Raw genomic sequence first — 57671 nt, forward strand, 5'->3', positions numbered from 1 at the left:
TTATTAGCTTGGTTATTTATTCTCGGTGCATTTCTATTATTTTTTGTTACTGCCTTTTTAGGTAGGGTTTGGTGTGGCTATATGTGCCCACAAACGGTATGGACCTTTATTTTTATCTGGTTTGAAGAAAAAATAGAGGGGAGTGCAAATCAGCGTAAAAAACTTGATAGCCAACCCATGAGTTTTAACAAATTTTGGCGGAAATCCTTAAAACATACGGCTTGGGTGTTGTTCTCTTTATTTACGGCTATGACATTTGTGGGATATTTTGCACCAATGCGAGAGGTTGTGATTGATGTATTTACACTCAATACTTCACTTACACTCGCCGGTATTATTATCTTTTTCACTTTTGCCACATACGGAAATGCGGGCTGGATGCGTGAAACCATGTGTTTACATATGTGTCCTTATGCGCGCTTCCAGTCAGCAATGTTTGATAAAGATACCTTGACGGTATCTTATGATGCTAAACGTGGGGAAAATCGAGGCCCTAGAGGGAGAAAACAAGATCCTAAAGAGTTAGGCTTAGGCGATTGTATAGACTGTAACTTATGTGTGCAGGTATGCCCTACGGGTATCGATATTCGCAATGGTTTACAGTATGAGTGTATAAATTGTGGTGCTTGTGTTGATGCCTGTGATGGCGTAATGGATAACATGAAGTATGAAAGAGGACTTATTAGGTACGCAACCGAACATGAGTTACAAGGCAAGAAAGTACACTTTGTTCGTGGAAAACTCATTGGTTACGCCAGTGTATTATTGATTATGTCAAGTTTATTGGTTTTAGAAATAGTGAATCGTTCTCCCGTATCTTTAGATATTATTAGAGATAGAAACGAATTATCGAAAGAAAACTTTAATGGCGATATTGAAAACGTATATACCTTAAAGATTTTAAATAAATCGCAAACCAACAATACGTATAAGTTGTCAGTTAAGGGAATCGAAAATACTAAATGGCACGGTGATCAAATTGTTAAAGTTGCTGGCGCGGGTGTATATACATTACCTATTAGTATTTCTGTAGACCCATATGAATTGAAGTCATACATGAATGACATAACGTTTGTTATTGAGCAAATAGATCCTGAAAGTGACGTTAAACTTGAACATGAAAGCCGATTTTTTAATAAACGCTAGAGCTAGTATGTTACAGCACTAACGTTTATTATTGCGTTAACTTACGCTAAGTCGTTTTATAGAGAAAAAATGTCAGTATTTGATTTTACCTCGCTTTCCCCTGACTTAATTTTAGACGGGTTGGAAAGCGTTGGCTTTAAGGTAGACAGTGGGTTATTAGCTTTAAATAGTTATGAAAATCGTGTTTATCAATTTCATGACGAAAACCTTATTAAGTATGTAACTAAGTTTTATCGGCCTGAGCGTTGGACTGAAAATCAAATAAGAGAAGAGTTAAATTTTGCTTTAGAGCTTGATGAACAAGAGTTGCCATTAGTTCCTCCCTTATCTGTTAATGGTGAAACATTATTTAACTATCAAGGCTATTATTTTACGGTATCTCCTTGTAGAGGTGGGCGAACCTTTGAAGTAGATAATTTAGATCAACTTGAATGGATGGGGCGTTTTATTGCTCGTATTCATGGGGTATCTTCTATAAAAAACTTTGAATTACGACCTGCATTAAGTGTTGACGATATGCTTTTTGATGCAAGTAACATTATTCAAGCTTCGGGGTTTGTACCCAAGTCATTAAATCTTCCCTTTTTTACTATTTTAGAACAGGTAAATGAAATAGCTGCCGCTCAATACAAACCTAAAAAACAAATTAGGTTACATGGTGATTGCCATGCTGGAAATATATTTTGGACGGATAAAGGTCCTCATTTTGTTGATTTAGATGACTGTAAAACAGGGCCAGCTATTCAAGACTTATGGATGATGCTTTCAGGTGATCGTAATGAACAACTGTTACAACTCGATACACTTTTAGCTGGGTATGAGGAGTTCTTTACATTTGATACAAGTGAGCTTGTTTTGATAGAATCATTACGAACTATGCGAGTGGTTAATTATATGGCATGGTTGTGTAAACGATGGAAAGACCCTGCATTCCCTCGAAATTTTCCATGGTTTGACAGTGAAAAGTACTGGGAACAACAAATTTTAATGCTTAAAGAGCAAATGTCGGCTTTGCAGCAACCGCCTTTAAGTTTAACTCCAATGTAGCCAATATTGGCAAAACACATTTATTAGGATGTAATAATGAAGAAGATTTTAAGTTTAATTGTAATGTTATGTATGCCATTGATGGCTTGCTCGACAGATTATAAAGCAGGTGAACATTACACTGTTGTTGACGATAGCGTTTCTAAAAAATCAGAAGTGCGTGAATATTTTTCATTTTATTGTCCTCATTGTTTTAAGTTTGAACCGATTATGATGAAGGTTAAAAAAGGGCTTCCTGAAGGTACTAAATTTGAAATGAATCACGTAGATTTTTTACGTGCAGCTTCTCCTAAAGTACAAGCTTTATTAAGCAAAGCTGTAGTTGTAGCTCAACAAATGGATATGGAAGCTAAACTAGTAGGTGCTATTTTTAATTATCTTCAAGTTCAACGTGCAGTTATTACTTCTGAAAAGGATATTCGTAACGTGTTTGTTTTAAACGGTGCTGATGGAGAAAAATTTGATAAGCTAATGTCTAGTTTTTCAGTAAACAGTAAAGCTAAATTGATGAAAAAGAATCAAGATTATTTCTCATCAAAAAAAGGACCTGATGGTAAGCCATACTTAAACTCTGTTCCCACAGTTATTGTTAATGGTAAATATAAAGTGAATCCGTCAGCACTTGATAGAAATAATTTTGAAGAAGATTATAAGAAAATTGTAAATTACTTACTGACTTTAAAGTAATGTAAGTTTTATATATTTTAGAGAAAAGAGCACGAGTTGCTCTTTTTTTATGCCTTTAATCTTTAAATATTAGCGAAGTGCTGAATTTATTAATTTAATTGGTATTATTACTTTTATGTAATCGCCATCCCAATAAACTAGCAATAATAAAGAGAATAACCGCCGCAATAATATGGGTAGATTCTGCTAGTTTTACCCCTGAACCGGCTAATGAAAAGATCATCATTTGCGGAATAAAACCTACAAAGCTCCCGAGAATATAAGGGGATAGTGGTACGTTTGCTATGCCCGCTAAAATATTAGTCAAAAAATTAGAGCCTACAGGAAGTAGTCTTATAATAAGTGTTTTTGAAAAGGTCTTAACAGATAGAAAGTTATTAAGCTGAACTAATTGTTTTTTATATTTTATTGCAATGTAACTGTGTTGAAATAATGAGGCTAATTTATACGTAATATATGCGGCAAGCGTAACAGTAAACGTCGCGTAAGTTACACCTAAAGCTACACCAAAGAAGTAGCCACAGGTAAAGGCGATAACTTGTCGCGGCACTCCAATACAAGAAAGGCCTGAAAGCAGAGTAAGTAAGAGTAGTGTGCTGTAAACATTAGTGGGTGTAAACGACAGTAAATATGTCTGAAACGATTCTTGAGTAAACAGGGTAATCGACAAGAGTGCATATAAGGCAACAAGGATACTTATGGCCATTAACCATAAGATATTTTTGTTTAAAAAAAAGTGTTTGATTGTTATCTACTTAATTTTTCAAGTGTCGTTATTAAGGCTTTCTAATAAGTTACTTTTGGCTAAAGTGAATTCGTCTTCAGTTAAGTAGCCTTGTTCTTTTAAAAGCACTAGCTTATTTAAAGCATCGAGTAATTTTGTGTCTACTTTTCCGTTTGTAGAGCTTTGAGATGTTTTGTTAAAAGTAGGGCTACTTTTTTCTTTAACTTTACTTTTGATATCGGTTTTAAGAGTAGGTCCTTTTGCTTTAAGCTTCTGTTTTAATTCAGTAGGTACTTTTGTTTTAACAACTCTATCAGGGATATGACTTGGATTTATTTTGGATGATACATACCATTGCCAGTCAATAACTTGTTCTATTACTGTGTGGTATTTCTCTTTAGTGAGCCTTTGGTTGCCTTCTCTTAGATAAGAGCAAATTAAAAACTCTTCATTCTTGGTTGTAGTGAGCTTTAACGTGATTTTTCTTACTTTATCATCAATCATCTTATCTCGATGTTCTTGCTCAAAAGTAATTCTTAACTTATTTTCACTTTGGTTACTAAAAGCTAAATCATCTGAATGTGTTACTTGATTAATTACATTGTCATTAAGCAATATTTCACTACAAATAATGTCTTTTATAGAAATAGACTTGCTAACCGTATTTTCATGGCGATTGAACAATAGTACTTCGTCTGTTGTTGTGTTGAATTCAAAACGCGCAAAATTACTGCGTAACATGGCTTTCGTTTTTATAAAAAATTGGCTGTATTTATTTTTAATAATTAATAAGGCAATCCCTATTACTACTAAAACTATTAATGTGTAAAACCATGCGTTTGAAGAGGGCTCTTCAGCAAAGTGGGCTTCTTTAGCTATAGTAGATGAATTATTAGGCACTACACTTGATAATACCTTGTAAACAGCCGAATGGGTTTTGTCGAATATAAACAGCTCGTTTTCGTGTGCAATAAACAGCAAAAGTTGGTGAGTTGTAGGAAAGGTTGTATTGTTAAAATCTATAACTTTTTCGGGTGTATCCATTACCGCAGAATGTTTGTTAATTGGTAGTGAATGTAGTTGCCAGTGTTGCTGTTTAGGTAATAAGAATAAAACCGTGTTCCATAATGTATCGAGTTCTCTGCCTTTGTAATATACATTGGATATTTCAATGTTTTCATCTTTATCTTGATATAAAGGCTGTTTAGGTGGCATTAATAAATAATCCTGGCCTAAGGATGAAAGAGATATTAAATGTTCATTGTTGTACTTATGAGTAATAATTAATTGTTTTTTTGTTTGTTTAGACCAAGTAAATTGGCTGATACTTTGTGCCCCTAAAACAATAACTTCATCGTGAATATTAGGATCTTTAATAAATGGGTTGTTATGTGGGGTGGTATAATTACGTAAACCAAATTTTTCAGGGTTAATTCTTAATATACTGCCTGAATATAAAGGAGAGCTTTTAAACGTTTCATTAGGTGTTAACGAAAAATAGAGGTAACCGAAGTCATCACTCCAAGACTTTAAATAAGGATTAAAAGATAATTGTTCTATTTTGTTTTTTTCAGTTGCTGCAATACGCAGTATTTCTCTTTTATCAGAAATATTTACTTGATCTTTATTTACATTACTCAGTTGCCATTCTGTAATAACTGCGTCGTGCGTATGTAATTCATCTATTAATTTTTCACTGAGACGATTATTTTTTTTAGATGGGTCATACAGTTCGGTATGAGCAGTGTAAATTACGTTGTACCCCATCTGATCAATTAAATGAAAATTAGGATGTAAAGTTACTGCAGTAAAAATCGTATTTTTGTTTTTTTCTAAATTTTTTGAAAAATTGATAATAGGCTGTGGTTGTATTTTTTGCCCTTTAGAACGATATATTTTCCCTGTTGAATCAGTAAAAAATAATTCGTTATCACGTGTTGTATTCGTTAAAGGTAATAACCAAAAGTTGTCTGTAGCTAATTTGGGTAAGTCGATGAAAGGCTTTACCATGTATGGCGTTGAGCTAAATGCTATTTGATTGATTCCCATTGAAAACAAAAGACCAATGAGTAGATATTTTATATTATAAAATGTGTTTTTATTTTTCTTCATTATCTTCATTTATAAATGAGTAAAAGCTAGAATTATGTTTTACAGTCCATTGATTATTTCATTTTAGCAATATCACCTGCTGACAATCAATTAATTGAGATTTATTTGAGTTATTTAAATAACTTAGTTTACCTTCAATAACTAAATGATCTCCTATTTTTGCTTGTTCATTAATGTAAGACGCTTGTTTTCCCCATATGTGAAGAGGTCTTTCAATTTCTACATTTTTAAGTTCTTGAGTTACAGGTGAGTGCACAAAAAAGTTTAACAGTAATGTTAACTCTGCAAGTTCCTTGTTGTTTTCAGTTGTTACAAACTTTATAGGGGAATTAATTTGCCCACTACAGTGTATCTGGTTAAGGGATTTTGCATAACCTTTAGGGTAAGTTTGGGCATAAGTTGCATGAATAATTTCACGACCAGACTTTTTACTATTAAGTGAATAACCTTGTAATAAAATAATATCGCCTTTTTGTGCATGAATAAGAGAGCGTTCAACAACTTCACCAATAACTTTTACTACATGATAGCGGGTCCATTCTTTGTATTGATTGGTTGTTTTATCAAACCATTTACTGTGAGTGGCTAAAGTAAATTCAGCAATAGCCAGAATAGGATTAGCCTGATACCTTACAATAGGTTTATCAACTAAGTTACCTAGAAGTACGATGTTACATAAATGATTTTTAGCTGGAGAACTAAGCATGAACCTTCAAACGATATAGTGCAAAACATACAATGTACGTAAAGTTTTATTGATAGGCAAGCTTGTGTTTTGTTTTTCAAAGTGTTGGTATTTATTTTAAGCTAACACTAGAAATACTGTGAGGTTTTGACTAGAATCGCAGCCTACAAAATGCAGCTTTCGTGGTGAAGTGGATATCACGTGGACCTCCGGAGTCTAAGTCGCAGGTTCGATTCCTGCCGAGAGCGCCAATACTACATTTAATTAAAACCAATAAAACCCATATCGCTCAATAAATACAGCTTGTGTAGCCAGCTTTAGAGTCATTAACGATTAATGATAATCAATGACAATTTACATATTAAGTAGTACTGTATGTAGTACTGGAACGTAATTGTTTTATTGGTACTACATGAATGGCTAAAGTAACCCCCTTAACAAACACAGAAGTTAAACAAGCTAAACCAAAAGATACAGCCTATAAGTTGTCTGATGGTAGTGGCTTACAACTAAGAGTTAGGCCAAACGGCACAAAAACATGGTTGTTAGACTATCTAAAGCCATTCACAAAAAAGAGAACAAGTCTCAGTTTTGGCTCTTATCCAGATATTTCTTTAGCTGACGCAAGAAAAATGCGTCAAGAGTCAAAAGACTTACTTGCTCAAAATATTGATCCTAAATCTTATAGAGAAGAACAAGAGCAAGCTAAAACTAATCAATTAAACGATACCTTAGAAAATGTAGCCGCTAGCTGGCTTAAAATATATAAAACCAAAGTAAAAGCTAAAACGGCTGATAACTGCTGGAACTCTTTAAAAACTTACATATTTCCTAAACTGGGTAAACGGGCGATAACCTCTATTAGGGCAAAGGAAACCATTGATATTATTCAAGTGGTTGCTGATAAAGGAAGCTTAGAGCTAGTAAGTAAGTTATGCCAACGCTTAAACGCTATTATGACCTTTGCCTTAAATACTGGCGTAGCTGAAACAAACCCATTAGCAGGTATTAAAAAAGCCTTTGAAACGCCCACAGTAACCAATTTACCAACAATTCAACCTGATGAACTTCCCGAGCTATTAACTCGATTAAATAATTCAAACATAAAGCTTATAACGCGACATTTAATTTACTGGCAATTACATACAATGGTTCGTTCAAGTGAAGCGGCTGGGGCTAAATGGGAAGAAATTAATTTTAAAGATAACCTTTGGGTTATTCCTGCCGAACGTATGAAAATGAACCGCCAGCATACTGTACCTCTAACCACACAAGCATTAACCATTCTAAACGATATAAAGCCGCTCAGTGGTGCTTCTGAGTATATATTTCCTGCTGATCAACTATCACGTCAAATAAATAAAGAAGCGGCTAATAAAGCACTTAGAAAGCTTGGTTATAAAAATAAACTGGTTGCTCATGGTTTGCGTTCGCTAGCGAGTACTACACTCAATGAACAAGCTTTTAATCCTGATGTTATCGAAGCTGCTTTAGCTCACGTAGATAAAAATGAAGTAAGGCGAGCATATAACCGAGCTGAGTACCTAGAGCGTAGACGTGTATTAATGGAATGGTGGTCACAACATATAGAACAAGCTAAAACGGGACGTGTAGAGACATCAACTCAAGGGCTAAAAGTGGTGGGTATATGATTAATATAGAAAATAAAACAATCAATGCTTTATTTTACATCCCTTCTAAAAAAAGAGGCCTTAAAGAATTTTGCGAAAAATACTATCTTGATAGTGATACGACTGGCTGTAGAATGTTTAAGTTATTTTCTAGAACCGATGATCTATCTTTTTTAAGTGACAAGACTGTATATATGTTCTATTCAAGTAATATCCATTCAGCTGAAAAGCTTTATGATGATATATGTGATTCATTTACTAATTTTAATGAAGTAATACTTTATTTAATAAATGATGATAATCATCCTATTAGAAGGAGATACGATAAGTTTTATAAATTAGAATACGAAAAAGATGATTTATCATACGCTCATTATTTATCTGACAACTGGGATAAAGTAAATGATTATGCTTTTGAATATTTTGAAAAATATGCCATTGGAGATGCTTCACATTGGTATCATAAAAATGTAAAAAAAATAAAAGCCAATAAACTCTTACCTGTTTATAAGTTTTTCAATGATTCTATACCCTTTGTTGATGACGCGAACAGTAAAAAATGTATACCTGATAGATGTACCAACTTACTCAATAAAGCTAAAACTGAGAATGAGTACCTACGCATGAAATTAAGGCTTGCTTCAATATGCCAAGCACATTCTTTTGTATTTAAATTTAAAGCGACTATTAATAACCAAGAAGTTAATAGCCTTAAAGCAGCAATTTATAAGGAGAAAACCGAAAAATGGCTCTATGCTGCAGAGAATCATCGACAAAGTTTAAATACTTATTTGTCGGATTATTATCAAAAGCTTGGAAAACAAAAAACCTCAGCTAGGCAGCCAAAAATTGCTGAGAGCAAACATAGGGCGTTAATCCAAAAGAAATTAGATGAGTTAGCTAGCGATTCATTATATGAAAGTATGAGTAAGGAAGATATTTATAGAGATATAAGGCGTAATAAAGTTCAATACTTTACCATACCTAAAAATGGTAATCCTAAGACAAATTTGACAGTGAAAACACTAAAAACACACATAAAAGAAATTATAAATAACTTAGGGTAACCCTAACGGTAATTTGATTTTTTTTTGGTATTGGGTACATAGAAAACATAAACGATAATTAAGATTCACTTTTTAAGAGACTTAGTTATGATTTCCACTTACCAACAAAACACAAATCAATCACCTCGTATTTTAAGACGAAATAAAGTTTTAGAAATGACGGGGTTCTCAAAATCAACACTCTACAACCGAAACCATGACGGCAGCTTCCCACCACCAATAAATTTAGGAGGTAGGAGTGTGGGCTTTGTTCAATCAGAATGCGAAGCCACATTACAAGCTATGATAGCAGGACTACCTAAAGAAGAAATTCAAACCTTAGTCAAAAGTTTAGTTGAGAAACGTACTCTTAATTTGGGAGTACTTTAACTATGAATATTCATACAGATAAGTGTTTAGAGTTAAACCTACCAGAGCCAAAAAGTTACGATACTCAACGTGCATACGTTATAAAGCTAATATCTAGCGGTTTTGTTTTCAACACTAGAATGGCTAGGTATATCGGGATCCACAATTTGCATAGTATTGTTTCTACGTTAGCTAAAAAGGGTTACAAATTCATAGTTAAACATGGTTTAACTGAATGCCCATTTAGTAATACTACCCCACCACAACTTGTAGATATTGTTTATATGACAGCAGAGCAAATAACATTCTATAAAAAAGAAAAAGCCGCTAAAGAAAGTAAATTCCAAGCGACTTAGTTTTAACCTAACACTAGCGGCTAAGTTTGGCGACCGCCGCTAGTACAATTCAGAGTATACATCATGCTTATATATTTAAAAGCAAAAAGTAATAACGCTAAAAGCTGTTTTATTTATTTTAACAGTCAGTACATATCACCAGAATTCATTGCGTATTTAGCAGGGGGATTAAAATGAGCAAAATAACCACTAACTTATATTCAAGCGGCAAAGCTAAAAACGGCTTTTGTATTGATGACAATGGAACCGCGTGGGTAAATGTAAATATGCTTAATCCTGCTGTTAGTTTAATAACTGCCGCATTTGATGGTGTGCCATTTACTAACATTAATTCAACGCCATTTGTTTGTGCTGAATGGGCAAAGGTAGAGCTTACCCAAGCTTTTCAAAATGACGATAAAACATTACACGTTATTAATAGTTTCTTTAATGTAATAGAAAACGAAAGGCTAAAAGTAATGGGAGTTAACCATGCAAAGCACTAATACATTTATTAGCGGTTTTGGGAAACATTACACCAATAACCCCGACAAAATAGGCAAGGCATGTTATCACGCTAACTTTATTGAAATCGACACTATTGATATTGAGAAAATGTTAGCCACTCCACAAGCCGTTAATAAAAGTGATGCTCAATGGGCTATTTTTTCTAACTTACAAAGTCGAGTACACGCAGAACAAAGGCAGAACGGTTTATACAGTGCTTTATGGTGCGATATAGACGATACAAGCCTTTCTATTGATGAATTAACCGACAAGCTAAATAGTATTGTTAATGGTTGCCTTTTTTATACTTATACGAGCCGTAGCAATACTGTAGAAACACCAAAATATAGAGGAATAATACCTTTATCTATTGCGGTTGCTGGCGGTGAATATGAGCTATTACAAGCAATACTTAACGACAAGCTTAGTGGTTTAAATATAACGCCAGATAGAGCTACTGAGAGAGCCGCACAGCCTTGTTACTTACCTAATCAAGGCGAATGTTACGAGTATAGAATAAGTAACAAATCAAACGAAAAGCTATCACCTAAAAGCTGGAATGATGAACTAAACGAAAAACGTTTGGCTAAAGAAAAGCAGCAACACCAAATAGAACAAGATAAACAAAACGCAATAGCTAAAAGAGCTCAATGTATTGCTGGTGGTAGTTCTGTAATAGATGCCTTTAACCAATCTCACAGTATAGAGCTTTGTTTTTCAATGTACGGTTATACAAAGTTATCAGGTCGTTGGTTAAGCCCATTAAGTCAATCAAAGTCGCCAGCCGTAACGATCAAAGATAATAAATGGTTATCTCATCATGGTAGCGATATTGATCATGGTGTGGGCAGTCTATCAAGTGATGGTACTTGTTGTTTTGGTGATGCGTTCGATCTGGCTGTATTTTATGAATATCAAAATGATAGAAACACAGCTTTAAAAGAATTAGGTAATAGTTTGCATAACAGTGAGGGGGTTAGTCTAAACAAGGCTAACCAACGTGAATATATGGCACAAAATGAACAAATGAGTACCATTGCCCAGTTTGAAAAAATTGCGGCTAATGCGCCTATATTCGACCTTACACAGTTTTCATTAAATGGTAGCTCTAAAGAGATGGAAAGCAAAATGTTAGATGATAAATTTGTACTGGGTAGAATGGCTATTTTAGGCCAAGCAACGGCTATTTATGCAAAACCTAACGCTGGTAAAACGTTGATGACATTATGGTTATTAATTGATGCTATTCAGCGAGATGAAATAGAAGGTAATAAGGTTTTTTACATTAATGCTGATGATAACCATAAGGGGCTAGTGTACAAATTAAAACTAGCTGAAAAGCATGGCTTTCATATGTTAGCGCCGTCATACAATGGCTTTAATTCAAACGACTTCTTACCCATGCTTAATACGATCATTCAACAAGATACGGCAAGTGGTACGGTCATTATATTAGATACACTCAAAAAGTTTACTGATGTAATGGATAAGAAAATAGGTTCAGAATTTGGGAAGGTAGTTCGTGCTTTTGTTTCAAATGGTGGCACCGTTATTATGCTTGCTCATACGAATAAACATAGAGATGGTGACGGGAAAGTTATATTTTCAGGAACTAGCGACATTGTTGATGATATTGATTGTGCTTATACCTTAGATACGACAAGTGAAGATCCCTTTAATAAGACGGTTACTTTTGAGAATTTTAAAAGTCGAGGTGATGTAATAAAAGAAATTGCATATTCATACAGTGCGACAGAGGGGCAAGATTATTACGAATTGCTTCATTCAATTGAACCCGTAGATGAAGCCAGAGCAGATAAATTAAAAGCCCAGCGTTTGATTGATGAAAAGCTTGTTAAGAATGAGTTGATTATTGAAGCTGTATTAGAATTATTAAGTGAAGGGATTAACAGTAAAACCGAATTAGCTGAAGGGGTAAGAAAAAACACAGGTGAAAGCTTAAAGAAAGTACATAACGTTCTTAAGGCTCATGAAGGGCATAATTTCTTGAAAGGCGACCGCTGGCATGTATCGAAGGTTGAAAAAAACAAGCATGTGTATTTAGTCACCCATGTTTTTGATAATGCCTCAACGGATTACAAAAGAGCTAAGGAAGGTTAATCATGAAAGTTTATAAATCAGAAACACATATACGAGTTATTGAAACTATCTTAGAAATAGCCATAAAAATAATTGTTATTTATTTAAGTTATGGGATTTTCATTAAACTTGGTGATTATTTTTTAGGGGCTAATGACGTAAACAATTTAGCTTATAGTTTATTAATACTCCCCATACTTTATACACTAAAAAACGTCTCAAAAGTGATTGAGCCATACACCGTAAAAATTGAAGCGGATGATAAAAAAGTGACGGTAACAAGAGGCCTTAATCTTAAAGTTGAAGATACGTTAGAGTATAAGCATATTGATAATTACGAGCTTAGAACGACATTCTCAGGACGTTTATTTAATTATGGTGATGTTTATCTTTATTCAGCTGGCGGCCTAGTAGAAATACCTTATATCAAAGATCCCAAAGCATTTATTGAAACTTTGAATAGTAACCGCACCCCCTAAAAAAAGTGCAAAGTTAACAAAGTTAGAAAAGCTAAATAATGAGCCCTGAATAATAGCAGTAAATTAGCCACTCTTTGTGTATTTGTTGCTAACTTGAACACGCTACAGGGCTTATTTTTACTTAGTTTCTTAAACTTTGTAAACTTCTTATATTTATTTAACTTTCGATATATTTGATACTTTTTATATACTTTAGAGGGTATCAACTTTAACAAAAGCAAAGACTGGCTAATTATCTAATAACCTAACTTTCGCCTATTTTTCGTATAAAGCTCAAAGGTAACAACATGCCTACAGGTTTCCATTCTGGAAGAAAACAAACCCGTTCATACATTGGCGAATATCATCGTATCTATGCTAAATCATTCAAATGCTTAATTGATAGTGAGCTTGGTAATTATCAGATAGACAGTGCAAACTTAGATAAAGAACATTGTCAGTTTTCATTGATAGAGTCTGAAGAATGGCCGCGTGTGATGATATTTACTATTAAAGAAAAGAAAATACCTATTCCACTTCAACAAGACAATAGAAGCGCCAGCAGTAAGCTTTATTTGGTTTGCCCTTGTTGTGTTAAACAAAGAGAAAGCCTATACGTTTTAAAGTATTTATTCGCCTGTAGAGCGTGCGCTAATTTACACTATGGTTCTCAAAGTGAAAGTAAAGCAGAACGACTGGCTAGGCGAATAAGAAAACAACGCGCTTTAATTTGGGGCTATGATTGGATCGATAGAGATAACCTATTTGAACAATCTTATTACTGGCCTAAACCTAAAGGTATTAATTGGAGCACTTATTATAAAAAACGCATGAAGCTTAATGAACTAGAGAAAGAATATTGGGGGATATCGAGAGTTCAAATGGAAAGAATATTAAATAGGTCTAATTAACCTAAATTTATAAACAATCAGTACTTAAGTGGTAAGTAAAAAAATACAAACCACTTAATTTTATCTTTTATCTCTAGATTTAAACTTAAAAAGGTTCAAGCAGGGTAAAGCTGATATGTGTTGAATCAGCTTTTTCAACACTAAATTTAGCATTTTTATATGCGTAAATGCCACCTGCTTTGTAATCTAAACTTACTTCTTGAGTGAAGGCTGCTCTAGCTAACCATTCTTCCGTAAACTCTTTATAAACGAATTTGATTTGCCCGCCAGCGACACCGACATAAGTTAAGGTAATATGTATTCCTGATGTTTTTTCAGTTTTTAAGTAAGCTATAGATTCTCCATTTTCACCGATTATCGGTGATATCAGTTTAGCTTGATAAACTTTGGAAGAATTGGGATACCAGCTCCAAAAAAACTCTGTCGCTTTTGTTGAGCCTGTTGGTATAAATAGGCCACCATAGCCCTTTTTTGTTCCAGATAACCCCGATAAAGACGATGGAGCAGAATAATAACTGCCTTCGGATGATCTGTTACGTAGACGATAATCACCGCTTGGAAGAGAAAACTCAAACGTTTTCATTTTGTGCTGTACTGTTGTGATGGTATTTTTTTTAATATGGAACGATTCAAGCTGAAGTCCTGAAGGCTCCTTTAAATTATCCCCAGCTGTCAGCATAATATCACCAACACTTACTGTTATTTTTACGGGGACAAAATCTTTTTCAGGAATAACTTTAGGTGTAACCTCATTACCTAGATAGACTGAACGAAGTTGGGTTGAGCATGAAGCGAGAAAAACAGTAAATCCTATTAACAATACACACGGTATAAATTTTTTGATCATCCTTGTAGTACCCATAAGTTTATAAATTCAAAATATTAATTTTTTATTTATAGCAATATAGCTAACTTAATCCTTATACTCAACAATATACTAGTTTCTATAAATTATAAAAATTGCTGTTAAATTTTGTTAATGATTTATCAATAAAGTAGTACCAAATGTAGTACTGTTAAAGCATTTTTCTTGGCGGTTTATATATTATAAAGGCTTACGCTAGTTATTCGATTCCTGCCGAGAGCGCCATTTCTTGCCAAAAGACTAATTTATCAGCCAAAATTATCGTGTATTACCTGCTAAACGTAGAAAATGTAACATATTAACGGTAGTATGTTGTTAGTGATTAGAAGGGCTTACGTGTTTATCTATTCTTTAAAAACACACATGGTGATTGGTAATGGATTCAATTGGTTTTTTAGGCTTCGCTTTTGCAAGTTTTTCATATGTTATTTTTACCTTACTGCTCTTTGCTGCGCGAAATAATACACTTTTAGCAAGATGTATTATTATTTGTGCCATTTCTACTCTTACCGCTAATCTTGTCGCGGCTCTTCAAATAAAATTTGGATTCACTTTGCAATGGGTTATGGTGGCTGATGGCTTTAAAATAGCTTGTTGGTCTATTCTGATCCTTATATGTAATACAGAAGAAACGACGTTCCGAAAATTATTTGCTAATAAGTATATAAAAAAATATTGTTTGATTTGGGTAGCTTTAATGACCAGTTGTTGGTTTCTTACCTATTCATTACATTTTTCTTATGAGTATTTATTTTTATTATTTATTGTTCTTAATCTATGGACGCTGGTTTTATTAGAGCAATTATATCGGAGTGCTAATTCTCAGGTGCGTTGGGCTATATGGCCTCTTGTTATAGGTATTGCGAGCGTATCGTTGTTTGATTTTGTGCTATACGCACAAGCTATGATGGTTCAACGACTCGATTTCAATTTTTGGTTCAGTCGAGGGTTTATCGCCATTGTTGCAGTTCCGTTATTAATGCTGACTACTCGAAGAATCAAAAATGGTTCAGTAAGAATTTTTGTATCACGTAATGTTGTATTTTATAGCTCAATGTTAATGATTGCTGGCTTATATTTAATTGTTATGGCCACTGTTGGTTATGTATTAAGTTATTTGGGCGGTAGGTGGGGCTCTGTATTTAGTGTTGGGTTTTTAGTCTTAGGTGGTATTGTATTGGTCGCTTTGCTCGCAACTGAAACGTTACGGAGAAATGTTAAGGTATTTATTACTAAAAACTTTTTTGCTAATAAATACGAATATAGAGATGAGTGGCTAAACCTTATAGGTAAGATTGAAAGTAGTGATGCTGAAAATAATTATCAGATGGCTACTCAGATCATGATGTCTAAAACCGGTGCGCAGTATGGCGCGATTGTAAAACAAATTACCAATACACAATTTGAAACTAAGTATTCATCAGGTTTAGAATTTGAAGATATTTTTGTACCACAACTTATTCATTTGTGTCATTTCTGTAAACGAGAAGGTTGGATTGTCGACTTAACAGAATACTCAGAAACTCCTAGTGTTTATCCTGATTTATCTTTAAATTTATTACAATGGCAAGATAAAAACATTTCGGTTGTGGTCCCTATTTTTATTGCAAAAGAATTCTATGGTCTATTTGTTTTAGCAACCGATAAAGAGCTGTCAAAATTCAATTGGGAAGACCGCGATTTGTTTTTTGCTATATCTCAGCAATTGGGTAATGTTTTATCTTTACATGAAGCGAATGACAAAATAGCAGAGTCTAAACAGTTTGATGCCTTTAATCGTATGTCAGCATTCCTTGTTCACGACTTAAAAAATATTCAAGCGCAGCTCGCATTAATTACTAACAATGCTGAAAAGCATAGAGATAATCCTGAATTTGTTGATGATGTTTTTGAAACGGTAGAATCAGCCACTGAACGTTTAGATAAAGTATTATCGCAATTACGCAATAAACAAGTCGCTCAAGTTAAAAGTAATACCGTTAATGTGAATACTGTATTAGAACAAGTTGTTGCCCAAAGAAATGTAAAAAAACCATTAGTAGAATATATTTCAGCGGGCGATCTTATGGTAACTGCTGATAAAGATGTTTTATTTTCTGTGCTAAATCATTTAATACAAAATGCTCAAGAAGCTACGCTGGATGATGGCTGGATAAAAGTTAATTTAAGCAGTGTTTCAAATGACATTCAAATCGTTATTGAAGATAATGGTTGCGGTATGTCTAAGTCGTTTATTGAAAAGCGTTTATTTAAACCTTTTGACACCACTAAAGGTAATGCCGGAATGGGCATAGGTGTTTATGAAGCTAAACAATTTATAGAAAGTATTTCAGGGGTTATTAAGGTGGAAAGTGAAGAAGGTGTTGGCAGTAAATTTATCGTTAACATACCTGCAACTCACAATTAAATTAAACGAACAATAATAAGTATAAAGTAAGGGTTCTTTCTAAATGGAAAAATTATTAATCATTGATGATGACAAGGGTATTCAAAAGCAGCTTAAGTGGAGCTTATCTGATTACGATGTCGTCTTGGCGGGGGATAGAGAAAGTGCAATTGCTGCGGTAAGGCGCTTTGAACCTAAAGTTGTTACCTTAGATTTAGGTTTACCACCAGATGAGGCTAATGCTTCTGAAGGTTTAGCTGCTCTTCAAGAAATTTTAACTATAGCACCGCATACAAAAGTCATCGTTATTACTGGTAATGATGATCGAACAAATGCATTAAAAGCTATAGCTGCAGGTGCATACGATTTTTATCAAAAACCTATCGAGTCAGAAGTTATTAATGTCATTATTTCTCGTGCATTTAGTGTCGCTGCTATTGAAGAAGAAAATAGACTTATGCGTTCAGTGGCTGGTAGTGATATAGGTATAATAGGTAATAGTGCAGCAATAGATAGATTGCGTACTATGGTTAAACGTATTGCTCCTACGCAAATTACAGCGTTACTTTTAGGCGAAAGTGGTACAGGTAAAGAAGTTACTGCAAATGCAGTTCATTTAGCGAGTGATAGAAAAGATAAACCTTTTATTGCTATTAACTGTGCCTCAATCCCTGAAACGTTATTAGAAAGTGAATTGTTTGGTTTTGAAAAAGGCGCTTTTACAGGCGCACACAAAACCACTAAAGGTAAAATTGAATGTGCTGAAGGTGGAACACTATTTTTAGATGAAATTGGTGATATGCCTTTTAATCTTCAAGCTAAACTCTTACGTTTTTTACAAGAAAAGCAAATAGAGCGCTTAGGTGGACGGCAAGAGATTTCAGTGGATGTAAGGGTGGTTTGTGCAACCAACCAGAATCTTGAAGAGATGGTAAAAGAGAAAACCTTTAGGGAAGATTTATTTTACCGAGTGAGTGAAATTACGCTAAATATTCCGCCTCTTAGAGATAGAGATGAAGACGTACTTATTTTAGCTCAATATTTTTTACAGCGTTACGCTCAAGAATATAAAAGTAATGTAAAAAGCTTTTCTGATGATGGCTTTAGTGCCATTAAGAGTCATAGGTGGCCAGGAAACATTCGCGAGTTGCAAAACAAAGTAAAAAGCTCAGTTATTATGTGTACAGGTACACAAGTTACCGCGATGGATTTAGGCTTTTTTGACCACGAGGATTCAGAATTTGAATTGTCGTTAAATTTACGTACTGTTCGTGAACAAGCTGAATCTATTGCTATTAAGAAAGCGTACTCACTGTCTGAAGCTAATATGTCGAAAACAGCTGAGTTGCTTGGTGTAACCAGACCAACCTTATATTCTTTAATCGAAAAATATAATTTAAACTTAGGGGATTAACTCTCTTATGACGCTAAAATTGATAAGTTATTCATAATTTGTAACAAATGCCTAGGCATTGTCACAAAGGAGCTTTGTAACTTTAGCGCTTTTTCATTTATATTTACCTCATAGTAAAAACAGAGAGCACTCTTATGGGTCAAGAAACGCCAAAAATTTTAGTTGTTGATGATGATATGCGCCTTCGTGCATTACTTGAACGTTACCTGGTTGAGCAAGGTTATGTGGTGAGGAGCGCAGCAAACTCTGAACAAATGGATCGTTTATTAGAACGTGAGAATTTTCACTTATTAGTACTTGATCTAATGCTGCCAGGTGAAGATGGCTTATCTATTTGCCGTCGTTTACGCCAAAATTCTAGTGATATTCCTATTGTTATGCTTACCGCTAAAGGTGATGAAGTTGATCGTATTATTGGATTAGAACTAGGCGCAGATGATTACATGCCTAAGCCTTTTAATCCTAGAGAGCTTTTAGCGCGCATTAAAGCGGTACTAAGACGAAAAGTGCAAGAAGCTCCCGGCGCTCCGAGCCTTGAAGAAAACATCATTTCGTTTGGTGAATACCAACTTAACCTAGCCACAAGAGAAATGCTTAAAGGTGATGTAAGTATGCCATTAACGAGTGGTGAATTTGCAGTGTTAAAAGCACTTATTAGTCACCCAAGAGAGCCGCTTTCACGTGATAAGTTAATGAACCTTGCTCGTGGTAGAGATTATTCAGCTTTAGAAAGAAGCATAGATGTACAAGTATCACGCCTAAGGCGAATGCTTGAAGAAGACCCAGCTAAACCTCGCTATATTCAAACGGTTTGGGGTTTAGGTTATGTATTTGTACCCGAAGGAACCGGTGCAGCTTAATATTATCTAGTAAGAATGAGTGAACTTTCACTCATTCCTTCAAATTACGAAGGTATCCTTTCTTCTTTTCTGAGTAAATTCGTGTAACCCATAGCCGTATTTAGGTACAACATTATTATGAAAGTATTACCGCGCAGTGCATTTGGACAAACCGTATTACTCATTGGTGTTCTACTTTTAGTTAATCAGGTTGTTTCTTACATTTCTATAGCGATCTATATTCTCCAACCCAATGCCCAACAAGTTAACCAGCTTCTAGCTAAACAAGTAAAAGCTGTATTTATTGATATTGATGATCCTGTATTAAGGCCAGCAATGGCAGAGGCTTTTCATAAGGAAACAGGCATAGGGGTTTATCGTGAAAAAGTGGCAATGAAACTGGGCTTGCAACATGCGATTCATTATCCCTTCCGTTCTGAAGAAATGACATTATTATTAGGTGGTCCAGCAGAAGTTCGTATTTCTCAAGGTGATGAATACTTGTTTTGGATCAGACCTCCTCAGTCACCTAATTGGTGGGTTAAAATTCCACTAACAGGCTTAGAAGAAGAAAACTTATACCCCTTGCTAGTAGTTTTAGTTATTTTAGGTGTACTAAGTGTTGCTGGAGGTTGGTTGTTTGTTAGGCAACTTAATAGGCCTTTAAAAGCATTGCAGCATGCAGCCAAAGAAGTAGGGCGAGGTAATTTCCCTGAGCCTTTAAAGGAGAATGGGACCACTGAAGTTGTTGCTGTTACGCAAGCATTTAATCATATGTCAAAAGGGATATTGCAATTAGAGGATGATCGTAACTTGTTAATGGCAGGTATTTCTCATGACCTACGAACCCCATTAACGCGCATTCGATTAGCTACTGAAATGATGTCTGCTGAGGATGAATTCTTTAAAGAAGGGATTGAAAGTGACATTGATGATATGAATAAAATTATTGATCAATTTATTGATTATATTCGTCATGACACTAAAGATACGGTTGAAATGAGCGATTTAAACGAGCTATTAAAGGAAGTAATACAGGCTGAAAAAGTTTCAAATCGCGTTATTACTTATACAGAAAAATCAATCACACCTATTCCTATTCGTTATATTGCGATTAAAAGGGTTGTTGCGAACCTTATTCAAAATGCGCTGCGTTATAGCGATAACGATATTATGATTGAAATTGATGAATTCGTTAAACAAAAAAAGGTTTCATTTTCAGTTATCGATAAAGGACCAGGGATCCCAGAGCAAGAAATGTCACGTTTATTTCAACCTTTTACTCAAGGAGATACAGCAAGAGGTGGAGAAGGTAGTGGCTTAGGTTTAGCAATAATCAAACGTATTGTTGATTCACATGGTGGTCTTGTTAAATTAACTAATCTTGAAGAAGGTGGATTAAAAGCCACGGTTACTTTACCTATGAGCTGATAATATCAGTCCTGTATACAAGCAAGTATATCTATTGATGAAGCTATAAAAGTTAAATACTTTATGATAAAAAGCAGTATAAGTTTTGCACTTACACTGCTTTTTTTGGCTTTATAGCTGAGGACCTGCTGATACTAAAGATTTACCATTATCATTATCAGTAAACTTCTCAAAGTTATTAATAAACTTTGTGGCTAAATCTTGGGCTTTGTCATTCCATTGGTTGATAAAATCATAAGTATTCCTAGGATCTAATATCTCTTCATTAACTCCTGGTAAAGCATTAGGAATTTCAAGATTAAATAAAGGAACAATTGATGTTTCAGCTTTATCGATAGAGCCATCCAATATTGAATCTATTATTGCACGAGTATCTTTAATTGAAATACGTTTACCTGTGCCATTCCAACCCGTGTTTACTAAATAAGCTTCAGCTCCTACTGCTTGCATACGATTTTTTAATACTTCAGCATACTTCGTAGGATGAAGGCTTAAAAAAGCTGCACCAAAACAACTTGAGAAAGTAGGTGTAGGTTCTGTTATTCCTCTTTCTGTACCTGCTAATTTTGCTGTAAATCCTGACAAAAAATAATACTGTGTTTGTGCTGGAGTTAATTTTGCTACAGGAGGTAAAACACCAAAGGCATCGGCCGTTAAAAAGATAACTTTTTTGGCATGTCCTGCTTTTGATACTGGTTTAACAATATTATCTATATGGTAAATAGGGTACGAAACACGTGTGTTTTCAGTTTTTGAATTGTCATCAAAGTCTATTTTACCGTTAGCATCCACCGTTACATTTTCTAATAAGGCGTCACGTCTAATTGCATTGTATATATCAGGTTCATTTTCTTTGCTAAGGTTAATTGTTTTGGCATAGCACCCACCTTCAAAGTTGAAAACACCATTATCATCCCAACCATGTTCATCATCACCAATTAACTCACGTTTAGGGTCTGTTGAAAGTGTTGTTTTTCCAGTGCCTGATAGACCGAAGAATATAGCTACATCACCATCTGCGCCTACATTGGCGCTACAGTGCATTGAAGCAATATTTTGTAAAGGCAAAAGGTAGTTCATCATTGAGAACATACCTTTTTTCATTTCACCGCCGTACCAAGTACCACCAATAAGCTGGATCTTTTCTGTTAGATTAAAGGCGACAAAATTTTCTGAGTTTAAACCTTGTTCTTTCCATAATGGGTTTGTCGTTTTCGCACCGTTCATAACAATAAAGTCGGGCTCATAGCTAGCTAATTCGCTTTCTGTAGGACGAATAAACATGTTTTTAACAAAATGAGCTTGCCATGCAACTTCTGTAATGAAGCGAACTTTTAACCGGGTATCTTTGTTAGCTCCACAATATGTGTCTACCACATAAAGTTTTTTATCTGTAAGCTGGCTAGTTACTAAGCCTTTCAAATGTTCCCATGTTTCTTGGTTCATAGGGTGATTATCATTCTTTCCTTGATCTGACCACCATACCGTGTCACGACTTACGTCATCTCTCACTATATATTTATCTTTTGGTGACCTACCTGTAAATATTCCTGTATCAACATTAACGGCACCAAGTTCAGTTACAACGCCTTTATCAAATCCCGTTAAATTACTTTTTGTTTCCTCGGCAAACAGCACTTCGTAAGATGGATTGTAAACAATTTCAGCAACACTATTAATGCCATATTGCGATAGGTCGATTGAATTTTCCGAAGTGGTCATTTTTTTATCTCCAAGAGTAAAGTTTCAAAGGTAGTTAAACTGTTAACTATTCTAATGCAGTTTTACAAAAATCGAAAGAAAAATGTGTTTCGATATGAAAGTTTTTATGTGTGCTTTCATGTTTTGTTTTTGTGTGTGTATTTTTGTTTTATTAGTTCGTTGATTTTATGGTGTTTTTTATCTGAGTGGATATTTACTTCCCCTCAGATAAAAATTTCGACTTCTAGTTTTGAGGTTTCGATTGGTGGGTTACATTGTGTTTATCAAAAAATATTGTCAATTGTCGATGTTGTACTTTTGTTTGTTTCATATGTATTGTCTTGTTGAATAAATTCAGAAGGTAAAGTCCCCTTCTTAAAGTACTCAAAAACACTTGAGTTATCTGTTTTATAGGTCAGCTTGCCTGTCGCTTTATCAATACGAGCTGAAACAATATTATCAGGTTGTATAAACTGCTCGTATGGAAAATACGGTAGGGCTTCTTTCATGAATAAATTCCAAGCTGGTTGAGCTGAATTGGCTCCGGCTTCAGACCCTGTTATTTGATTTTCAGGTAAGTTTCTATTGTATGTTGTTTTACCTAAGTCTCTAGAAGGGTCATCAAAACCAATCCAAGCCGAAGTGACCAGTCGTCTTGAAAAACCACTAAACCAGGCATCTTTAGATTGGTTTGTGGTGCCTGTTTTACCTGAAAGATCTTTTCTTTTCAGGGCTCTTGAGCGCCAACCTGTTCCTTGCCAAAAAGGTTTAGTATTCCAATCTGCTCCCCAAATTACAGAGTTCATTGCGTTGGTAATAAGAAAAGCATTTTGTGGGTTTAATACTCTATTAGCAATATTTAAGGAGGCTTGTTTATTTTCGTCAGCTAAATTAATCGGTGAATCTTTGGTTGCTTCAAGAGAATGAACGTTAGATTCAGTAGGTGACAGCTCGGTAATTTCGTTTGTTTTGTCTTTTATACACTTTTCATCACATGCTATTTTTGGATTTGCTTGGAACACAATATTACCAAAGGAATCTTCGATACGTTCTATAAAATAGGGTTCAATTAAAAAACCACCATTAGCAAAAACAGCATACCCTGTTGCAATTTCTAGAGGTGTAAAGGATGCGGAGCCTAATGCTAATGTTTCATTCTTAGGTATTTCATCTCTTGCAAAGCCAAAGGATTGTAAATGGTTAATTACATTTTCCTTTCCTGTTTGCCTAAAAAGACGAACAGCTACAACGTTTTTAGATTGTGCAAGCGCAAGCCTAACTCTGATGGGACCGTCATATCTAGCTGGTGAATTTGATGGACGCCATACACTTCCACCACTTTTATCCCATTGATTTATCGGTGCATCATTGATCAATGACCCCAAGGTTAATCCATGCTCTAAAGCTGCAGAATAAATAAAAGGTTTTATATTAGACCCTACTTGTCGTTTGGCTTGTGTAACACGGTTGAATTGGCTTTGTTCAAAGCTATAACCACCAACAATAGCTTGGATAGCCCCGTTGTCTGGTGATAATGAGACTAAAGCAGAACTAGCAGCAGGGAGTTGGCTTAAACGATAGTCATCATTATCTTTAGAAACTAATATAACATCACCGTAAGTTAAGATTTGATAAGCAAACTTAGGTGGAATAGCTTGTTTACTGTCTGTTATATATTCTCTAGCCCAGGAAAGGCCAACCCAAGGTATATTAACAATTTTTTGGTTTGGTAAACGAACCGTTACTGCGTTTTCTAATACTTCAATAACGACAGCAGGAATTAAAGATTGGTAAGTTGTTACTTCATTGATTGCTTCTTCTATTTCAGTCTCGGTAAGTAAGTCTGCACTCGAAACAGTTGGATTTTCATTATGTTCAGTAGCGTATTCTTTTAAGTGTGGACGTAAACTTATAATAGGTCCTCTATATCCATGGCGTTGATCATAAGCATGTAAATTACTTACTACCGCTTTTTGTGCTGCTATTTGTAAATGACTTGGCACCGTTGTATAAACTTTATAGCCTGCCGAGTAGGCGTTTTCTTTGCCATACATAGCTAATACTTCTTGGTGAGCCATTTCAGCTAGGTAGGGAGCATTTAATTCTATTTCTGCTCCATGCATTTTTCCTGTGATAGGCGCATTGAAGGCTTCTTCATATTCTTGAGTCGTAATATAGTTATTATCTAGCATACGCTTTAAAACAACACTACGTCTGGCTTTTGCTCTTTTGGGGGATCTAATGGGGTTTATACTTGATGGTGCTTTAGGTAAGCCAGCTAATACGGCTATTTGCGCAAGAGTTAAATCGTTTAAATCTTTGCCGTAGTAAACTTGAGCTGCAGCACCAAAACCAAATGAACGATGCCCTAGAGGAATTTTATTAATGTATAAGGTTAATATTTCATCTTTTGTGAGTAAGCTTTCTATATGAAAAGCCAGAAATATCTCACGAATTTTACGAGTATAGGTAATTTCAGAGGTTAAGAAAAAATTACGTGCAACCTGCATGGTAATGGTACTCGCTCCACCTTTATTTTGCCCTGTTAGTTGTCCTAAAACAGCTCTTGACATACCTATAGGGTCTACGCCAAAGTGGTAATAAAATCTGTCATCTTCGGTTGCAAGTAAAGCTTGAATGAGTTTTTTAGGTACTTGATCTAGAGTTAAAGGTATGCGCTTTTTCTCACCAAATTGAGAAATAAGTTTATGATCTGAACTAAAAATTTTCATTGGCGTTTGCCATTGAATCTCTTTAAGGATTTTAACGCTAGGTAACTCTGAACGCATTGAAATATATAGCACAGCGAGTGATATAATACCCAAGGTGATAATTATAAAGCTTAGCTTAAATAGGTTTTTAAAAGAAAACACAATAAAAAATACTCAATAAAATTAATAAAATCGTTTAATATTACTAGTATATCCTGTAAAACAGTGTAATAAATGTATTTATGTTTATTATTTTGAATAACAAAAATAACTTAGTAGGATGTTATGTTAAGCAGTCTATGGAAAAAGAAAGTATCACTCATTGTTGGGATTGATATTGGTTCACATAGTGTAAAAGCTGTGTTACTTAATCAAGGAAATGATGGTTATATTCTAGAGGCGTTGCTCGAAGAAGCTATGCCCAGAGGAGCTGTCATTGACCGTGAAATTCAAGATATTGAAGCTGTTGGTAATGTAATTAATAAAATAAGAAAAAAAATTACTTCCTCTGTTAAGCATGCCGCAGCGGCGGTTTCAGGCCAAACAGTTATCACTAAATTAATTTATATGGACGTAAACCTTACCGAACAAGAATTAGCCAGCCAAATAGAAATTGAAGCAGATAGCCTTATACCTTATCCCTTAGATGAAGTGAGTTTGGATTTCGAGTCATTGGAAGTAAATGAATCAGATCCAAGTAAGGTTAATGTCTTGTTAAGTGCTGCTCGAACAGAGTCTGTTGAGGCTCGAGTATCCGCGCTAGAAAATGGTGGGTTTGAAGCTAAGGTTATTGATGTGGAATCTTATGCTATCAGTCGCCCATATGATTTGATTCTATCGCAATTGCCTGATGACGCATCGAGTAAAGTGGTAGCGATTGTTGATATTGGCTCGGTTATGACATTATTTTCTGTTACAGAAGCTGGTAATCATATTTATAGCCGAGATCAAATCTTTGGCGGAGAGCAATACACTCGTTCAATAGTTTCTTATTACAATAAAACATTTGAAGAAGCTGAATTTGCAAAAGTAAGTAATGACTTACCTCCTAATTATACCTTTGAAGTACTTGCCCCCTTCCATACAGTTCTTGTTCAGCAAATTCGACGAGCTATTCAAATGTTTTTGACTTCAAGCGGTAAAGATAAAGTCGATTATTTAGTTATTTCTGGGGGGACAGCCTCTGTAGAGGGGATTGAAAGTTTACTGACAGAGGAACTAGGTATTCATACTGTTATTGCTAATCCTTTTAAAGAAATGCAAAAATCAGAACATATTAATATGGATAAATTAGAAGCTATGGCGCCTAAGTTTATGGTTGCTACTGGGCTAGCGTTAAGGAGTTTTAGTTCATGGCACATATAAATTTACTTCCTTGGCGTGAAGAGGCTGAAAAAGCTAAACAAAGAGAATTCTTTTCTATATTAGCTCTCGTAGCGATTGTTGCTTTTGCTCTGGTTTTTGCTATTAGTCAATTCTACCAAGCAAAAATTGATGGACAGAATACTAGAAATCAATATTTAAAAAATGAAATCCAAATTTTAGATATTCGTATTGCCGAGATAAAAACACTTGACGAAAAGAAAAAAGAATTAGAACAGAGAATGAGTGTTGTTGAGCAACTACAGCGCAGTCGAAATGTTGGTACGCAAGTACTCAATGAAATTGCTAAGGTTGTACCTAATGGTATTTACCTTACAGAGCTTAAAAAACAAGATAATACTTTAGAACTTGTTGGTAAAAGTGAATCAAACAATCATTTAGCTAATATGATCAGAGAAATAGAGCGCTCTGATTTGTTTGTTGATGCGGTATTAGAATCGATTACATCTACTGATGCAAAAAGCAAATTATTAAGCGATTTTAAAATGAGAGTACTCATCCAAGGGTTAAAATCTACAGATGAAAATGCAACTCAAGGAGGAAAATAGTTATGGAATTAGATTTTTCTCAGTTTAATGACTTAGAGGTTGATAACATAGGTGAATGGCCAATTTTACCTAAAATAGTATTAACTATATTTATTGGTCTAATGGTTTTAATTTTAGGCTATGTTGGTTTAATTAGTGATAAAATGGATACACTGAAAAGTGTTCAAGCCCAAGAATTAACATTAAGAGAAGAATATAGAAGCAAGTATCATGTAGCAGCAAACTTAGAGTTATTTCAAGAACAAATGAAGCAAGCAGAAACACTTTTTGCTAATCAACTTAAAAGTTTACCTGAGAGCCATGAAACACCTGGTTTACTAGATGATATAACGTTTGTCGGTACCACAAGTGGATTAAATTTCACGAAATTAAATTGGCAACCTGAAATTACGAAAGAGATCTATATTGAGTTGCCTATTGATATTGAAGTTCAGGGGACTTATCACGAATTTGGGAATTTTGTGAGTAAAATAGCTGGCTTGCCGAGAATAGTAACTTTACATGATTTTGACATTAATTTTATTAAAGACACCACAGGTGATTTAACGCTGAAGTTACAAGCTAAAACTTATCGCTATAGGGAGGCAGAAGAATAATGAAAAAAATATTTTTTTTACTACCGTTAGTTTTATCTGGTTGCTTTAATGATACTAATGATATTAGAGCTCATATTGCTTCAGTGCAAGCCAATACAAAAAACCATATTGAGCCGATGCCCGAAGTCAGAGTCTTTAATCATTTTGATTATGAAGCTCAAGAGCTACGTAGTCCTTTTGATTTACCTCAACCGGAGGTTATTCAAGAGAAGATGCAACAAATGTCAGGTTGTTTGAGCCCTGATCCTCGCCGTAGAAAACAACCACTTGAAAAGTTTGCCATTAGTGATTTAACTATGCGTGGTACACTCGGTGAATTAGGCATAACATGGGGATTAGTAGAGGCCTCTGATGCTACATTGCACCGTGTTTCTGTCGGAAGTTATGTCGGTTTGTTTAATGGAAAAATCACAGAAGTAAACCAAAAATATGTTGCAGTTGTTGAATTAGTCCCTGATGGTGCAGGTTGTTGGGCAGAAAGAGATACTGTTATTACAATGTCAGAATCGGATTGAAAGGGGCAAAGGAAATAATGTTGCTAATAAATAAAATGAAAATAAATAAATCAATAAACTATAAAACATTAAATATGAAACTTATCTTATCAGTACTGGTGTTCTTGTTTTCAAATGTTGCTATTTCTTCAAGCTTAACTGGTGTTAGTTATAATACAATGCAAAACGAAGAAATAAAGCTTACTTTTGAGCTTTCTGAATCAATAAATATTCAACCAGTAGTCAAAACAATTATGAGCCCAGCTAGTATTGACATTACTTTTGGAGCTGATGACTTTGATTTAAAAATAGAAAACACAATTGTTGAACATGCTGGCATAAAAAATATTACAGTACAAAAGCTATCAGGAAAAGTGGTGGCAACAATACATATGGATAAATTATCAATCTTTGATGTATCACAAGTTGATAATGAATTTTCATTAATTCTAAATAAAAATTTAAAAAACTCATCAATGTCTAAACTACCTGATATTGCTAAAGACTTTATTAACCATTTTCAATCAATTGACTTTAGGAAAGGGCAAGATAATGAAGCTCAAATCTTAGTTGATTTAGTTGATAGTATGGTGGCTGTTGATGTAAGTGAAAAGTTAGGAAAGCTATATGTTGAGTTTCATAATACTGATATCTCAGAAGATCTATTATATCAGTTAGATGTTACCGATTTTGGTACTATCGTTACCGGTATTGAAACCTTTAAAGAGGGGCGAAATGCTCGTTTAGTGATAGATATTGATGGGGAGTTTACTTTTAAACATCAGCAATTAAATAATCTATTTTCACTAACCGTAGCTGAAAAAATTAAAGTTCCTGGTTATTTAGGTGATAGTGATGACTTTACTGGTAAAGCCATTTCATTAAACTTCCAAGATATACCTGTGAGAACTGTTCTTCAAATTATTGCTGATTACAACGGTTTTAACTTAGTGACAAGTGATACTGTTGCGGGAAATATTACCTTACGTCTAGATGGTGTTCCTTGGGACCAAGCATTAGACATTATATTAAAGGTTAAAGGCTTAGATAAACGTATGGAAGGTAACATTTTAATGGTTGCCCCTAGTGATGAGCTTGCAGCTCGAGAGGCTCGTGATTTACAAGCCTTACAACAAGTTGAAGAATTAGCCCCATTATATTCTGAATATGTTCAAGTGAATTATGCAAAAGCAAGTGAGCTAGCCAATTTAGTGAAAACTAATGATAATAGTATTTTATCTGAACGTGGTAGTGTAAGTGTTGACGAAAGAACAAATACACTATTAATACGTGATACAGCTAAAAGTATTGAAGATATTAAAAGAATGGTTGTCGTACTTGATATTCCTGTTCGACAAGTGGTTATTGAAGCACGCATGGTGACAGTAAAAGATAATTTAAATGAACAACTAGGTATACGTTGGGGGGTAACTGATGCTGGCGGTGATTATGCTACATCAGGAACAATAGATGGACTTGATGATGCTAACGGCTTATCACAAACGCCAGTAGGCACAGGTAAAATTCCAGATATAGGTCAAAGATTAAACGTTAACATGCCCGTTAGCGGGGCAGCAGGAAGTCTTGCTTTCCAAGTAGCCCGTTTAGCCAACGGTACTATCTTAGATCTTGAGTTGAGTGCTCTAGAGAAAGAAAATAAAGGTGAAATTATTGCTAGCCCTCGTATTACCACATCTAATCAAAAAGAAGCTTATATTGAACAGGGTGTTGAAATACCTTATCAACAAGCATCTTCAAGTGGCGCAACAGCAGTTTCATTCAAAAAAGCTGTGTTAAGTTTAACGGTTACTCCGCATATAACACCAGATGATCGTATAATACTTGATTTAAGAGTAACTCAAGATACAGTTTCAGAGGTGACTAACGGTCAAGCTCCTGCAATAGATACGCAGCGTATAGGAACACAAGTTTTGGTAAATAACGGTGAAACTATTGTTTTAGGTGGTATTTATCAACAATCTATTATTAATTCTGTATCTAAAGTGCCTGTACTTGGAGACATTCCTTACTTTGGTTGGTTATTTAGAAATACTAACAACTTTAGTGAGAAAAAAGAGTTACTTATATTTGTTACTCCACGCATAGTAACAGAGCGTTTTTAACTATTTTCAAGTAAGTGAGGACTTTTCTCCTCACTTACTTGCATTTTACATAGAAGAATTGCGATAATTGCGCCCTTGAAATTTTCGTTGGGGGTTTCCAGATATACCCTATTTTACATAATTTATATTTAATGAGTTAAAGTTAGTCTAATGGCAGAGAAACGTAATATTTTCCTTGTGGGCCCTATGGGCGCCGGTAAAAGTACCATTGGTAGAGAATTAGCAGATAGATTACATCTAGATTTTTACGATTCAGATCAAGAAATTGAACGTCGTACAGGTGCAGATATTGCTTGGGTTTTTGATCTAGAAGGTGAAGAAGGCTTTCGACTAAGAGAAGAATCTGTAATTGAAGATTTAACTGAAAAACAAGGTATTGTTTTAGCAACAGGTGGTGGTTCTGTGATTAGTGCTCAGGTACGAAATCGCTTATCAGCACGTGGTATTGTTGTGTATCTAGAAACAACAATAGATAAACAAGTTGCTCGCACTCAACGTGATAGAAGACGTCCTTTACTTCAAACTGAAGAAGAACCACGTGACGTGCTTGAAAATTTAGCCGTTCAGCGTAATCCTCTGTATGAAGAAATTGCTGATGTTATTGTTCAAACAGATGATCAAAGTGCAAAAGTTGTTGCTCATAAAATTATGGAGCGCTTAGATTTCTAAGTTGTATTTAACTCATGACCATTCTTCATGTTGAATTAGATACACGTAGTTATCCAATATATATAGACAAAGGGCTGCTAGCATCTAGTAGCCTTGTGTCTGAGCACATTCGTGGTAAACGCGTATGTATTGTATCTAACACTGTAGTACAACCTCTCTATTTATCTTTATTAAAAGATTCTTTGAAAGACTTTGATATTGATGAAGTTATTCTTCCTGATGGTGAATCACAAAAAAGTTTAGCTAATTTTGACGTGATTATGTCTCATTTATTATCAAGTGCGCACGGCAGAGATACGACTCTTATTGCTTTAGGTGGTGGGGTGATTGGAGACATAACAGGATTTGCAGCAGCGTGTTATCAGCGTGGAATTGATTTCATTCAGATACCAACAACACTTTTATCGCAAGTGGATTCATCGGTTGGTGGTAAAACAGCAGTAAATCATCCACTAGGTAAAAACATGATAGGGGCTTTTTATCAACCAACATCTGTTTTTATTGATATAAATACTTTAACTAGTTTACCTAAACGCGAATTTAATGCGGGTATGGCAGAAGTCATAAAGTATGGGATTTTAGGCGATTATGATTTTTTTGTTTGGTTAGAAAATAATATTAATCAAATTAAAACGAGTGATCCTAAAACATTAAGTAAGATGATAGAAACCTGTTGTCAGCTAAAAGCAGATATAGTTTCAGCTGATGAAAAAGAGGGTGGTATAAGAGCCCTTTTAAATTTAGGTCATACTTTTGGACATGCAATTGAAGCAGACCAAGGCTATGGAAGTTGGCTTCATGGTGAAGCTGTTGCTACTGGTATGGTACTTGCTGCTAAATTAGCTGTTAAGCTTAATATATTCGAAGTGTCAGATTTACGACGTGTAGAGGCATTAATTGAAGCATTTGATTTACCGTTAACTGCACCAAGTAATATGGGTTTTAACGAATTTATCTGTCATATGAAACGTGATAAAAAGAATTTAGCGGGTAAGTTAAGGTTTATTGTACCAACTTGTATTGGTAAATCAGAAATTCGTGATGATATTACAGAGGACCTTCTTAGAGAGATACTGTAATAATGAGCGCAGTTTAGCGAACATAGTTTAAGAGAATGGTATGTCTTCAGTTGAAAGTACAATAAAAACGTTCGATGAACGTCAAAGTGTTACAACAATAAGTGTAAACGCACGAATAGACTATATTTTAAGATTCTCCAAACATGCAGTGCTTGTTATTGATAATGATCCTGATGTTTATGCTAATGTGGGTAATGAATTTCTCGGTTCATTGTCAAAAGATCACAATGCTGCCTTTGTTTCTATTTCCTCAAAATTAAATGATATTCAAATAAGGTGCCGTATTATCGAACAATTGTTTGGTAATACTTTATTTGATCCGGAACAACCCCTTTCCGTTAATGTGGTTAAATTATCTGAAGCAAAAAATGAAGCGATAACCATTGTTATTGCCAATGCAGAATCATTATCTTTACAGCTTACTCATGAACTTTGTCAATTAGCTGAAATAGCTAAAAAGCTCAATAAAACGATTAATGTATTATTGTTAGGTAGGGTGCAAGCCGCAATTAACCTATCTGAAAATAAACACTTATTTGATAATAAAGTATCAATTTTATTGGCTGAAAATGGACAGCTTATTGGTTTAAGCTCATCTTTTTTCAAAAAAGATTCACCTTGGACTTTTAGTAAGCTGTTTATAGTACTTATTACGTTACTTATTGGCGCAGTTATTTTTAGTTTTATTATGATGAAGGGGATTTTTTTAGAGAGTGGCAATGAAACTCCATCTAATGAGATTATCGTTGAACAGTCTAATAATATAGATGAATACAAAAAAGAATTTGTAGCAGTAAAACTACCAAAGTTAGAAACGAATTTATCAGGTAAAGAAAGCGAACATGTTGTTGCATCACCCCAAGAGGTTTTTGAGTTATTAATAGGAAGCACTCCTGTGAATATTACAGAGAGTGAAGATAACAGCGAAGTAGTAGAAAAACTTTCTGTAACTCCTGTTAATGAGGTTTTAAGACAACCTCCTGAAGATACGGTGATTTCAATAACCGAAAAAGATACGATGGTAAGTCAACCTACTGAAAATCAAGCTGACTTATTAGTTAAGCAAATATTAATAAAAGAGAATAAAAGTAAAGATAACGTTGTTATAAATTCTACACCGGTAAGTGATATAGAGAAGAGGAATATTACTGAAAGTCACGGTAATAAAGAGTATTATCAAAAAAATCCTCAAGGTTATGTGATTCAATTGGCGAGTTTTGAAAAAATAGCAGGATTTAAATCGTTCTTAAATACTTATAAAAATAGTGAACTTTACGGTTACTCGAGAAAACTAAAAGGCGCTGTTTCACATATAGTTACAACACGCATTTATAATACAAACGCTGACGCTAAAACCGCAATTAATGAATTACCCCAAGCACTTCGTCAAAGAGGGCCTTGGATAAAATCAGTTCAAGCGGTGAATAATGAAATCAGCCTATACAACAACCTAGATAATTAGTTACAATCCCGCCTCTCCAAAAGTGTTAGCTATTAAATATTTAGATGAAAATTAAACATAGAGCGTTCCTTAAATGGGCAGGCGGTAAATATACACTGTCTGATACCATCAATAAAATATTACCGGATGGTAAACGCTTAATAGAACCCTTTGTAGGTGCTGGTTCTGTTTTTTTAAATAGCGATTATGATGAGTACCTTCTCAATGATATTAATGCAGATTTAATTAATCTATATAAAATTGTACAACATACACCCGTCAAGTTTATTGAAGACGCCTCTCGGTTATTTAATCAATCTAATAATGTTGCTGAAGCTTATTATCATTTAAGAAAAGAATTTAATAGCACAAGCGATACATACTATCGCTCTCTTTTGTTTTTATACATGAATAGGCATGGCTACAATGGCCTCTGCCGATACAACAAGTCTGGCGGTTATAATGTGCCCTTCGGTAAGTATAAAAAGCCTTATTTTCCGCGAGAGGAGCTTGAATACTTTTCAGAAAAATCTGCTAAAGCTAAATTTGTCTGCCAAGGTTACCGAAAGATCATAGATAACGCCGAAAACAATGATGTGATTTATTGTGATCCCCCATATGTACCATTAAGTACTACGGCGAGTTTTACTAGCTATTCTGGCAACGGTTTTGGGTTAGATGAGCAAGCTGATTTAGCTAATGCCGCCGAAGAAATTATTAAGAAAGTAAACACGAGTGTGCTAATTAGTAATCATGACACTATTTGGACCAGAAAAATTTACGAGCATGCTAATCAAATTAAATCTATTCAAGTTGCTCGTACAATCAGTCAAAAAGGTGGAGGACGAAAGAAAGCATCTGAATTACTTGCTTTGTATCATTTACCTAAAGTTAATCATATTAAAAACTAGGGTAAAATGAATGATACTATCAATAACAATACACCTATAAATAACGCGACCCCGATAACGCCTGCAATTACAAAGTGACTGAACTTCCCTTGAGTAAAGTCTTTCTTTCTGTTTGCTTCACTTTGTACACCTATAAATGCAGCACCTACACTTTTTGCGGTATCTTTAAAGCTATTCTCATCAATATTCATAACGCTTACTCCTTTTACCTAGGTACTTTAGAATAGGGTAAAAATAGGCGAAAAAAAAGCCTAAATATAATTTAGGCTTTTAAAGGTTATTTTACTTGTAAATGAGTGTTAACTATATTTTATAAGTCAAAATCTACAGCGTAAGAAACATAAACGCTTGTATTTGTGTTTTCGTGTTTGTTAACGCCAAAAGTAAAACCGTTTTTAGATGCGCTAACACCTAAGTCATATCCATCGTAAATATTACCAGCATCATAGTCAGTTTCAGTATCATAGTAACCAGCGTGGAAACCTACTTCAAGGCCATCAATATCTAATGCATAATCTGCTGTGTAGTATACATCATCAGCAAAATCTTCATCCCATTCTGCGTGAGCTAATATAGAAACACCAAAAGAAAACGCATCAATACCTAGAGAAGCGTAAATTTCACCGAAGTCAGAATCGCCATTAGAACCTTGAGATTGGTCATATCCGTAGAAGATGTAACCAAAGTCATAGCTTATGCCATTTGATTCAAAGCCGTAACCCGCATACAAATCAACTTCTGTTGTGCCTCCACCTAAGCTTGACGCCCAAGTACCTGCGTAAAAACCTGATTCTGCAGCATAATCAATACCACCAGAAATCGCTGAATCATCACCTGATTGAGTGATACCGCGCCATAAGTAGTTTGAAGTTGCTCCAATATTTGCAGATAAACCTTCAACAGCTGAAGCTTGTGTAGAAACAAATGCAGAAGTTGCTACTGTTGCACTAAGTGCGATTGATAAAAGTGTTTTTTTCATGTTTATTTCCCTAATGTTTTTATTTAATAACTACAGAGCAATATAAATGCCTAAATGTTAAATATTTACTAAATTTAATTATATCAATGGTTTGTTGTGTTTTTTAAAATTAAGTAGGTCTTGTTTTTTTTGTGGTTTGAACTTTTATGGTGCGACTGAGCACTGCTGTGCACCATGAGTGTTCACGTTATTTTGGGAAGACAAATGGGGATTAGCGAATCTCTAACTAAGATCTGTTTGTAATAAGCTAATGATTAATACTTACAACAATGGAAAAATTAGAAGCTTTGTTATAAAGTAGCGCTGATTTTATTTGAAGGATTTCTCTATGTCTTTTTTAATTGCTCCCTCTATCCTTTCGGCAGATTTTGCTCGTTTAGGAGATGATGTTTCAGCGGTATTAGATGCAGGGGCAGATGTTATCCACTTTGATGTTATGGATAATCACTTTGTTCCTAATTTAACTTTTGGCCCAATGATTTGTGAAGCATTAAGAACATTTGGTATTAAAGCTCCTATTGATGTGCACTTAATGATTAAGCCTGTTGATAGTTTAATTCCTGCTTTTGCTAAAGCAGGAGCCGATATCATTACTTTCCATCCTGAAGCAACCGATCATGTTGATAGAACATTACAGTTAATAAAAGATTTAGGATGTAAAGCCGGTGTAGTTTTAAACCCTGCTACGCCTTTAAACTGTTTAGATTATATTATGGATAAAGTAGACGTTATTTTATTAATGTCAGTTAATCCTGGTTTTGGTGGGCAAAAATTTATACCTACGACCATTGATAAAATTAAACATGTTAAACAAAAAATCACTGAAAGCGGTAGAGATATAAGGCTTGAAGTAGACGGTGGAGTTAATAGCAAGAACATTGCTGATATAGCAGCGGCAGGTGCTGATATGTTTGTTGCTGGTAGTGCTATTTTTTCACAACCTAATTATAAAGTAGCTATTGATGAGCTGCGAACAGAGTTATCAAAAGTTAAATCATAACCTGTAAATTTAAATATTATTAAATAAATAAAGGAAAACCATGAGTAAACCTATTGTATTAAGTGGCTGCCAACCGTCAGGTGAATTAACTATTGGTAATTATTTAGGGGCTTTAAAACAGTGGGTTAATATGCAAGATAGCCACGAATGTTTTTATATGCTGGTTAATCAACATGCTATTACTGTTCGTCCAGATCCTGAAGCACTTCGTAAAGCAACGCTTGATGGCTTAGCGTTATATTTAGCTTGTGGCGTTGATCCTGATAAAAGTACTATATTCATTCAATCGCATGTTCCAGAACATGCGCAACTGAGTTGGGTACTTAATTGTTACACTCAAATGGGTGAGTTAAACAGAATGACTCAGTATAAAGATAAGTCGCAAAAATCTGAAGCCCATATGAACTCAGGGTTGTTTACTTATCCTGTATTAATGGCCGCAGACATTTTATTGTATAACGCGGATAGAGTTCCTGTAGGTGATGATCAAAAACAGCACTTAGAGTTAGCACGAGATATTGCAACACGCTTTAATAATATTCATGGTGAAATATTTACTGTACCTGATCCGTTCATTCCTGAATTTGGTGCTCGTGTAATGAGCTTACAAGAGCCGACTAAAAAAATGTCTAAATCAGATAATAATCCAAGTAATTTTATTGGCTTGCTTGAAGAACCTAAAAAAGTAGCGAAAAAAATCAAACGAGCGATGACAGACTCTGACGAACAAGCGAATATTTATTTTGACGTTGCTGAAAAACCAGGTGTTTCTAACTTACTATCTTTATTATCTTGCTGCACAGGTAAAACGGTGGAGTCGTTAGTACCTGAATATACTGATAAAATGTATGGTCACTTAAAAGGAGATGTTGCTGAGGCTGTAGTTACTTTATTAGAGCCAATACAAGAGAAGTACCATCAGTATAGAAATGATCAAGCATTCTTAGATGCAGTTATGCGTAAAGGGGCTGAAAAAGCTTCAGCACATGCACAAACAGTACTTAAATCTGTTTATGACGCTGTGGGTTTTATTCCTCGCCCGTAGTGATTTTATTCAAGTTTATTAAAAAGACCACGTAAACTCAGTTTACGTGGTCTTTTTAATTTCTGATTTACAACGTCGTTTAGTCTTTATCTATCTCTTTAGTCGCTTTTTCAAATAACTTTGTACTATCTGCAACAAATTCATCAACACTTGAACTAGCGGTTATATTAAAGTTGGGTGTCATTAGCGTAGCGTTATATTGTGGAAGCGGATTAAATTCAGGCTTTTTACTTAGTTGGATTAACTCTGTTCCGCCATACAATAACACTGTTAATCCAATTGAAATAACCATGCGTCTGCGTTCGGTTGTATGAAAACCAATACTACAGTTAAACCAAAATAAACAAAAAGCTAAGCCAATAGGTACAATTGAAACTAGCCACATTAACGGCCATTGGCTTGATACGTTAAACTGAACAAAACGTTCAATAATGTCACTCACCCACATTAAATTGAAAAAGATAAAGCAAATACCTAATTGGCTGGTAATACGTGCATCATGTTTTGTTAGATGCGATACAACAGAAATAGCCGCCGGCCATAAAGCAAACATTAAAGTCATGCTTATGGCAGGCACAAGTAACTGAGTGAAGGTTACTTCTTTACCGTTATTTAAGTAAAAAATAAAGCCAGTAACAAAAGCAAATAGGGCAATACTAAAGGCTATAGTTGCAGGATGCCTTGCGATATTAATTAAGTTTTCAAATGGACTAAAAGTTGCTGTGTCCTCAATAGGATGATTAGGAAAATACACACGTATTTGACTTTTACCCAATGAAATAACATCACCAGATTTTATCTTGTGGTTGTTTATTACCTGCTTACTGTCTTCTAAAAAGCTTCCATTAATGGTGTCAGCGTCTGATACAAACCATGCTTCACCATCAAAATTGAAATTTAGATGGTCAGCACATACATGAGGATCCGATATAATAATATCGTTTTGGTAACCCCTACCGATGTTTAGAGAAGGTTGAGAAAACTTATGTCTGCCAATCAGCTTATGACCTTTACTGATTTCTTCAATGATTATTTCCATGTAACAGACTCCATAAACTTCTTCGTAAATGCCATGGCTGAATCTTGAGTAACTCCTGCTACGGTAAAGTGGCTTAATAAAGCGCGGTCGTTTTTATCAATAGATGCAGCTAAATATAATATATCGAATAATCCTGGAAAGTCTTTGTATGCTCGAGTGCAAAATATGGTTTTATTTTTAATGCCTTGATGAGGTGGCATTACAATATCGTGCTGGCATTGAAATTCGGTAACATCTTCTTTTGTTGCTTTATTTGCAGGTCCTGCTCTTTTAATTTGTTGTTCGTACAAGGTATAAAACTTAGTGTCGCTAAGTTCTTTTGCCTGCATATATCTATATTCCATTTCTAAAAAACCGGTAAAGAAATGCGAAGAGAGGTAAGTATTTTCTTCTAAAGTACAATTTGCTACAGCCGTTAAAATAAGTGCATCGGGTTTATCTGCATTAGAGTCTCCCCAGCACTTAATAAAAGGTACATTAACAGTAGGGATCAAACTTTCACCCAGCTGTTTTAGTTCCCATTCACTAGCAAGTATGGTTGAAATAAGCTTTTCTTGATTTTTTGATAGCTGCGCTAGCATTTGTTGTTCTATATTTTCTGGTGGCGCAATTTTATAAGCATTAAAGAGTGATATTAATTTATCGTGAGGTACTAAAAAGCCAATTTGATTACCCGAGGTGGCTACGTTAATGCCTACAACTTCTGTTTGAGCATTTACTACAGGGCCACCACTCATGCCTGAATTTACTGAACCAGTAAAATGAATACGGTCGTTAAACGATTCTTTTTTTAATCCATTGTATGTGCCAGGCACAACTATCATGCCCAAGTCGTGTGGATTACCTAACGAAAATAACTCTTCACCTTTGGTAGGTGTTGATTCAGAAATAACAAAGAAGGGCATTTCAGTAGCGACTTTACGCTTTACTAGCGCTAAATCGTTAATAACTTCTACGCTTTTTAATTCGAGGTTGCCCTTATTTCCTTTGTTATCTAAATATTCTATTCTGTATTTACTTGGGTGGCGTGCATAACCTGAAATTACATGATAATTAGTCGCTATTAAGCCATCACTTGTAATTTGAAAACCGGAACCGATAGATGATTTTTCTCCGCTGGCTTTATCAATTAATCTAATTTGATACAAAGAGGGAGCAAGTTGTTTGAAAATAGCTTCTGCTTGTTCTGTTGCATTACATATACTGCTTGTTGCTATAAGTAGTAAGGCGATAATACCTTTCATTTATAATCCTTATCGTTAATCTCTTTTCTATTGTGCCACTGTTAAATAAATTGTCATCCATTATCCCGTTAAATATAACGATTTTATTTTGTGTACAACATGCTTTAGTGTTTATTAAAGCAAATAAGTTGTAAGGATTTATTTATTAAGTTGTAGCATTACCTCGGTTTTAGTATTATTAAATGATAACTATTATCGTTTACTTGTGGCTCATATGACTTTATCTGAATTACCCATTAATAAACCAGCTCGTATTTGTTTTTTACCTGACAATTTTACTTTAAGTGCACAACTTATTGAGCAGGGGTTCGCCTTAAAAACAGATATTTCATTAGCACACAAAGCACCTTTTAATGGTCCACTTGCTTTTTACTTACATGGCACAAAAATGTGTTTACCACGTGAAATAGCTAATCAAATAAAAATTGAGTTGTTAAATACATGATAGAACAAAACTTTGCATTAGTGGGCTTTGCCAATTCGGGTAAAAGCACATTGTTTAATGCATTAACTGGAGCGAAACAAAAAACTGGCAATTGGACTGGGGTCACTGTTTCGTCAAAACAAAAAACATGTAACTTTAATGGAAAGCCTACATTATTAACTGATTTGCCAGGCGTTAGTTCGCTTACTCAGCGTAATCAGCAAGGAAAAGACTTATCTGTTACCCAAAACTTTCTTAAAGAACAACCTATTGATTGTTTGATTAATGTAGTCGATGTGACTCAGCTTAAAAGACAACTGTATTTAACAACGCAGCTACTTGAATTAGGCCTACCAATGGTGGTGGTACTTAATAAGAGCGATCGAAAAGAAGCTGAAAATATTGACCTAGCTAAACTCTCTATCCAACTCGGTTGTCCGGTTGTTAGTGAAAACAGTACGGGTAAAAATGCAGGGCAAGCCCTTAAAAAAGCATTACAACAAATACCTAAACAACGACGAAATCAGCATGTATTAACTTTACCTGATGAGTTAGCTAACGAACTAGCTAATAATAAAGATATTCCATTGACGTTAGAGCGTAGAAGTTGCTCGAATGGCGGCTCGTGTCAGTCTAATGATAAACAAGCTTTAGCTGTTATGCAGGCAAGATATACTTTTATTCAAGAAGTGCTTACTGAGGTAACTATATTACCAACAGAAAACACGAGCTTTAGTAATAAAGTTGATCGATGGATGTTGCACCCTGTGCTTGGCGTACCATTTTTTCTGGGGATGATGTATTTATTGTTTATGTTTGCCATTAATGTTGGCAGCGCATTTATTGATTTTTTTGATATTTTAGCTGGAGCAATATTTGTAGATTATCCTCTTCACTTCCTCAATAGCTTTGATTTACCCGCTTGGTTAACAACCATTGTTGGCGGTATTGGTTTAGGTATTCAAACGGTTGCTACCTTTATTCCTGTTATTGCTTGTTTGTTTATTGGTTTGTCGTTACTTGAAAGCAGTGGATATTTAGCAAGAGCAGCGTTTGTTGTTGATAGCGCGATGCAAAAAATTGGTTTACCTGGTAAAGCTTTTGTCCCCTTAATAGTGGGGTTTGGCTGTACAGTACCTGCGGTAATGTCTGCTCGTATTTTAGATAACGAACGTGAACGCATTACCACGGTAATGATGTCGCCGTTTATGTCTTGTGGAGCGCGGTTACCTGTTTATGCTTTATTCGCCGCTGCATTTTTTCCTGATTCGGGTCAAAACATCGTATTTTTACTTTATCTTATTGGTATTGCGGCAGCTTTATTTACAGGATTAATGCTTAAAAAAACCATTTTAATGGGAAGTAATTCTATCAATATTATGGAATTACCTTTATATGAATGGCCTAAATTATCTTTTTTATTAAAACGTGTATGGCAACGTACTCGTTCTTTTGTGTTAGGTGCAGGTAAAACCATTGTAGTTGTAGTATGTATTTTAAACTTTTTTAATTCATTAGGAACGGATGGTGAGTTTGGTCATCACGACACGCAAGACTCTTTATTAAGCCGAAGTGCTCAGGTTGTAACACCGTTATTAGCGCCAATGGGAGTTAAAGAGGATAACTGGCAAGCAAGTGTTGGTATTATTACCGGGCTATTTGCAAAAGAAGCACTCGTCGCAACTTTTAATAGCTTGTATTCATCACCCTCTAGCGAGCCTGAGCACCCCGGAACGTTCAGTGATATATGGCAACAAGCTACAACAAGTATTAGTGATAATTTACAAGGTATAAAGGCTGACGATCCGCTAGGCACAGATATTGGAGATGTTTCTACTGTTGAAGTTGCGGCCCAAGAACAAGGAGTAGAAGAAAGCACTATTACAATTATGCAAGCGGCTTTTGCAGGTAAAATAGGGGCATTCAGCTATTTACTCTTTATTTTACTTTATACACCTTGTGCGGCTGCAATGGGGGCGATTAAGAATGAAGTGGGTACACGTTGGGCTGTTTTTGCTGCTTCGTGGAGTTTTAGCTTAGCTTATTTGTCAGCAACGGCAAGTTATCAAGTGGCAACTTTTATACAAACGCCAATGTCTTCATTTATTATCTTGTCGGTCATAACGCTTGTATTTTTGAGTATTTATTTTGGTTTAAAACGTTTTGGAAAAAATATATTAACAATTCCAACGCTGGTGACTTACTATTGATATGCCGTATGCCAATACTATTAATTAATGGCTATTAGAGCGGCTTTGCAAAAGGAGTTACCAGTGAATAACCAGCAAGTAAAAAAGTACTTATTAAGTAAAGCAGAAGCTGCTCTATATTATCCATTTGGGGATGATGTAGAGGTTTATCGCGTAAAACATAAAATGTTTGCAACCCTTTCTTTGGGTAAAGGCACAGAGAAGGATGTAGGAAGTAAAATGGCAGGACATTATTGCGTTAACTTAAAATGCGATAGTGAAGAAGCAATTATGCTGCGTGATATTTTTCCTTCTGTCATTCCCGGATATCATATGAATAAGCGCCATTGGAATACGATTATTCTTGATGGTTCTATTCCACAAGGTGAAATAGAACGCATGATTGATAATTCGTTTATGCTCGTGGTAAATAATATGAGTAAACAAGATCAGCAGTCTCTTCTTCTCAAAATATAATAGGCTAGAGTCGCCTAAACTCGATCAAGTACTTTGTTGTAAATACTAAGTCGCTATTGATTAAGTTGATGGTGCGTTATGGTTATGGGCAATAATTTCAGCTTTGATTTTTAATCACCATTTTTAATATAAATTATATAGCTTATAAAACGACTTGTGCCAGCATACGTATGCCAGTTAACAGCAATACCAAGGCAAAAATCTTTTTCAGTTTTGCAGCATCCAATTTAGCAGCAAGTGCAGCGCCTAAAGGTGCGAATAATACGGTTAGTGGCACAATACAAATGAACCCTATTAGGTTAACTAAACCAAATGTTCCCGCTGGTGCGTCGGATGGTGTGCTGCCCATCACTAACATAGTTAGTGCACCTGGCAGCGAAATAATTAACCCTATAGCAGCAGCGGTACCAACTGCCTTGTGAGCTGGGTAGTTATATAGAGTGAGTAATGGTACCGAAATAGTGCCACCACCGATCCCGACCATAGAGCTGAAAAATCCAATGGATGTGCCCATGACTGTTTGTCCTGCTGTATTAGGCAGTTGCTGAAACAAAGCTGACTTCCCCGTTCTAAATAACATGTTTAACGCAGATAAAGTAGCTATCACACCAAACAATAGAGTGAGCAGGGTGCCTTCAACGCGGGTTACCAGAAAACTGCCAGCCAACACGCCAATAAGAATAAATGGTGCCCAACGTTTTAGTAGAGCAAAATCTACATTACCTTTTTGGTGGTGAGAACGAATTGAACTAACAGACGTTGGTACTATGGTAGCGAGTGATGTTGCTGTAGCCACCAGCATTGCAGATTCTGGTGACACGCCAAAGCTCTGAAATAAAAAAAATAGCACAGGCACTATAACAATACCGCCGCCTACACCTAATAAGCCAGCTAAAATACCGGCGAATATTCCTGTGGTAACCAAGGTTAAAAAAGTGGGGATATTATTTGTTATAAATTCAATGATGTTCATTAACTACTTCTAATTTTTAATAATCGAGAAAGACTTTGTTATTCATTTTTTAGGGAGCTAAAGCCTTTTATCATGCTAAATATAAAGATAAACGACGAGTCATCACATTGATAGACTTGTCGTTTATTAATGTGATGATTAAAGTGACCCTACTACGACGCTTTAACACACTCATTATATGGGTGATTGTTAGGCTAAAAGTTCTTTTCTAACGATTTCTGCGCCGGCATTTAAGGCATTGAGTTTACCTCTTGCCACTTCACGAGATAAAGGAGCCATGCCACAGTTGGTGCAAGGATAGAGCTTATCGGCATCCACATATTTAAGTGCTTCACGTAAAGTGTTGGCGACTTCTTCTGGTGTTTCAATGGTATTGCTTGCAACATCAATAGCACCTACCATCACTTTTTTACCGCGAATAAGTTCAAGTAACTCTATTGGCACATGAGAGTTGTGACATTCGAGCGAGATAATATCGATGTTAGATTTTTGCAGCTTAGGGAACGCTTCTTCATATTGTCGCCACTCAGATCCCAATGTTTTTTTCCAATCGGTATTGGCTTTAATGCCATAGCCGTAACAAATATGCACAGCTGTTTCGCATTTTAGTCCTTCAATTGCTCTTTCTAAACAGGCAATTCCCCACTTATTCACGTCATCAAAAAATACATTAAAAGCAGGTTCATCAAATTGAATAATATCAACACCTGCAGCCTCTAACTCTTTGGCTTCTTGATTCAATATGATGGCAAATTCCCAAGCGAGCTTTTCGCGACTCTTGTAATGATCATCATAAAGCGTATCTATCATTGTCATCGGTCCCGGCAAAGCCCATTTTATGGGCTGCTTGGTTTGTTGGCGTAAAAACTTGGCGTCTTCAACAAACACTGATTTTTGTCGACTAACTGGGCCAACAACGGTTGGTACACTGGCATCATAGCGATCACGAATTTTAACGGTTTTACGCTTTTCAAAATCAACGCCGTTAAGGTGCTCAATAAAGGTTGTTACAAAATGCTGGCGTGTTTGTTCACCATCACTAACGATATCGATACCGGCTTGTTGTTGATCTTGTAGTGACAAACGTAAAGCGTCATGTTTACCTTCAGTTAATTCTTCATCTTGCAATTTCCATGGTGACCAAAGTGTTTCTGGTTCTGCAAGCCAAGCAGGTTTAGGTAAACTACCAGCCGTTGAAGTAGGTAGTAATGTTTGGTTAGTAAGGTTTTTGCTAATAAGTGTTTTCATAATAAATAATGCCGTGTATTTTTTTGATTATTGAGCTTAGTGAATTAAATAGGGTTATGTAGTCTGACCGCTAAGCGTAACTCGCAGACCACTGTTCCAGCACTGTTTGGTATGGTTTGATGAAGTGCTCTTCAGCAAACTTTCCTTGCTCGTTACCTAATCGGCTACGTTCTTCTCTGTCATAAACAATTTGGGTTAATGAATGATCTTGGTTTTTCAAGTTTGGCTGATAAGACTTTCCTGCTGCGGCATTCGCATTATAAATTTCTGGTCGATAGATTTTTTGAAAGGTTCCCATTGTGCTAATGGTGCTTATTAGCTCAAGGCTCGTGTAATCATTCAATAAGTCACCTAAAAAATAAAAAGCTAAAGGTGCAACACTGTTTGGCGGCATAAAGTAACGAACCTGTAAGCCCATTTTCTTGAAATATAGCTCAGTTAACGAAGATTCATTTGGCTGATATTCAACACCTAATACAGGATGCTGATTTTCAGTGCGATGATAGGTTTTGTTATCTGAAACACTTAGGCATATAACGGGTGTTTTTTTGAAGTTTTGTTTGTAAGCGTCTGAATTTAAAAAAGACTGGAATAGTTTTCCATGTAGATCACCAAAATTATCTGGAATACTAAATTGAGACTGACCTTTATTATGAGCCTGTAGTAATACGCTAAAATCGTAATCACGTATATAAGAGGAGAAGTTGTTACCTACTATGCCCTCAATGCGTTTGTTAGTTTTATGATCAACAACGTTTGTTTTCAATACTTCAATGGATGGGAATGCTTGACCAGTGCCGGCAATATCTATATCAACGGAAACAATTTCAAGTTCAACAGAATAACGATCGCCTTTTGGATTATCCCAATGGGCTAAGGCATTAAAACTATTGTCGATCATTTTTAATGCGTTGCGTAAGTTCGCTTGGCGGTGATTTCCTCTCGCCAAATTAGCAAAGTTGGTTGTAATACGTGTATTGTCTGATGGACGGTAATCTTCATCGAGACAAATGCTTTTAATAGTAAAGGTGAAATCGTTATTCATTGTGATCTGGTATCCAATTGTCTGAGATAAAAAACTAAATCTATTTCTCTTATTTGTTTATCGTTAAGAGTTAGGTGTATTTTATACTCAGAGGTTACATGAATAATATTGATCTTATTTCATTGAACTATGAATATACCTCATGGTTTTTTATGGCAGCGTACTGAAAGACTGTTAAAATAATGTAGTTATTTGTAGCAGATGGAGGAATTCTTCAGAGCTAGATGACACGTCAGATAGAGGGGCGTTCAATGAGTATACTTATAATCAAGATCAGTAACTTATTCTTTAATAAATTCGTAAATAATAGATTTTATATACTTATTCCGCTTAGTTTCGAAAGACTGTTTATTATGGCAAAGATATAACGACTCCCCCACAGAATGTTCAAGCTGATGTATACGAATATCAAGTTGTTTATGAAAAGCATTAACCGCATGTAAGGGTAAAATTGTAAAACCGATGCCACGGCTAACGGGTTCTAATATCAAGCTTATTTGATTAGAAAAACCTTTACGTTGAAATTGTTCAATATGTTCAAATGCAGAAAAATTTTTACTTAATAGTAACTGTGCATGATGAGCTGCATCAGGATGAGCAATAAAACCTATGTCTATTAATTTTTGCCAACTTATTGAGGTTACCTTATTTGAGGTAACTAAAACTAAAGGTTCTACCGCTATTTTTTTACACACTATATTTGGGATTTTACTAAACTTTGTTAATAAACCCATATCAATTTTTCGTTCGGCTATTTTTTCTTCAATATCGCAGTTTGGCGCAAAAGTATAATCAATAACTAGGTTTGTGTGTTGCTGCTGAATATCTAATAAATAGGGATATAACTTTAAACCTATGCTACCAGGAGAGGCGATTTTTACGGTACCTGAAAAGGGGTCATCTAATTTAATAGATGCTTCAAGTTCAGTTAAGTTATTGAGTAAGTATTTACCTTGCTGATATAGCTTTTCTCCCGCAGAGGTTAATGAAAAAGATTTTCCATCCCTAATAAGTAGTGGCGTATCAAGTTGTTGTTCTAATTTTTTAATGTGCTGACTAACCCCTGATTGTGTCATAAATAACCATTCAGCCGTTTTGGTAAAGTGCCCTATATTCACTAGGGTACAGAATGTTTTAAGCCAGTTAGGATTTATCATTACAAAATATACTCATAATTATTAATATTGATAATTTTTCATACTTTATCATCAGGCGTACACTTTGCACATCAAAACTAATTAAGGAAGTTATTATGAGCAAAGCATACCCACGAACATTCTCACATATCGGTATCTCAGTACCTAGTGTTGAAGAAGCTGTAAAATTTTATACCGAAGTACTGGGCTGGTACTTAATTATGCAACCTACCGTTATCGAAGAAGATGACAGCCCAATAGGCGAAATGTGTACAGATGTATTTGGCGCCAATTGGGAGAAATTTAAAATTGCTCATATGTCGACAGGTGACAGAGTAGGAGTTGAGCTATTTGAATTTAAAAACCAAGAGAGTCGAGAGAATAATTTTGAATATTGGAAAACAGGTGTTTTTCATTTTTGTGTTCAAGATCCAAATTTGGAAGATCTTGTTGAGAAAATTGTTGCTGCTGGTGGTAAAAAGAGGATGTCTGAACCACGTTACTACTATCCTAATGAAAAACCATACCGCATGATTTATATGGAAGACCCGTTTGGTAATATTCTTGAAATTTACAGCCATAGTTATGAATTAACTTATGCAGCGGGTGCTTACTAAATTAAATATTGATGAAATATATACCCGTAGCCATTCAAGATGCAGGTTTCAGTGGTAACGGGTATATTATGTGATTGCTTCATCAAACCACATCCTTGTGTTGCTTTATTTAACATGAATTCGTTTTAATCAACACTTATCTAGCAGCTATTTGCCCTAACTTCCGTATTAAATTTACTTGCATAGAGGAGCATTGACGCGAAAGTTGCCTTCAATTAAGAAAAACTAGCAAGCTAGAGGCTAAAAAATATTTCTTATTGTATTTCAATTTATTAGGGGCTATTAAACCGAGTTCTGGTTATTTAAATTAAGGTGTTAAAAAGCTTTTTACCTGATTTAATGCAGCTACGGAAAACCCCTCATCATAAAAATATACAATAATCCCATTTTTATCTAACAATAATACTCTGGCATTGTTAGGGTTTTCATTACCCGTAAATATTTGAACCTTTTCACCATCTTCATATACGGTAATTACGCCTTTCCAAAGGTCTTTAGGGATACCTTTGCGCATACCGTTATCTATCATCGTACTGAACATACGAGGGAATAAGCCTTGTATGGTAGGTATTTCATAAACATCTACTGTAGTTTCTGTCATGTCTAAACCGATTAGCCATCTATCAATATCAAATTGTGAATTTTGTTTATAACCAACAAGTAATAAAGTGAAGTCGCCATTAAAATCTTTTGGAATACGTACTTGTTTTTTTTCAAGGTTTTGTCCCGTTACTGAAGGGAAGGTTTTTCCTGTAATTTGTTGATTTGAATAAGTACTGCTACACCCTGTTACTATTAATACTAAAAGGGCTAAGAAGAAAACTCTCATGTAAGTGTCCTGTTATTTATTACCATAATAATTAACCATACGTTTGAATATTAAGTTTAGCTCACTATTTTTTATCATGAACATCATTTGTTACGTGTTTATAGTATGACTGAACTATTCTCCATATTGATACGTATTAATCTTTGAAACTTATTTTCTACCTATTTTATGTAGAATTCATTTGAAACGCTAAACTGGGTCGGTAATGTCTACTATAAATACATCTCAATATCTTTATGTTTTTAATCACGTAATCACTAATGGAATTAACCGAGAGGGGCGGCTTTATTTAGGTAAGCTTACTGCTTGGTATGACTTTGACGGATATACTTGTTATCTCGGCTATAAAGATCTCACGATGACTTTATATTTTCATAATCGTTTTTCGTTTGATTATCAGGAAGAAACAACGCTAAAGGAATTTTATTTATTGATTGAAAAAAGTGAAAAAGAGTTTACAACAAATCATGACAGAACATAGCTTTAATGATTGGGACGTTACTAACGATGGTGTTATGGGCGGGCTGTCTCAAGGCCATGTAACGCTAAGCAATAATTTCCCCGTTTTTTCAGGCACAATTTCAACTGAAAACAATGGCGGTTTTACCAGTGCGTTTACAAAAGTCTCTACACTTTCAAAAGATATAAAATCAATTCATATTCGTATAGTCGGAGATGGTAATACTTATCAGCTAAGAATTCGAAGCGAAGTTATGGGCTACAATCTTGCCTATAAAATAGCGTTTAAAACGAAGATAAATACTGTAGAAACACAGTGTTTTACATTAGCTGATTTTGAAGCGTCTTTTAGGGGGCGTTCAATAAAGAGTGCGCCATTATTACAGGCACACGTTATTACCCATGTTGGATTTTTAGTTTCAGCCAAGCAGCGTAGTCATTTTTCATTGGCTATTCACTCCATTGTCTTTAAATAATACTAGAGTTACATGAATCAATGTTGCTTGGTTTAAAGTCGTAAATGAAGGCAAGAATTAAGGTCATAAGTTAAGCTCATAAGAGAATATTTAATATGAATAAAGTAAGCCCAAAGTCTTTATTACACAGTAAGTGGACTAAAGTTGAAGTAGAAAATAAAGAAAAGCATTTTATGATTACTAAGGTAGATGTTGATGATGAACAACGTATTGTTGAATGTAAAATTGAAGCCGTTATATCTAAAAATGAATACGCCATTAACTGGCGAGATTTAAAGGATAACCAATGCTGGAAGCAGGGCTGGCAATAGCGGCTGCTTTATTGATACAGAGGTTAACTAAAATTAAGATTTACCAAGGTATGTTTTTTCCTTGCCAGTCTAGGTAGCTTGCTTCGCCATCTATTGCCGTATTTCCAACAATCATAAGTAATTGTTTAGCTACAAATTCGCTGGTAAATAATTTACCTTCAGGTACGTTTTTTTGAAAAGGCTTTGAAAGCGGGCTATCGGTCGTTCCAGGATGAAAAGAAATAAGTTTAATGTTTTTGGCTCTTCTGGCAAGTTCTACCGCTGCTGAAGTAAGTAGCATATTCATTGCGGCTTTTGAGGCTCGGTAACTGTACCAACCACCTAGCTTATTATCACTTATGCTGCCTACTCTGGCGGTGAATACCACTATTTTACAATCATGACTTCCGCAGAGCACAGGGGTTAAATGTTTTAGCCATAACATAGGTGTTATCGTGTTTGCGGTTAATATTCGTGTGAAAGCTTCAGGAGAAAAGTCTTCTAAACGTTTTTCTGGTTGGCATTGCTGATCATGTAAAACACCATGACAAACAAATACCTTGGTTATTTCAAACCTTGCAATTAAGTCTACCTTTTTTACCGCATGGCTTATTTCATCTTCAGAGTAAGCTGTTACTGCAATGCTATTTACGCAAGCTGACGGTAATTGATGAAAGTGTTCTTGCCGATAAAACTCAACATTGCGGCTGATAACAATGAGTTGAGTATTGTCATCGTTTTTACTGTTTGAAATTATTTCTAGCGTTAGAGCTTTTGCTATTTCGCTATTAGCGCCTATGATGACTATGGTTTGATTTTGCATGACACACTCCTTCAATACAAATGTTGTTACCTATACCGAAACGTTGATATAAAAAATTAGAAATCGGGTGGCGGTATTTAGCCAATATTAAATAAATACCATGAGCTAACTGTTTAATAATAGGCAACTGTAAAGGTGCTACGAAGGTGCCTCTTCCTACTAATGTCCAAGCTCTATGTGTTACGTCGAGTGCCTTTAGTATTTTCCCTTGGTATTCGCCGTGTAGTATTTTCATCGCCTTATCAGGCTCAATATTAGGGAAGTCAGTTGTAAAATTTTCTTGATGTAAATTAACTAATACAATGCGATTGTTATTATCAAATTGCTTGAGTTTTTGCATTTCTAAATTACATAAAGGGCAGGTTCCGTCGTAAAAAATAGTGAGTTGGTTATTCATTAAAGTTTCCTTATTGCACTTTATAACGTTAAAAATATGGCGATAGAGTGCAAAAGATTAACGAGAATAGTGAGTATTAACCTCATTTTTAAATAAGATGATGTTTCAGTATTAGGTTTACTTTTTGTTATCAAATATTCGGCAATAAATAAAATAAAGTAACCGAAAGACAAAAATAATAACGCGTAAAATGTTGATAAAAATAAACAGACAAAAGCATATAAGCAAAGTATGTTACTTATAATTTGGGTATGTTTATGGTGTATTGAGCTATTTGAACGCCACAGCGATCCGGCAATAAAACTAAAAATGATGGCACTATAAAAAATGAAAGCTTGTAGTGGAGCAATCAAAAAATCATGTGGCGAATATTGAACTAACAATAAACAAACGATGAAAGGAATTAACCCTGCGTAACCTAATACTTGATAGGTTTTCATTTTGGTAGCCCATCTTTTATTGAATATATAGAGGTGCCATTTATATGTAGGTCGTTAATAGGTTTGTTAGGTTTTGCATAGCTTAAACGTTTAATGCGTGTGGTGTTGTGGTAGCTATCAAGGCCAGAAATACAGGTGGTTCCTAACGACTCAATATCAATGTAACCATCTTCTTGAATCGCTTTGTTTTCACAAAGTAGGTGAGAAATTTCACCAATAATCAGTTGAGTGTTATTAAGCTTAATATGAATAATATCTTGCAACTTTAGTGCATATTTTAATCGACTCTCTTTAACAAATGGTGCATATACACCATCAATATAATGCGCAGATAAACCCGACTGAACAAACTCGCTTTCTTCTTGAGAATAATGAGCTGAGGTTTGATGAGCCTTACGGTAAAACTCTTTTGATACTTGGTTAATCGTGTATTGTTCAGTGCTCACAATATTATTAAGGGTGTGTCGCTCGGCATTATTAGGTCGCATAATAAATCCTACTAATGCTGGCGATGCTCCCAGGTGAATAACAGAGCTAAAAATAGCAAGATTACTTTGACCATTCAGGTGTTGTGTTCCAATTAGATTTGCGCTTTTAAAACCAGATAAACTATTGATGAATTTTGCACGATAGCTTTGTGGCATAGCTTCTAATTGATCAGCATTATATTGTTTGAATGTAATAAGTGGCTCCTAATTAAGCGATTAACTTCTCTTTATTTCAATACGTAAGATGTAAGCGAAAAGATCTATAAAAAATAAGAAAAATTCACATTTAAATTAATGTAAGAAATAAATAAGAAAATATGATTAATTTACAGGGCGTTATTCGAATTGTTTTCTATACTTAAAGGAGTTATAGATTCATAAAAAAGGTTTTTTAATGAAGTTACCTACAGTCAATCTTTGTAAAGTAGACAGAGTATTAAGAGGCGCATTAAGTGTTTTTCTTATTATATATGCTATTTTTTGGCATAAAGAAATTGGTGATACTTTGCTATTAACACTTATATGGGTTTTCTCCATTTTAAATTTAATTTCTTTCGCATCGGGTTGGTGTCCTGTTTACCATCTTGCTAATTTGAGCACGTATAAAAATAAAGAATAAAGCACCTAATATGGGTAAGAGTGTTGAAAAAATAAATTTAGACTCAGATCTTCGGCGTCATTTACTCTTTGGCACCATAGGTTTAGTTGTTGCTGTTTTAATTATTTTTATTAATGTAACTCATGATATTGCGAGTGATCTTGGTGAATCAATAGAATCGGAACATATAGAAGTACAAGTTAATGAAATTGCCAAAGTAGTCAGTAGTTTAGTCAGTACCGGTCAACTCGCAAGTGGGCAAAATGGAAAAATCCCTTATGAGTATTTTGCATCTCATCATTATTTTTTAGATGAAGATATTATATTATTGAATGTATTAATCGCTGATCAAACATTTACGATTACAGGTGGGCATCACTTCAAGAATTTCCCTGAAATTGTGAAAGCCGTATCAGAGAAAAAATCGGTAAACGGATTTACTAAAATAAACGATGATAGAATTTTTTGGCAATATAAATACAATGACGGCGACGGTACTGAACTTGTTTTTGCTCGTAAGGTTCATGCGTTAGACCGAGCAATAAGCTACATGGCGACTCGGCTTTCTATTAGTGCCTTTGTTACCTTTTGGTTAGCTGTTTGGGCTGCACTTATTATATCTACGTTTATTACCCAGCGCTTTATTAAAGGCAATATCAGGCTTAATTACCTTGCTAACCACGATAGCCTAACTCATTTACCTAATCGTACCTATCTATATGAAATTGTTAATAACTACTTTAAGAAAAACAAACAATACCCAATAACTAAAAAAGCATCCATGCTATTTATTGATTTGAATAAATTTAAGTTAATTAATGATACGTTAGGGCATCACAGTGGTGATGCTTTGTTAGTGGCAATTGCAGCACGACTGAAAAAATTTGTAACTAAAACTGATTATGCTTTTCGTTATGGCGGTGATGAATTCATTATATGGAGTGAAAACACCGAGCAAGCTGCTGCTGAAGTGCTCGCAGCTGAAGTTATTGAGGTTTGTAGAAAACCATTAACCATTCAAGGTTCAAAGTTTGAGGTTAGTGTCAGTATTGGTATTGCGTGTTATCCAGAAGATGGTGATAATTTTAATGATATTTTTAAACGTGCAGATGTTGCTATGTATCACGCTAAACAGATGCGTTTAGGTTATCAAAGTTATCAGAAAAATTTAGATATTAGATCTTCTTTAATGGTGAATTTAAGTGGTCAACTGAATCATGCTTTAATAAATAAACAATTTATTGTTTTCTATCAACCTAAAGTCAATATAGCTGATGGTAAAATTTTTGGTGTTGAAGCTCTTATTCGTTGGCAGCATCCTATTGAGGGTTTGTTAACGCCAAACTTTTTTATCTCTTTAATTGAGCAAAGCGATTTTGTTCATGCTTTTACTCGATATGTGTTTAAACAAGCTATTGCGCAATGTAAAAATTGGTGTGATTCAGGCTATGAATTAAGTGTTGCTGTAAATATTTCTCCTTATAACCTTTTAGATGAGGGCTTAGTGACCTATTTAGAAAAAGAGCTTAAACAGCATCAAGTACCTGCAGATTTAATCGAAATCGAATTAACCGAAAGCGCTACTATGGTGGATATTGAGGTAACAAAGAAACTTTTTAAGCAGTTTAGGGCATTAGGCGTTAAGCTTTCTATTGATGATTTTGGAACCGGAATGAGCTCTTTATCTTACATTAAAGAATTAGACGTAGATTTCATTAAAATAGATCGCTCTTTTATTATTAATATTGCTGAAAGTAATGAAGATGAAGCTATAGTGATGAGTATTCTGTTGTTATGTCAAAAGTTGAATAGAGACGTTATTATTGAAGGTATTGAAACAAAAGAGCAGAGAGATAAATTACTTTCGTTAGGTTGTAAATATGCACAAGGATATTATTTTGGTAAACCTATGCTGTCGCAAGAGCTAACCTTGTTGTTAGGAAAACCTAGCTAAACCTATTAATTTATTCCTGAGTATATTGAGTTAATGGTTATTCATTATTTTTGTTAGAGCCATTAATGAATAACCATAGGTTTATATAAACTATTTATTTACAGCGTATATTAGCAATCCAAACACTTTGATATGGTGCTAATTCAATTTCTTCAGTTAAGTCGGTGACTTCTGTACCGCTAATTAATTCAAACCAGTTTTCATTTACAATTAAGTTAAGTTCGCTTAATGGTAGCGATAAAGGCTTGTTGGTAATATTACTGATACAAAAAATACTTTGTTTTCTGTCTTGGCTTTGTCGCCAAAAACCGAATAATTGTAAACCTAAATGTAAGGTAAATTGCGTTGCGTTGGGGTGAAACGCAGGCTGTTTTATTCTTATCGCTAATAACTTATTGAGTGTTGAAAGTACTTCACCGTGATGTTTACCAGTGTCTTGCAGAGCATCAATAAGTAAATCGTCTTGCCAGCGATGACGATTGATCGATCGATTGCTACCTGTATCTTCAACTTTTTTATAGTCATTTTGTGTGCCAAGCATGCTATGGATATAAATACCGGGAATACCTTCTAGCGCAAACATAATGCTATGAGCACATATAAAACGAACCATGTTAAATTCGTCTTTTCCTTCCGTGGTTCCTTGCATTGCATCAAATAAAGATATGTTCATTTCGTAAGGTTTTTGAGCACCATCTTCTGTGGTTCTACAAGATATTTTGCCACCAAAACCTTCAATGGTTTTTACTAAGTCATGGGTTTCTTCGTCACTTAATAAACCTTCTACAGGTCTTAATCCTACACCGTCATGTGAGGCGATAAAATTAAAGTAAGTGGTACCATCTTGTGCGGGTGGCATGCTCATTAACCAACGTTTTAAATATAAACAACTTCCTGTTAATAAGGTGTTGATAAGTAAGGGGGGTAAAGAAAAGTTATATATAGCGTGCGCTTCGTTTGCATTACCAAAATACGTTAAATTTTGAGTGTTGGGTATATTGGTTTCTGTAATGATGATAGCGTCGTGCCTAGCATGCTCTATTAAGGTTCTAAGTAAGCGAACCACTTCGTGCGTTTCAGGTAAGTTTATGCAAGGGGTTCCTGCTATTTTCCATAAGAAAGCAATGGCATCAAATCTAAAAATTTTAACGCCCATGTCTAAATATTGTCGAATAATAATAACAAAAGCTTTTAGTACTTCTGGATTTCTAAAGTCAAAATCTACTTGATCGTGGCTAAAAGTACACCACACTGACTTTTCACCTGAAGCGGTATTCACTTCTCTAAATAATGGAGATGTTCGAGGGCGTACTACATCGGAGGTGTCTGTGTCTGCTGGTGCAGTAAAGAAAAAGTCGTGACCTTCGCCTTCTCCTTTAATAAAGTTTTCGAACCAAAAGCTACGACTTGAGCAGTGGTTTATTACTAGATCAGACATTAAGTTTCGCTCTTTTGCGATAAGCTTAATATCTTCCCAGTCGCCAAGTGATTGATTAACCGTTGAATAGTCAATGATTGAAAAGCCATCGTCAGAGCTGTAAGGAAAAAACGGTAAAATATGAACGCTGTTTATAGTGTCGCTCATATTATCGTTAATAAAACGACGTAGTGTTTTTAGTGGTGCTTCGTTATCTTTAACTATACTGTCGCCATAAGTAATTAAAATAACATCCTCTTCCGACCACTGGTTAGTATAGGGCGCCACAGCTGAACAATCTTCAGACAAGCGCATTAACTCAGTGAGTTGCTTTGCCAAGTCGTCTGTCGATTGCGTTAGGCTAATGTCTTTATAAATAAATTCAAGTTGTTGACTGAGTTTACCTAGTAATTGTTCATAGTGTGTCACCATATTATTTAAGCCTCTTCTAAAATAGTGCTAAATTCTTTGTAGTCTTCTTCTACTGCTTCTTTTATTTGCGATAAAATATCGGGCATTGCGCTAATAACACGGTTCCAAGATGGAATAAAAGGTGTTTCCATCGGTTGTTCTAAAAAGGTATTACCGGCTTCTAATATATTTTCAGCGAACATTTCTACTGCTTTTTCTTCGTTATGCGTGTCGAGTTTAAGACCATTCATTTGTGCATCGTGACGGTAAGTTTCTACATAATCTAAAGCGATACGGTAGTAGGTGGCTTTAAGTGTTCTGAATTTTTCAGAGGTAAAAGTTTCGCCTTCAGTTGCTAGTTTACGTATAAAGGCTTTACTGATGTCGATAGACATTTTTGATAAACCACCGCTGGTATTATCTAGCGATAAATCTTGATGCTTATGGTCATAAGTAGCGGCAATGTCTACCTGACAAACATGATTTGACGAGTAGTTACGGTACATTTCTGAAAGCACACCAATTTCTAGTCCCCAATCGCTTGGGATACGAATATCTTTTAATACATCTTTACGGAATGAAAACTCACCCGCTAATGGATATAAAAAGCTATCCATGTATTCTAGGTAATCACAATGGCCAACGGTTTTCTTTAATGCTTTTATTAATGGCGTAACCAGCAGTCTTGATACACGACCATTAATTTTTCCGTCGGCAACGCGGGCATAAAAACCTTTTGAAAACGAGTAATTAAATGATGGATTTGCTACCGGATAAAGTAGTCGAGTAAGTAGGTCTTTTTCATAAGTAAGAATGTCACAGTCATGTAAGGCGACTGATTCAGCTTTACCTGAAGCTAGAATATAGCCCATGCAATACCAAACATTTCGTCCTTTACCTAACTCTTTAGGAGCAAGGCCTAATTTTTGTAGTTTTGCATCAATGGCTTGTAGTCTGGGGCCATCGTTCCATAATACTCTGTGGTGTTGTGGTAATTGACCAAAAAAAGATAAAGCATGTTTGTATTGCTCTAAGTTTGCTCTATCTAATCCAATCACGACTTGCGATAGATACTTAACATCTTTTATTTTATTAATAATATCGGGTAATGCTTTACCCTCTAATTCTGAGAAAAGTGAAGGTAAAAGTAGCCCAAGTGGGCGAGTTTTAGAAAATTCTTCTAATTCAGTTTCCATATCCTCGGTCGTTCTTTGCGCTAAGTTGTGTAATGTAGTTACAACGCCATTTTGATAAAAGTCAGCCATGATATACCTCTTGGTTATGGTTAATTAGTTATAAATTTTTGTAGAAAATGAATTGCTTG

57 protein-coding genes and 1 tRNA gene (2 of these 58 only partly in view) are annotated in these 57671 nt (G+C 35.0%); 36 read left to right on the forward strand and 22 right to left on the reverse strand.

Features of this window, described 5'->3' with window-relative positions:
- The 3 genes from ccoG to B0X80_RS10250 form a co-directional block, all read left to right on the forward strand.
- Positions 1-1146, forward strand: the 3' portion of a protein-coding gene (ccoG, locus tag B0X80_RS10240) for a cytochrome c oxidase accessory protein CcoG (RefSeq protein WP_077340016.1). The gene continues 288 nt to the left of window position 1, outside the view; only the last 1146 of its 1434 coding nucleotides appear in the window; the start codon falls outside the window, past its left edge; the stop codon is at positions 1144-1146.
- A 69-nt stretch (positions 1147-1215) separates the two neighbouring features.
- A complete protein-coding gene (locus B0X80_RS10245; protein WP_077340017.1) occupies positions 1216-2193 on the forward strand; it encodes a serine/threonine protein kinase in 978 nt (325 codons plus the stop codon).
- Between the two features lie 36 nt (positions 2194-2229).
- Positions 2230-2880: a thiol:disulfide interchange protein DsbA/DsbL gene (locus B0X80_RS10250; RefSeq protein WP_076419444.1), complete on the forward strand. Its 651-nt coding sequence runs from the start codon at positions 2230-2232 to the stop codon at positions 2878-2880.
- 94 nt (positions 2881-2974) lie between these two features.
- On the opposite strand, the gene B0X80_RS10255 is transcribed toward B0X80_RS10250, so the two are convergent.
- The 3 genes from B0X80_RS10255 to B0X80_RS10265 all read right to left on the reverse strand — a co-directional run bounded on the left by B0X80_RS10255 (position 2975) and on the right by B0X80_RS10265 (position 6422).
- A complete protein-coding gene (locus B0X80_RS10255; protein WP_077340018.1) occupies positions 2975-3586 on the reverse strand; it encodes a TVP38/TMEM64 family protein in 612 nt (203 codons plus the stop codon).
- 57 nt (positions 3587-3643) lie between these two features.
- Entirely contained in the window at positions 3644-5653 is a 2010-nt protein-coding gene (locus B0X80_RS10260; protein WP_139345309.1) for a PQQ-dependent sugar dehydrogenase family protein, read from the reverse strand.
- A gap of 121 nt (positions 5654-5774) precedes the next feature.
- Positions 5775-6422, reverse strand: coding sequence for a single-stranded DNA-binding protein (locus B0X80_RS10265; RefSeq protein ID WP_076419441.1), 648 nt, complete (start codon positions 6420-6422; stop codon positions 5775-5777).
- Between the two features lie 155 nt (positions 6423-6577).
- On the opposite strand from B0X80_RS10265, the gene B0X80_RS10270 reads away from it, so the two are divergent.
- From B0X80_RS10270 to B0X80_RS10310, 9 genes are all read left to right on the forward strand, one after another.
- A tRNA-Arg gene (locus B0X80_RS10270) sits at positions 6578-6652 on the forward strand.
- Positions 6653-6817: 165 nt separating this feature from the next.
- Positions 6818-8053, forward strand: coding sequence for an integrase domain-containing protein (locus tag B0X80_RS10275; RefSeq protein WP_077340022.1), 1236 nt, complete (start codon positions 6818-6820; stop codon positions 8051-8053).
- Positions 8050-9099 (forward strand): hypothetical protein, encoded by a 1050-nt coding sequence (locus B0X80_RS10280; protein ID WP_077340024.1) that lies wholly within the window; start codon positions 8050-8052, stop codon positions 9097-9099. Before B0X80_RS10275 ends, B0X80_RS10280 begins: the two co-directional genes overlap by 4 nt.
- Before the next feature lie 87 nt (positions 9100-9186).
- Positions 9187-9468: a helix-turn-helix transcriptional regulator gene (locus B0X80_RS10285; RefSeq protein ID WP_077340026.1), complete on the forward strand. Its 282-nt coding sequence runs from the start codon at positions 9187-9189 to the stop codon at positions 9466-9468.
- Positions 9469-9470: 2 nt separating this feature from the next.
- Positions 9471-9803 (forward strand): hypothetical protein, encoded by a 333-nt coding sequence (locus B0X80_RS10290; protein WP_077340028.1) that lies wholly within the window; start codon positions 9471-9473, stop codon positions 9801-9803.
- Positions 9804-9976: 173 nt separating this feature from the next.
- The gene (locus B0X80_RS10295) at positions 9977-10288 is read left to right on the forward strand and encodes a hypothetical protein (RefSeq protein ID WP_077340030.1); all 312 of its coding nucleotides are present in this window, start codon (positions 9977-9979) and stop codon (positions 10286-10288) included.
- A complete protein-coding gene (locus B0X80_RS10300) occupies positions 10275-12410 on the forward strand; it encodes an AAA family ATPase (RefSeq protein WP_077340032.1) in 2136 nt (711 codons plus the stop codon). Before B0X80_RS10295 ends, B0X80_RS10300 begins: the two co-directional genes overlap by 14 nt.
- Before the next feature lie 2 nt (positions 12411-12412).
- Complete coding sequence (locus B0X80_RS10305; protein WP_077340034.1) at positions 12413-12868, forward strand: PH domain-containing protein; 456 nt, start codon at positions 12413-12415, stop codon at positions 12866-12868.
- Positions 12869-13155: 287 nt separating this feature from the next.
- Complete coding sequence (locus tag B0X80_RS10310; RefSeq protein WP_077340036.1) at positions 13156-13758, forward strand: hypothetical protein; 603 nt, start codon at positions 13156-13158, stop codon at positions 13756-13758.
- Between the two features lie 85 nt (positions 13759-13843).
- On the opposite strand, the gene B0X80_RS10315 is transcribed toward B0X80_RS10310, so the two are convergent.
- Positions 13844-14605 carry a hypothetical protein gene (locus tag B0X80_RS10315; RefSeq protein ID WP_077340038.1) on the reverse strand — a complete coding sequence of 254 codons (762 nt, stop codon included), beginning with the start codon at positions 14603-14605 and terminating at the stop codon, positions 13844-13846.
- A gap of 394 nt (positions 14606-14999) precedes the next feature.
- On the opposite strand from B0X80_RS10315, the gene prsK reads away from it, so the two are divergent.
- From prsK to envZ, 4 genes are all read left to right on the forward strand, one after another.
- A complete protein-coding gene (prsK, locus tag B0X80_RS10320) occupies positions 15000-17030 on the forward strand; it encodes an XrtA/PEP-CTERM system histidine kinase PrsK (protein ID WP_077340040.1) in 2031 nt (676 codons plus the stop codon).
- Between the two features lie 43 nt (positions 17031-17073).
- A complete protein-coding gene (gene prsR, locus B0X80_RS10325) occupies positions 17074-18423 on the forward strand; it encodes a PEP-CTERM-box response regulator transcription factor (protein ID WP_077340042.1) in 1350 nt (449 codons plus the stop codon).
- A 134-nt stretch (positions 18424-18557) separates the two neighbouring features.
- Positions 18558-19283: an osmolarity response regulator transcription factor OmpR gene (gene ompR, locus B0X80_RS10330; RefSeq protein ID WP_077340043.1), complete on the forward strand. Its 726-nt coding sequence runs from the start codon at positions 18558-18560 to the stop codon at positions 19281-19283.
- A gap of 117 nt (positions 19284-19400) precedes the next feature.
- Positions 19401-20693, forward strand: coding sequence for a two-component system sensor histidine kinase EnvZ (envZ, locus tag B0X80_RS10335; RefSeq protein ID WP_076419437.1), 1293 nt, complete (start codon positions 19401-19403; stop codon positions 20691-20693).
- 111 nt (positions 20694-20804) lie between these two features.
- Here the strand turns inward: envZ and pckA are convergent, their stop codons facing one another.
- Both pckA and B0X80_RS10345 read right to left on the reverse strand, forming a co-directional pair.
- Positions 20805-22415, reverse strand: coding sequence for a phosphoenolpyruvate carboxykinase (ATP) (pckA, locus tag B0X80_RS10340; protein WP_077340045.1), 1611 nt, complete (start codon positions 22413-22415; stop codon positions 20805-20807).
- A gap of 263 nt (positions 22416-22678) precedes the next feature.
- On the reverse strand, positions 22679-25267 hold the full coding sequence (locus B0X80_RS10345; RefSeq protein ID WP_425439711.1) for a penicillin-binding protein 1A: 2589 nt from the start codon (positions 25265-25267) through the stop codon (positions 22679-22681).
- Between the two features lie 123 nt (positions 25268-25390).
- On the opposite strand from B0X80_RS10345, the gene B0X80_RS10350 reads away from it, so the two are divergent.
- The 9 genes from B0X80_RS10350 to B0X80_RS10390 all read left to right on the forward strand — a co-directional run bounded on the left by B0X80_RS10350 (position 25391) and on the right by B0X80_RS10390 (position 34349).
- The gene (locus B0X80_RS10350) at positions 25391-26470 is read left to right on the forward strand and encodes a pilus assembly protein PilM (RefSeq protein WP_076419434.1); all 1080 of its coding nucleotides are present in this window, start codon (positions 25391-25393) and stop codon (positions 26468-26470) included.
- Complete coding sequence (locus B0X80_RS10355) at positions 26458-27036, forward strand: PilN domain-containing protein (protein ID WP_077340049.1); 579 nt, start codon at positions 26458-26460, stop codon at positions 27034-27036. The genes B0X80_RS10350 and B0X80_RS10355 overlap by 13 nt, the downstream gene beginning before the upstream one ends.
- Before the next feature lie 2 nt (positions 27037-27038).
- Positions 27039-27632, forward strand: a complete 594-nt coding sequence (locus B0X80_RS10360; protein ID WP_077340051.1) for a type IV pilus inner membrane component PilO — start codon at positions 27039-27041, stop codon at positions 27630-27632.
- Positions 27632-28147: a pilus assembly protein PilP gene (locus tag B0X80_RS10365; RefSeq protein WP_077340053.1), complete on the forward strand. Its 516-nt coding sequence runs from the start codon at positions 27632-27634 to the stop codon at positions 28145-28147. Before B0X80_RS10360 ends, B0X80_RS10365 begins: the two co-directional genes overlap by 1 nt.
- Positions 28148-28164: 17 nt before the next feature.
- Complete coding sequence (locus tag B0X80_RS10370; RefSeq protein WP_217697141.1) at positions 28165-30249, forward strand: type IV pilus secretin PilQ; 2085 nt, start codon at positions 28165-28167, stop codon at positions 30247-30249.
- A gap of 150 nt (positions 30250-30399) precedes the next feature.
- On the forward strand, positions 30400-30918 hold the full coding sequence (gene aroK, locus B0X80_RS10375; protein WP_076419430.1) for a shikimate kinase AroK: 519 nt from the start codon (positions 30400-30402) through the stop codon (positions 30916-30918).
- Positions 30919-30932: 14 nt separating this feature from the next.
- Positions 30933-31997 (forward strand): 3-dehydroquinate synthase, encoded by a 1065-nt coding sequence (gene aroB / locus B0X80_RS10380; RefSeq protein WP_077340055.1) that lies wholly within the window; start codon positions 30933-30935, stop codon positions 31995-31997.
- Positions 31998-32037: 40 nt separating this feature from the next.
- Positions 32038-33459 carry an SPOR domain-containing protein gene (locus B0X80_RS10385; protein WP_077340057.1) on the forward strand — a complete coding sequence of 474 codons (1422 nt, stop codon included), beginning with the start codon at positions 32038-32040 and terminating at the stop codon, positions 33457-33459.
- Between the two features lie 44 nt (positions 33460-33503).
- Positions 33504-34349: a Dam family site-specific DNA-(adenine-N6)-methyltransferase gene (locus B0X80_RS10390; RefSeq protein ID WP_077340059.1), complete on the forward strand. Its 846-nt coding sequence runs from the start codon at positions 33504-33506 to the stop codon at positions 34347-34349.
- Here B0X80_RS10390 and B0X80_RS10395 read toward each other — a convergent pair.
- Positions 34346-34540, reverse strand: a complete 195-nt coding sequence (locus tag B0X80_RS10395) for a DUF2970 domain-containing protein (RefSeq protein WP_077340061.1) — start codon at positions 34538-34540, stop codon at positions 34346-34348. The two genes, B0X80_RS10390 and B0X80_RS10395, sit on opposite strands and share 4 nt — an antisense overlap.
- 119 nt (positions 34541-34659) lie before the next feature.
- The gene (locus tag B0X80_RS10400; RefSeq protein ID WP_077340063.1) at positions 34660-35328 is read right to left on the reverse strand and encodes a TorF family putative porin; all 669 of its coding nucleotides are present in this window, start codon (positions 35326-35328) and stop codon (positions 34660-34662) included.
- A 328-nt stretch (positions 35329-35656) separates the two neighbouring features.
- On the opposite strand from B0X80_RS10400, the gene rpe reads away from it, so the two are divergent.
- Both rpe and trpS read left to right on the forward strand, forming a co-directional pair.
- Positions 35657-36328 carry a ribulose-phosphate 3-epimerase gene (gene rpe, locus B0X80_RS10405; protein ID WP_077340065.1) on the forward strand — a complete coding sequence of 224 codons (672 nt, stop codon included), beginning with the start codon at positions 35657-35659 and terminating at the stop codon, positions 36326-36328.
- Between the two features lie 40 nt (positions 36329-36368).
- Positions 36369-37373, forward strand: coding sequence for a tryptophan--tRNA ligase (trpS, locus tag B0X80_RS10410; RefSeq protein ID WP_077340067.1), 1005 nt, complete (start codon positions 36369-36371; stop codon positions 37371-37373).
- 79 nt (positions 37374-37452) lie between these two features.
- On the opposite strand, the gene B0X80_RS10415 is transcribed toward trpS, so the two are convergent.
- Positions 37453-38412 (reverse strand): FHA domain-containing protein, encoded by a 960-nt coding sequence (locus tag B0X80_RS10415; RefSeq protein ID WP_077340069.1) that lies wholly within the window; start codon positions 38410-38412, stop codon positions 37453-37455.
- Positions 38403-39656: a S1 family peptidase gene (locus B0X80_RS10420; protein WP_076419421.1), complete on the reverse strand. Its 1254-nt coding sequence runs from the start codon at positions 39654-39656 to the stop codon at positions 38403-38405. The genes B0X80_RS10415 and B0X80_RS10420 overlap by 10 nt, the downstream gene beginning before the upstream one ends.
- Positions 39657-39870: 214 nt before the next feature.
- On the opposite strand from B0X80_RS10420, the gene B0X80_RS10425 reads away from it, so the two are divergent.
- The 3 genes from B0X80_RS10425 (at position 39871) to B0X80_RS10435 (ending at position 42746) form a co-directional block, all read left to right on the forward strand.
- Complete coding sequence (locus B0X80_RS10425; protein ID WP_076419420.1) at positions 39871-40101, forward strand: FeoA family protein; 231 nt, start codon at positions 39871-39873, stop codon at positions 40099-40101.
- Entirely contained in the window at positions 40098-42290 is a 2193-nt protein-coding gene (feoB, locus tag B0X80_RS10430) for a ferrous iron transport protein B (RefSeq protein ID WP_077340071.1), read from the forward strand. Before B0X80_RS10425 ends, feoB begins: the two co-directional genes overlap by 4 nt.
- 63 nt (positions 42291-42353) lie before the next feature.
- Entirely contained in the window at positions 42354-42746 is a 393-nt protein-coding gene (locus B0X80_RS10435) for an MmcQ/YjbR family DNA-binding protein (protein ID WP_077340073.1), read from the forward strand.
- 142 nt (positions 42747-42888) lie between these two features.
- Here the strand turns inward: B0X80_RS10435 and B0X80_RS10440 are convergent, their stop codons facing one another.
- The 4 genes from B0X80_RS10440 to B0X80_RS10455 all read right to left on the reverse strand — a co-directional run bounded on the left by B0X80_RS10440 (position 42889) and on the right by B0X80_RS10455 (position 47169).
- Positions 42889-43719: a sulfite exporter TauE/SafE family protein gene (locus B0X80_RS10440; RefSeq protein WP_077340075.1), complete on the reverse strand. Its 831-nt coding sequence runs from the start codon at positions 43717-43719 to the stop codon at positions 42889-42891.
- A gap of 189 nt (positions 43720-43908) precedes the next feature.
- Complete coding sequence (locus B0X80_RS10445; protein ID WP_077340077.1) at positions 43909-44967, reverse strand: methionine synthase; 1059 nt, start codon at positions 44965-44967, stop codon at positions 43909-43911.
- 70 nt (positions 44968-45037) lie between these two features.
- Positions 45038-46012 (reverse strand): DUF1852 domain-containing protein, encoded by a 975-nt coding sequence (locus B0X80_RS10450; protein ID WP_077340079.1) that lies wholly within the window; start codon positions 46010-46012, stop codon positions 45038-45040.
- Between the two features lie 281 nt (positions 46013-46293).
- Positions 46294-47169, reverse strand: a complete 876-nt coding sequence (locus B0X80_RS10455; protein ID WP_077340081.1) for a LysR family transcriptional regulator — start codon at positions 47167-47169, stop codon at positions 46294-46296.
- A gap of 95 nt (positions 47170-47264) precedes the next feature.
- Between B0X80_RS10455 and B0X80_RS10460 the strand changes: the two genes are divergently transcribed.
- A complete protein-coding gene (locus tag B0X80_RS10460) occupies positions 47265-47765 on the forward strand; it encodes a lactoylglutathione lyase family protein (RefSeq protein WP_077340083.1) in 501 nt (166 codons plus the stop codon).
- Positions 47766-48072: 307 nt separating this feature from the next.
- Here B0X80_RS10460 and B0X80_RS10465 read toward each other — a convergent pair whose 3' ends face one another.
- A complete protein-coding gene (locus tag B0X80_RS10465; RefSeq protein WP_077340085.1) occupies positions 48073-48594 on the reverse strand; it encodes a hypothetical protein in 522 nt (173 codons plus the stop codon).
- Between the two features lie 205 nt (positions 48595-48799).
- Between B0X80_RS10465 and B0X80_RS10470 the strand changes: the two genes are divergently transcribed.
- From B0X80_RS10470 to B0X80_RS10480, 3 genes are all read left to right on the forward strand, one after another.
- Positions 48800-49075 (forward strand): DUF3081 family protein, encoded by a 276-nt coding sequence (locus B0X80_RS10470; protein ID WP_077340087.1) that lies wholly within the window; start codon positions 48800-48802, stop codon positions 49073-49075.
- Positions 49062-49529 (forward strand): CIA30 family protein, encoded by a 468-nt coding sequence (locus B0X80_RS10475; protein WP_077340089.1) that lies wholly within the window; start codon positions 49062-49064, stop codon positions 49527-49529. The genes B0X80_RS10470 and B0X80_RS10475 overlap by 14 nt, the downstream gene beginning before the upstream one ends.
- Positions 49530-49624: 95 nt before the next feature.
- A complete protein-coding gene (locus B0X80_RS10480; RefSeq protein ID WP_077340091.1) occupies positions 49625-49840 on the forward strand; it encodes a TIGR02450 family Trp-rich protein in 216 nt (71 codons plus the stop codon).
- A 40-nt stretch (positions 49841-49880) separates the two neighbouring features.
- Here the strand turns inward: B0X80_RS10480 and B0X80_RS10485 are convergent, their stop codons facing one another.
- Genes B0X80_RS10485 through B0X80_RS10500 form a run of 4 tightly spaced genes read right to left on the reverse strand, consistent with a single transcriptional unit; the run spans position 49881 to position 52123 of the window.
- Positions 49881-50642 carry an SDR family NAD(P)-dependent oxidoreductase gene (locus B0X80_RS10485; RefSeq protein WP_077340093.1) on the reverse strand — a complete coding sequence of 254 codons (762 nt, stop codon included), beginning with the start codon at positions 50640-50642 and terminating at the stop codon, positions 49881-49883.
- Positions 50608-51039: a thiol-disulfide oxidoreductase DCC family protein gene (locus B0X80_RS10490; protein WP_077340095.1), complete on the reverse strand. Its 432-nt coding sequence runs from the start codon at positions 51037-51039 to the stop codon at positions 50608-50610. Before B0X80_RS10490 ends, B0X80_RS10485 begins: the two co-directional genes overlap by 35 nt.
- Before the next feature lie 20 nt (positions 51040-51059).
- Positions 51060-51479 carry a DUF3429 domain-containing protein gene (locus tag B0X80_RS20720; protein ID WP_077340097.1) on the reverse strand — a complete coding sequence of 140 codons (420 nt, stop codon included), beginning with the start codon at positions 51477-51479 and terminating at the stop codon, positions 51060-51062.
- The gene (locus B0X80_RS10500) at positions 51476-52123 is read right to left on the reverse strand and encodes a flavin reductase family protein (protein WP_077340099.1); all 648 of its coding nucleotides are present in this window, start codon (positions 52121-52123) and stop codon (positions 51476-51478) included. The genes B0X80_RS20720 and B0X80_RS10500 overlap by 4 nt, the downstream gene beginning before the upstream one ends.
- Positions 52124-52361: 238 nt before the next feature.
- Between B0X80_RS10500 and B0X80_RS10505 the strand changes: the two genes are divergently transcribed.
- On the forward strand, positions 52362-52586 hold the full coding sequence (locus tag B0X80_RS10505; RefSeq protein ID WP_077340101.1) for a YgaP family membrane protein: 225 nt from the start codon (positions 52362-52364) through the stop codon (positions 52584-52586).
- Between the two features lie 10 nt (positions 52587-52596).
- On the forward strand, positions 52597-54519 hold the full coding sequence (locus tag B0X80_RS10510; RefSeq protein ID WP_077340103.1) for a putative bifunctional diguanylate cyclase/phosphodiesterase: 1923 nt from the start codon (positions 52597-52599) through the stop codon (positions 54517-54519).
- Between the two features lie 94 nt (positions 54520-54613).
- On the opposite strand, the gene B0X80_RS10515 is transcribed toward B0X80_RS10510, so the two are convergent.
- The 3 genes in view from B0X80_RS10515 to B0X80_RS10525 are tightly spaced (at most 24 nt apart) and all read right to left on the reverse strand, a layout consistent with a single transcriptional unit that may run on beyond the window.
- On the reverse strand, positions 54614-56368 hold the full coding sequence (locus B0X80_RS10515; RefSeq protein WP_077340105.1) for a sugar phosphorylase: 1755 nt from the start codon (positions 56366-56368) through the stop codon (positions 54614-54616).
- Between the two features lie 5 nt (positions 56369-56373).
- On the reverse strand, positions 56374-57612 hold the full coding sequence (locus tag B0X80_RS10520; RefSeq protein WP_077340107.1) for a glycosyltransferase family protein: 1239 nt from the start codon (positions 57610-57612) through the stop codon (positions 56374-56376).
- A gap of 24 nt (positions 57613-57636) precedes the next feature.
- Positions 57637-57671 carry the final stretch of an HAD-IIB family hydrolase gene (locus B0X80_RS10525; protein ID WP_077340109.1) on the reverse strand. 823 nt of this gene lie beyond the right edge of the window, so only the last 35 of its 858 coding nucleotides appear in the window; the start codon falls outside the window, past its right edge; it ends in the stop codon at positions 57637-57639.

Origin of the sequence: Pseudocolwellia agarivorans (assembly GCF_002000085.1) — a bacterium.
Lineage (GTDB): Bacteria > Pseudomonadota > Gammaproteobacteria > Enterobacterales > Alteromonadaceae > Pseudocolwellia > Pseudocolwellia agarivorans.

Coding starts and splice junctions, on each gene's coding strand:
- B0X80_RS10245 (WP_077340017.1), top strand. CDS start 1,216: ATGTCAGTATTTGATTTTACCTCGCTTTCCCCTGACTTAATTTTAGAC.
- B0X80_RS10250 (WP_076419444.1), top strand. CDS start 2,230: ATGAAGAAGATTTTAAGTTTAATTGTAATGTTATGTATGCCATTGATG.
- B0X80_RS10255 (WP_077340018.1), bottom strand. CDS start 3,586: ATGGCCATAAGTATCCTTGTTGCCTTATATGCACTCTTGTCGATTACC.
- B0X80_RS10260 (WP_139345309.1), bottom strand. CDS start 5,653: ATGGGAATCAATCAAATAGCATTTAGCTCAACGCCATACATGGTAAAG.
- B0X80_RS10265 (WP_076419441.1), bottom strand. CDS start 6,422: ATGCTTAGTTCTCCAGCTAAAAATCATTTATGTAACATCGTACTTCTA.
- B0X80_RS10275 (WP_077340022.1), top strand. CDS start 6,818: ATGGCTAAAGTAACCCCCTTAACAAACACAGAAGTTAAACAAGCTAAA.
- B0X80_RS10280 (WP_077340024.1), top strand. CDS start 8,050: ATGATTAATATAGAAAATAAAACAATCAATGCTTTATTTTACATCCCT.
- B0X80_RS10285 (WP_077340026.1), top strand. CDS start 9,187: ATGATTTCCACTTACCAACAAAACACAAATCAATCACCTCGTATTTTA.
- B0X80_RS10290 (WP_077340028.1), top strand. CDS start 9,471: ATGAATATTCATACAGATAAGTGTTTAGAGTTAAACCTACCAGAGCCA.
- B0X80_RS10295 (WP_077340030.1), top strand. CDS start 9,977: ATGAGCAAAATAACCACTAACTTATATTCAAGCGGCAAAGCTAAAAAC.
- B0X80_RS10300 (WP_077340032.1), top strand. CDS start 10,275: ATGCAAAGCACTAATACATTTATTAGCGGTTTTGGGAAACATTACACC.
- B0X80_RS10305 (WP_077340034.1), top strand. CDS start 12,413: ATGAAAGTTTATAAATCAGAAACACATATACGAGTTATTGAAACTATC.
- B0X80_RS10310 (WP_077340036.1), top strand. CDS start 13,156: ATGCCTACAGGTTTCCATTCTGGAAGAAAACAAACCCGTTCATACATT.
- B0X80_RS10315 (WP_077340038.1), bottom strand. CDS start 14,605: ATGATCAAAAAATTTATACCGTGTGTATTGTTAATAGGATTTACTGTT.
- prsK (WP_077340040.1), top strand. CDS start 15,000: ATGGATTCAATTGGTTTTTTAGGCTTCGCTTTTGCAAGTTTTTCATAT.
- prsR (WP_077340042.1), top strand. CDS start 17,074: ATGGAAAAATTATTAATCATTGATGATGACAAGGGTATTCAAAAGCAG.
- ompR (WP_077340043.1), top strand. CDS start 18,558: ATGGGTCAAGAAACGCCAAAAATTTTAGTTGTTGATGATGATATGCGC.
- envZ (WP_076419437.1), top strand. CDS start 19,401: ATGAAAGTATTACCGCGCAGTGCATTTGGACAAACCGTATTACTCATT.
- pckA (WP_077340045.1), bottom strand. CDS start 22,415: ATGACCACTTCGGAAAATTCAATCGACCTATCGCAATATGGCATTAAT.
- B0X80_RS10350 (WP_076419434.1), top strand. CDS start 25,391: ATGTTAAGCAGTCTATGGAAAAAGAAAGTATCACTCATTGTTGGGATT.
- B0X80_RS10355 (WP_077340049.1), top strand. CDS start 26,458: ATGGCACATATAAATTTACTTCCTTGGCGTGAAGAGGCTGAAAAAGCT.
- B0X80_RS10360 (WP_077340051.1), top strand. CDS start 27,039: ATGGAATTAGATTTTTCTCAGTTTAATGACTTAGAGGTTGATAACATA.
- B0X80_RS10365 (WP_077340053.1), top strand. CDS start 27,632: ATGAAAAAAATATTTTTTTTACTACCGTTAGTTTTATCTGGTTGCTTT.
- B0X80_RS10370 (WP_217697141.1), top strand. CDS start 28,165: ATGTTGCTAATAAATAAAATGAAAATAAATAAATCAATAAACTATAAA.
- aroK (WP_076419430.1), top strand. CDS start 30,400: ATGGCAGAGAAACGTAATATTTTCCTTGTGGGCCCTATGGGCGCCGGT.
- aroB (WP_077340055.1), top strand. CDS start 30,933: ATGACCATTCTTCATGTTGAATTAGATACACGTAGTTATCCAATATAT.
- B0X80_RS10385 (WP_077340057.1), top strand. CDS start 32,038: ATGTCTTCAGTTGAAAGTACAATAAAAACGTTCGATGAACGTCAAAGT.
- B0X80_RS10390 (WP_077340059.1), top strand. CDS start 33,504: ATGAAAATTAAACATAGAGCGTTCCTTAAATGGGCAGGCGGTAAATAT.
- B0X80_RS10395 (WP_077340061.1), bottom strand. CDS start 34,540: ATGAATATTGATGAGAATAGCTTTAAAGATACCGCAAAAAGTGTAGGT.
- B0X80_RS10400 (WP_077340063.1), bottom strand. CDS start 35,328: ATGAAAAAAACACTTTTATCAATCGCACTTAGTGCAACAGTAGCAACT.
- rpe (WP_077340065.1), top strand. CDS start 35,657: ATGTCTTTTTTAATTGCTCCCTCTATCCTTTCGGCAGATTTTGCTCGT.
- trpS (WP_077340067.1), top strand. CDS start 36,369: ATGAGTAAACCTATTGTATTAAGTGGCTGCCAACCGTCAGGTGAATTA.
- B0X80_RS10415 (WP_077340069.1), bottom strand. CDS start 38,412: ATGGAAATAATCATTGAAGAAATCAGTAAAGGTCATAAGCTGATTGGC.
- B0X80_RS10420 (WP_076419421.1), bottom strand. CDS start 39,656: ATGAAAGGTATTATCGCCTTACTACTTATAGCAACAAGCAGTATATGT.
- B0X80_RS10425 (WP_076419420.1), top strand. CDS start 39,871: ATGACTTTATCTGAATTACCCATTAATAAACCAGCTCGTATTTGTTTT.
- feoB (WP_077340071.1), top strand. CDS start 40,098: ATGATAGAACAAAACTTTGCATTAGTGGGCTTTGCCAATTCGGGTAAA.
- B0X80_RS10440 (WP_077340075.1), bottom strand. CDS start 43,719: ATGAACATCATTGAATTTATAACAAATAATATCCCCACTTTTTTAACC.
- B0X80_RS10445 (WP_077340077.1), bottom strand. CDS start 44,967: ATGAAAACACTTATTAGCAAAAACCTTACTAACCAAACATTACTACCT.
- B0X80_RS10450 (WP_077340079.1), bottom strand. CDS start 46,012: ATGAATAACGATTTCACCTTTACTATTAAAAGCATTTGTCTCGATGAA.
- B0X80_RS10455 (WP_077340081.1), bottom strand. CDS start 47,169: ATGATAAATCCTAACTGGCTTAAAACATTCTGTACCCTAGTGAATATA.
- B0X80_RS10460 (WP_077340083.1), top strand. CDS start 47,265: ATGAGCAAAGCATACCCACGAACATTCTCACATATCGGTATCTCAGTA.
- B0X80_RS10465 (WP_077340085.1), bottom strand. CDS start 48,594: ATGAGAGTTTTCTTCTTAGCCCTTTTAGTATTAATAGTAACAGGGTGT.
- B0X80_RS10470 (WP_077340087.1), top strand. CDS start 48,800: ATGTCTACTATAAATACATCTCAATATCTTTATGTTTTTAATCACGTA.
- B0X80_RS10475 (WP_077340089.1), top strand. CDS start 49,062: ATGACAGAACATAGCTTTAATGATTGGGACGTTACTAACGATGGTGTT.
- B0X80_RS10480 (WP_077340091.1), top strand. CDS start 49,625: ATGAATAAAGTAAGCCCAAAGTCTTTATTACACAGTAAGTGGACTAAA.
- B0X80_RS10485 (WP_077340093.1), bottom strand. CDS start 50,642: ATGCAAAATCAAACCATAGTCATCATAGGCGCTAATAGCGAAATAGCA.
- B0X80_RS10490 (WP_077340095.1), bottom strand. CDS start 51,039: ATGAATAACCAACTCACTATTTTTTACGACGGAACCTGCCCTTTATGT.
- B0X80_RS20720 (WP_077340097.1), bottom strand. CDS start 51,479: ATGAAAACCTATCAAGTATTAGGTTACGCAGGGTTAATTCCTTTCATC.
- B0X80_RS10500 (WP_077340099.1), bottom strand. CDS start 52,123: ATGCCACAAAGCTATCGTGCAAAATTCATCAATAGTTTATCTGGTTTT.
- B0X80_RS10505 (WP_077340101.1), top strand. CDS start 52,362: ATGAAGTTACCTACAGTCAATCTTTGTAAAGTAGACAGAGTATTAAGA.
- B0X80_RS10510 (WP_077340103.1), top strand. CDS start 52,597: ATGGGTAAGAGTGTTGAAAAAATAAATTTAGACTCAGATCTTCGGCGT.
- B0X80_RS10515 (WP_077340105.1), bottom strand. CDS start 56,368: ATGGTGACACACTATGAACAATTACTAGGTAAACTCAGTCAACAACTT.
- B0X80_RS10520 (WP_077340107.1), bottom strand. CDS start 57,612: ATGGCTGACTTTTATCAAAATGGCGTTGTAACTACATTACACAACTTA.